The following is a 43,301-nucleotide window of genomic DNA, read 5'->3' on the forward strand; positions in this document are numbered from 1 at the left end:
GGACAGATCGGTCTGGTATGCTCTTCTCATCATGCTCGGTAGGGTACCGAGTCACTGCCTCAAGACCACTTTTCGGACGGTTTCTTACGAGTCGTCCGCGAAGCGCACCGCCGAGGCAATAGGAGACATCCTCCGCGACTAGCTCCCGGTGGTATCAGAGTGGTATCAAAAGAGCCCCGGTTCGGCTCCGGGGCCTTTTGCTCTTTCGCGTTTTACCTGCAAATCGTGGGAAAAATAAAGAGCCGACGAGCGGACTCGAACCGCTGACCTGCTCATTACGAGTGAGCTGCTCTACCAACTGAGCTACGTCGGCCCGGATTCGGGGGCAGAGTATACCGCAGAACGGGCCGCGTTTCTAACCCGAAATACCCTATGGGGGCCGGACTGCGGCCCCCATAGGGCGTTTGCGGCTACTGGTAGATGTCCCCCACCTTCATGGTCCCGCGCTCGATAAGCTCGACCCGGTAGCCGTCGGGATCGGCGACGAAGGCGATTCTGTAGTCGTGCCCTTCGACGGTCATGGTCTTGGGCTCCAGGGTGACCTCCACGCCTTGCTCCTTGAGCCGGGCCACGGTCCCTTCGAGATCGTCCACGATGAAGGCGATGTGGGAGTAGCCGTCACCCACCTCGTACGGTTCCGTCCGGCCGTGGTTGTGGGTCAGCTCCAGCATAGGCTCCTCGGGGCTCTTCTCCATGGCGAAGAAGTAGTTGGTGGCGTCGGAGAAGTGCATCTCCCCGACCAGCTTCATCCCCAGCTTGTCTACGTAGAACTCCTTGCTGCGTTCGGGATCCAGGATCCGGTAACAGGTGTGTATGTATCTGGGGGTCAACCTTACCTCCTCTGTAGCTCTTTCTCCACGGTCTCAGAATGATACAGCCCTGCTCTTACCGCGCTACCTGGGGCAGGTTGGCCTCCCCTTTCAGTTCGGCGCGCCGGCGGCGCCCAAAAGCATCGGCGGCCAGCATGGCGTCCACGACCATCTCGGGATAGACCTCGAAGGGCTCGTTGTGGATGGTCTCACCTTCGGCACACGCGGCCTCGGCGACCCGCTTCAGATCCTCCCGGTCGATGCCCTCAAGCCCGATATCCTCTAATGCTACCGGGAGCCCCACTTCCAGGCAGAAGTCCACAACCTCTTCGATCACCTCCGCGGGCCGCTCCTCGAGCATGAGCATCGAGACGACCCCGAATGCCACCTTCTCGCCGTGCCAGTAGTGGTGCGTCTCTTCCAGAACCGTGAGCCCGTTGTGGATCGAGTGCGCCGCGGCGAGCCCCCCGGATTCGAATCCGAGGCCCGAGAGCAGCGTGTTGGCCTCCACCACCTTCTCCACCGCCGGGGTGACTGCATCCCGCTCTACCGCGAGCCGGGCCGCAACGCCGTGCTCCAGCAGGGTGTCGTAGCAGAGCCGGGCGAGGGTGAGGGCGGCCAGCGTCGGAGCCCCACCGGCCATGGCCTGCCTGCGGGTGCGGGCGGAGGCCTCGGCCTCGAAGTGCGTGGCGAGCCCGTCCCCGATGCCGGCGACCAGAAAGCGGACCGGAGCCCGGGCTATGACCTCCGTGTCCACCAGTACCGCGTCGGGATTGCGTTCGAAGAAGCGGTACTCCTTGAAGGTCCCGTCCTCCTCGTAGACGACCGAGAGGGCGCTCGTGGGAGCGTCGGTCGAGGCTATGGTGGGCACTATGACGAGCGAGAGCCCCGCCGGGTTGGCCACCGCCTTGGCCGTGTCCATGGTCTTCCCGCCTCCCACGCCCACGATCGCATCGGCCCCGCCCTCCGAGGCGATCTGCGAGACGCGCTCTATCTCTTCCGGGGAACACTCGCCCCGGAACTCGACGTGTGTTGCACCGGATACGCCGTCCAGCGCACCGCCCAGGATCTCCGGCACGACGGGATCGCTCAGGATCAGAGGCTTTTCACAGCCGAGCCGGCCCAGCACCTCCTCCAACCTGCCCATGACGCCCCGTCCCTGAACGTACTTCCCGGGCGCGGCGAAGACCGCAGCCAGGGGTTCCCCTTCAGATCTCATACAGCCTCCTCTCTCAGGCTCCTAAAGGCGACGAGCGGCCTCTCCCGCGGCCCACCGCACCAGATCCCGCAGGGCCCCGGCCTCCTCCACGAAGCGCCGGGCGGAGGTCGAGACCCCGATGGCCCCGGCCACCGATCCGTCCTCCAGCTCTATGGGGGCCGCCACGCAGCAGAGGTTCTCCGAGAACTCCTCGATGTCCGTTGCGAAACCGATCTCCCTCACCCGCCTCAGGTGCTCCTCCAGCCGCTTCGGTTCTACTATGGTGCGCGGCGTAAAGGCCTCAAGAGGATACTCGGCCAGGTACTCCGTCAGCGCCTCCCGGCCGGCCCCGGCGATGAGAACCTTGCCGAGCGCCAGCGCGTGCGAGGCCCCGTGGAAGCCCTGGACTATCCCCACCGGCGGGCTCCTGGGCGGTGTCTCCAGGTGAGCCACCGTAACGGCGCCGTCGGCGAGTATCCCCAGATACGCGTGCCGCATCGAGCGCTCTGCAAGCTCGCGCACCACCAACTCAACACCGGAGATATCCGCCCGCGGGAAGGCCCTCTCGTACAGCAGCGGGATCTTGGGGCCCAGACGGTATCCCCGGCGGGCCCCGGCCCGCTCTATGTATCCCCCCTCCAGCAGCACATTCAGTATGTAGTAGCAGTTGGAGAGGCTCACACCCAGCTCCCCGGCGAGCTGCCGGGCCGTGACCCCCTCCCGCTCGCTGATGATCTCCAGCGCCCTGAACACCCGCCGGGCGCTCCTGAACTTGCTCCGCCGGTCCCCACCGGTCCGCGCCAGATCCCGCCGAACGCTCTCCTCCATCATCGCCCCTGCCCCTCTCGATACGAATGCCCAGAGCAGCCTCACCTATCATGTTATACGGCCCGAGAACGGCAAGAGGAACGTTTTTCCTATATTGTTGTAAAAGTTTCTGCTTTTAGCCTCCCGATCAGGTAGTGCCGGATATAATTTTTTTCAGTCATAGGGAGGTCTTCGGGAAGGAGATACAAAAGGGGGTGAATATAGCGGGAAGAGGCTTCGGGCAGCAAACAAAGAGGCATTCCGGGCAGGACAGGGAAAGGACACAGGTTGTACGAGAAAGACGGCGAGAAGTACTTCGTGGTCGACGGGCACGTCCACTACTGGGACGCCAGCCCGGAGAACACGGCGAACAAGTACGGCGAGGGGTTCATAAAGTGCTTCTACGACTACCACAAGAACCTCTCTCCCGAAGAGTACATATGGCCCTTTGAGAAGTACCGCAAGTACTCCGCAGAGGAGATGATGCACGACCTCTTCGAGGTCGGGTATGTGGACGTGGCGATCTTCCAGTCCACCTATCTCTCGGACTTCTACCACAACGGCTTCAACACCGCCGAGCGCAACTCCATCCTCAAGGAGCGGCACCCGGACAAGTTCATCGTCAACGGCTCCTTCGAGCCCCGGCTCGGCGAGGCGGGGCTGGAGAACTTCGAGAGGCAGGCTCGGGAGCAGGGCTGGCAGGGCGTCAAGCTCTACACCGCCGAGTGGCACGAAGACTCCAAGGGCTGGAAGCTCGATGACTACTGGTCGCTCAAGCATCTGGAGAAGTGTGCGGAGCTCGGCATAAAGAACATCCACGTCCATAAAGGGCCGACGATCTGGCCCCTCAATAGGGATTCGTTCGACGTGGCGGATGTAGATCGGGTGGCCTCGATGTACCCCGAGCTCAACTTCATCGTCGAGCACGTGGGGCTGCCGCGGCTGGAGGATTTCTGCTGGATCGGCACGCAGGAGCCCAACGTCTACGGCGGGCTGGCGGTGGCCATGCCCTTCATCTACGCTAAGCCGCGCTACTTCGCTCAAGTTCTCGGCGAGCTTTTGTACTGGCTCGGGGAGGACCGGCTGCTCTTCGCCAGCGACTATGCGCTGTGGCACCCGAAGTGGATCGTGGAGATGTTCGTGGACTTTGAGTACCCCGGAGACGCGGAGTTCGACGACTACGCCGAGGTCACGCCGGACATAAAGCGCAAGATCCTCGGCCTCAACGCCGCCAGGCTCTACGACATCGAGGTGCCCGAGGAGCTGCAGCTCATCACCGCCGACCAGGGCACCGGCTTCGACGTCGAAGAGAAGCCGGCCACCGAGAGATGATCGAACGCGAGAAGGTTCTGGACGCCCTCTCGGGCGTCCGGGACCCCGAGCTGGACGAACCGATCACGGACCTGAGGTTCGTCGCGGGCGTGGAGATCTCCGGCGACGAGGTGGAGGTGCGGCTCCGGCTGCCGACCTACTTCTGCGCTCCCAACTTCGCCTACCTGATGGCGGCGGACGCGAAGGCGGCCGCGCTCTCCGTACCGGGCGTCCGGGAGGCGCGGGTGCGGCTGGAGGATCACTTCACATCAGAAGAGATCAACGCCGGAATAGCCCGAAACAGCGACTTTGAAGAGACCTTCACCGGTCTTGCGGACGGCGAGCTGGACGAGCTGCGCGAGCTCTTCCGGCGCAAGGCGTTCGTCGCGCGCGGGGAGCGGCTCTTCAGGGAGCTTATGCGCGAGGGACACTCGCCGGAGGACCTGGCCGCGCTGCGCGTAGGGGACCTGCCGGAGAGTGAGACCGCGCAGAAATACCTCGAGCGGCGGGCGGAGCTAGGTCTCGACGTCTCGCCCGAATCCCCGCTGGTAGTGGACCCCGAAGGCAACAGAGTCCCCGAGGAGGCCGTGGTGGCGCACCTGCGCTTCGCCCGCATGACGCGCGTCAGCATCGAGGGCAACGCGTCCCTGTGCCGGGGGCTCCTGAGAACCCGCTACGGCCTAGCAGGAAAGGAGGAAGCACTGCTGTGAAAGCGGCGCGTTTGCACCGGTACGACGCGAGCATCCCCTCGGACAGCCTTAGGGTGGAAGAGGTGGAGGAGCCGAAGATCGAAGGCCCCTTCGACGTCATCGTGCGGGTCGGGGCCGCGGGGCTCTGCCGCACCGACATACACATCATCGAGGGGCAGTGGCAGCCCATCCAGGACCCCGAGGGCACCCTGCTGCCCTACATTTTAGGCCACGAGAACGCCGGCTGGGTGGAGGAGGTGGGCTCCGGCGTAACGCACGTGGCGCCCGGGGACACCGTGATCCTGCACCCGCTGATGACCTGCGGGCTGTGCCGGGCGTGCCGGGCCGGAGACGACATGCACTGCGAGAACGGGGAGTTCCCGGGCATCTCGCGCGACGGAGGATTCGCCGAGCTTCTGAAGACCAACGCCCGGGCGGTGGTGAAGCTGGACCCGATCCTGAAACCGAAAGACATCGCGGCTCTGGCCGATGCGGGCCTGACCGCCTACCACGCCGTAAGGAAGAGCGTCCCCCACCTCTACGCGGGGACGAAGGCCGTGGTTATCGGAGCCGGGGGACTCGGGCACATCGGCATCCAGTGCCTCAAAGCCCTCACCCCGGCGGAGATCATCGTCGTAGATCCCAACGAGAAGGCGCTGGAGCTGGCCAGAGAGCTCGGAGCGGATGAGACGGTGAAGGTCGAGCCCGGATACGTGGACACGGTGCTGGAGATGACCGACGGCAAGGGAGCCGAGGTCGTCTTCGACTACGTGGGTGAGCGGGGAGCGGAGGACGACGCCTGGAAGATGACGCGCCAGGGCGGATCTCACTACGTCATCGGCTACGGGGGCACGGTGGAGGTGCCGACCATAGATATAATCTCGACCGAGCGCTCCGTCGTGGGGAACCTGGTCGGCACCTACAACGACCTGGCCGAGCTGATGAACCTGACGGCGCGCGGGCTGGTGACGCTGCACACCTCGACCTACCCGCTGGATGCTGTGAACGATGCCATCCAGGACCTTAACTCGGGCAACCTCCAGGGCCGCGGGATCCTGATCCCCCAGGAAGCGGCCTGAGAAACGCTCCTCCCGAGAGCCGGGGGGTTTCGCGCTCCCCGGCTCTTTTGATCCCCCGGGACTCGTCCGGAGCCCGAAAATGTATACTTGTTGCCGGAGCGGGCTCTCTGGAAGGGAGGGATTTGTCCGGAAGCGGAGTTCGAGCCCTCGTGGCTGCGGCCGCACTGATACTGCTGGCCCCGGCATGCGGAACCGCCGGGAGCGGGGAGCTCTCGGAAGTCCGGCTCGCCGTCGGGTCGAAGGAGTTTACCGAACAGCTCCTGCTGGGCCAGATCACGATCCTGGCGCTCGAGAACGCCGGGGCCGAGGTAGCAGATCAGACCGGCATAACGGGCTCGGTCGCGGTGCGCGAGGCGCTGCTCATCGGCGAGATAGACATGTACTGGGAGTACACGGGGACGGGCTGGACCGTCCACCTGGGCGAGACCGAGCCGCCGGACACTCCCGAGGAGCAGTACGAGGCGGTGGCCGAGCGCGACCTGGAAGAGAACGGCATCCGGTGGCTCCCGCCCGCACCGGCCAACAGCACCTACGCCTTCGCCGTGCGCAGCGAGGCCGCCGAAGAGCTGGGCGTCGAGAAGGTCTCGGACTTCGGACGCCTGATCCAGGAAGACCCCCAGGCGGCCAGCCTCTGCATAGGGACCGAGTTCGCCACCCGCGACGACGGGCTGCCCGGAGTCGAGCAGGCCTACGGTTTCGAGTGGCCGGAGCAGGCGATCACCCGGATGGACGAGGGCCAGATCTACCAGGCCGTCGACCGGGGCAACCCCTGCAACTTCGGCGAGGTCCTCGCGACCGACGGGCGCATCGCGGCGCTCGGCCTCACGATCATCGAGGACGACCGGAACTTCTTCCCCGTCTACAACCCCTCGCTGAACGTGCGGCAGGAGGCGCTGCAGGAGCACCCGGCGATAGAGGAGATCTTCGCCCCCATCTCCGAGGCGCTCACCACCGAGACGCTGCAGGACCTGAACGCCAGGATAGACGTGGAGGGCGAACTGCCCGAGACCGTCGCCGAGGACTGGCTGCGGGAGAACGGCTTCATAGAGTGAGAGCTACCCGGCGGGGCGCTTAGGCCCGGCCCCGCCGGATCCTCTGCAGCAGGCCCTGGTTGGCGGCCACGCTGCCGCCGCGGTAGAGCGTCATCTGCACGATCCGGAGCTCGCGCTCCGAGAGCTCCTCTCCCCGCTCGTGCTTCCGGAGCGCTTCATCCACCCGGCGGCGCATGCCCTCTCTGTCCGGCGGCCTGCTCTTCATGCTTCCAGAGGCTCGATCACGGAGGGCTCGTCGTTGCGGGGGTTGTTGACGCGCCTGCCGACCGGGTAAGCCACCAGCCCGTCCCCGGAGTACGGCCGCAGCAGCGACCGCAAAAGATCCGGGTCTTCCGCCTCCAGCCACACCCCGTAGTCCTCAGGCTCCAGGATGACCGGCATCCGGTCGTGAACCTCGCCCACCACGGCGTTCGGCCCGGTAGTGATAAGCGCGCACGACTCCACGGGACCGTCCGGTCCCTCCCACCGCTCCCAGAGCCCGGCGAAAGCGAAGGGCTCGCCGCTCCGCAGCCGGAAGTAGTACGGCTGCTTGCCGCCGTTGAGCTTCTTCCACTCGTAGAAGCCGTCCGCGACCATCAGGCACCGCCGCCGCCTGAAAGCCTCCCGGTAGGCGGGCTTCTCGGCTACGGTCTCGGCGCGGGCGTTGATCATGCGGTAGCCGATCTCGGGGTCCTTCGCCCAGAACGGGATGAGGCCCCACCGCAGCAGCTCCATCCGGCGCTCGCCGCCGGCGAGCCGCACGGCGGGCACGCTCTGGGTCGGCGCGATGTTGTACCGGGGCGGAAGCTCCGGGACGCCGCTCACCCCGAAGGCCCGCGCCAGGGTCTCCCGCTCCGTCGCCAAAGTGTACCGGCCACACATGGTGGCTCAGTTATACCAGAGTCCGCCCCGTTCTCCACTACCCTTTTGAGGCGAGGCCCGGAATCCCGGCCGCGCTCTCCGCCGCCCGCACGGCGCGCAGTATGGACTCCTGCACCACCTGGGCCGCCCGGGCTCCGACCACGTCGGTGAGCGCCTCCACCTCGCCCGTGGCAGCGGCGAAGATGGCGTCCCCGTCGTAGGTGGTGTGGGCCGGATATACGGCGCGCGAGACCCCGCTCTGCGCCATCTGGGCCACCTTGTTGGCCTGTGCCTTGGTGAGCCGGGCGTTCGTCGCCACGACCCCGATGGTCGTGTTCTCGGCCGCCCGGATGCGCCCCGCCGCCCGAGCGAGCAGCTCCACGCTGTCCGCGAGCGAGCCGTCCTCCCGGCGCGGACCGGCCAGGATCTCGCCCGATCCAGGCTCCCGCACGTCGCCCAGCGCGTTGACCACGACGAGCGCTGCCACCACGAGCCCGTCCTCCAGCCGCACCGCCGCGCTCCCCACCCCGCCCTTCATCGCCCGCTCGGGACCGAGCATCTTGCCCACGGTGGCTCCCGTGCCGGCTCCCGCGTTCCCCTGCGCGAAGTCGTATCTCCGGGCGGAAGATGCGGCCTCGTAGCCCATCCCGGCGTCGGGACGGGCGCGGGGAGAGCCGATGCCGAGGTCGAAGATCACGGCCGCGGGCACTATCGGGACGCGGGCGACGCCGACGTCCACGCCCCGGCCCCGCTCCTCCAGATAGCGCATCACGCCGTCCGCGGCGGCGAGCCCGAAGGCGCTGCCCCCGGTGAGCAAGATGCCGTGCACCTCCTCGATGCGGTTGAGGGGGTCCAGCAGCGCCGACTCCCGCGTGCCCGTGGCCGCACCGCGTGCGATATCCGCCCCGCTGACGGCGGGCACGTCGAAGATCACGGCCGTGCAGCCCGTCAGGCCCTCCGGGTCGCCCGCGTGTCCCACCCGCACGCCGGGCACGGCGCAGAGGTTGTCCAGGGCCACGGGCTACTCTCCTTCCGGCTCTTCCCGGTCCTCCCGGTCGGCGGGCTGCACTCCGGGGTTCTCACGCGCCAGCCGGTCTAGCGGGATGAGCTGCCGGTCGGAGCGCTTCTCGCCAAACTGCACGAAGACCGCGTCCTGCACCACGGCGTAATCCACGACCTGCCCCTCCTGCCCCTGGTAGGTGACGGTCGAGTTCTTGAACGGGGCGCGCTCCTTGAACTCCTTGTAGACCTCGTGCTCGTAGCGCATGCAGCACTTGACCTCGCCGCAGACGCCGTAGATCTTGTCGCTCGGCGTGATGCCCTGCTGCTTGGCGTGCCTGACCCCCACTGGCTGGCTGCGGCACCCGCTCCAGATGCTGCAGCAGAGCGGCAGCCCGCAGGTGTCGCACCCGCTGGCGCACCCGGAGCGCTCGATGAACGAGAACTGCTTGAGCGTCACCCGGAGGTTGAAGGTCTCCCTGAGGCGCCGGATGATCTGGCTCAGGTCCACCCGGCTCTCGGCCGCGTACTTGACCTCGGCGTGCGAGCGGTCCAGCGAGACGTCGCACCCGATGAACTCCACGCCCCGGATCTGGTAGTCGCGGACGAGCTTCTGAGCCTCCTTGCGGATCTCGCGCCCGTACTCCCGCAGCTCCCGCTCCAGCCGGAAGTCCTCCTCGGTCGCTATGCGCACGACGCGCAGCGGCTTCGTGTGGGGCTCCCGGCGCCGCGGGACGGAGGTGACCTGCCCGATGTACTCGGACCCGTCCACCTCGACCACCGCCTTGTACCCGACCCACAGCTTTAGGTCGCGGGCGTCGAAGAGCCTCGGCACCCGCTGGCCCGGAATCCGGATGTCTACCAAGCGGGGGAGGATGCGCGCGTCTGTCGCAGTATCCGTAATAGCGCCACCTCCAGAACAGCCTCTAACGTCACATTATACGTTAACTGCCCCCGGCACTCCGCCGCAACCCGCGCAGCCCCGGCCCAGTCCGCGCCCGGATAGCGCTCCACCGCCTGCTCCAGCTCCTCCCGCCGGTCGGTGTTGGCGATCAGCTCCGGCACCCCGGCGGCCACCGCGGCCAGATCCCGGTACACCAGCGCCAGGAGCTCCAGCGCCTCAGCTGCCGCCCGGTCCCGGCCCGCGCGCCGCGCCCTCCGCGCGCCCTCCTTCACCCGGCGGCCGCTCTCCTCCCATTCCCCGGCGCGCGCCAGAAACGCGGCCTCCTCCGCCGCCCCGACCTCCTCGGCGCGCGCGGCGATCCGCTCCACTGCCTCGTGCAGCCCCTCGAAGTCCTCCGGGAAGCTCAGCCCGGCCTCGAAGACCGCCTCCCGCATCTCCCGGAACCCGGGCTCCTCGGCGTACCGCAAAGCAAGCCCCACGCTCCCCCGCCCCAAAGCGGCCCACAATCCGGCCCGCTCGACGCCGCGCCGCTTGAGCAACTCCTCCACCTCCGGTACCGGGACCGGGCTGAAGCGCAGCGAGCGCGCCCGCGAGGCGATCGTCTCCAGCACGCTCTCGCGCGAGATTGCGAGCAGGAGGAAGACGGATTCGCCCTCCGGCTGCTCCAGGGTTTTCAGGAGCGCGTTGGCGGCCTGGACGTTGAGGGTGTCCGCCCGCAGGATGAAGACCCGCCGCACTCCTTCCAGGGGCCTGCTCGCCGCGAGCCGCACCACCTCCCGCGCCTGCCCGATGGTGGTGAACGCCCCTTCCGGCTCCACCTCGACGACGTCCGGGTGCAGCCCCGCGAGCGCCCGGCGGGACGGCTCTCCCTTCGAGACCAGAACCGCCGCGAACCGCCGGGCCACGGTGCGCTTCCCGACGCCTTCCGGACCGTGGAAGAGGTAGGCGTGGGAGAGACCCCCGCCCGCCAGTGAGCTCTCCAGCGAGCGGATGATATCCCGGTGCCCCACTATGTCCCCGAAGACGCTCAACCCCTCCTCAGCCCCGATATCTCCCGGTGCACCAGCGCGGCCAGCTCCTCCGGCGGCCGCTCCGCGTCCAACACCCGGAAGCGGTCCGGCTCCCGCTTCACCAGCTCCTCGAACCCGGCCTCCACACGCCGCATGAACTCGCTTCCTCCCGCCTCCAGCCGGTCCAGCCGCCGCCGCGTACGCCGGGCGCGCGCGGCGGCGGAGAGCTTCAGGTAGAAAGTGACGTCCGGCCGCAGATCCCCGACGGCGAAGCCGTTGAGCCGCCGCACGAGCTCGACCCCCAGACCCCGGCCGTACCCCTGGTAGGCGAGGCTGGAGTCCAGGTAGCGCTCGCAGATCACACCCCGCCCCGAGCGAAGGTGCGGGATTATGTCCCGCCGGGTATGGTCGGCGCGTGCCGCAGCGTACAGGTACGCTTCCGTGAGGGAGTCCATCTCCAGCTCCGGGTCGAGCAGTAGCTCCCGGATGCGCTCCGCCGCCGGACTCCCGCCGGGCTCCCGGGTGAAGTGAAACTCCGGCAGCAGCCTCTTGAGGTTCCCTACCAGGGTGGACTTGCCGGAGAAGTCCAGCCCCTCGACGGTCACGAAGATTCCCCGGGAAGCTGCCAACTGCTAGGCGGCGGGCCGCCGCCTCTTCCTGCGCTCTTCGGCGGCCTCGACCAGAGCCCGGAAGAGCCCGAGCTGTCGCTCGTGGCGGGCGTGCATAGCCTCCGCATGCCACTGCACCCCGAGGATCCAGTGCGCAGACATCCCCCCGGTCTCAACGGCCTCTATCACGCCGTCCGAAGACCGGGCCACCACCCGCAACCCGGCGGCCAGATCCTTGATGGCCTGATGGTGGTACGAGTTCACCGGCACCCTGCCGGCCCCCGTGACGCCCGCGAGCACAGAGCCCTCCTCCACGCGTACGGAGTGCGTGGGGTGCCAGCGCGGGGCCGTCTGCTGGTGCCGGAGATACGCCCCTTCGTACTGGGTGGCGATGTCCTGATACAGCGTACCGCCCAGCTTGACGTTTATGAGCTGCATTCCCCGGCAGATGCCGAAGACCGGGATGCCAAGCTCCAGCGCCCTATCCATCAGCGCCAGCTCGAAGAAGTCCCGCTCGGGGATGATGGTCTCTATCTCCACCACCGGCTCCTCGCCGTAGTGGGCGGGGTCTATGTCGCTGCCCCCGCCGAGGACTATGCCGTCCAGCCTGGAAGCCATCTCCTCGATGACCGCCTCGTCTACCACGGGCGGCAGGACCATCGGGATGCCGCCGGCCCTCGCGACCCCGTGCACGTAGTCCATGTCGGTCCGGGCGAACCCGTTCGTGGGGCCCGTGCCCACGGCCTCCCGGTCCACCTTCAGCGTAGCCGTCACACCTATAACGGGCGTCAACTCTCGCTCAGCTCCTCCAGCTCAGAATATGGCCGCGTAACAACTGAGGAGGGAGATGGCCAGCATGATCCCGTAGCCGGCCCAGCGCGTCCCGCCGGGCGCGGAATGCTCCCCCGGCGCCTCGCTCAGGAGCTCGAGCTCTATCCGCTCTTCGACGTTGTGGACCTCTCCAGATCTCTCCGCTTCGAGGGACCCGATGGTTCTCCAGCCTCCTCCCGCTTACCGTCCTTACGCTCCTGCCGCTTGGGACAGTCCAGGTTTATGCAGGTTATCCAGGGCCGGCGGCCGCCGATTACCTTTATCTCCGGCGCGCCGCACGCCTCGCACCGCCGCCCCAACGGAATGATATCGCCCCGGGGCGGCAGCGAGAAGGTCACCCGGCACTCGGGATACCCCTCGCACCCGGCGAAACGCTTGCCGCTCTTGCGGTTGCGCCGGATCACCAGGTTCTTGCCGCACTGCGGGCAGGGCCCCAGGACCTGGTCCTCCCGGATGCCGCTCCAGACGATGCCGGCGAACGCCTCCTTGGAGCCCTCCAGATGCTTGTAGACCCGCCGCAGGATCTCCCGCGAATCGTCTACCACGGAGTCCTTGCTGACCTTCCCCTCAGAGATGTCATCCATGCTCTTCTCCAGCCGGGCGGTCATCTCGTGCGTGGCGATCTCCGAGGCGTAGTCCTTAAGCGCCTTCGCCACCGCCATCCCGGTCTCGGTCGGCACGAGCGGGTCGCCGTGCACGTACCCCCGGTCGTAGAGGTTCTGGATGATCGCGGGCCGCGTGGCCTTCGTCCCGAGCCCCAGATCCTCCATGAGCTGGATGAGCCGGCCCTGGCCGTACCGGCCCGGCGGCTGCGTCTCCTTGTCCAGCAGGCGGGACTCCACCACCTCGAGCTCCTGCCCCTCGCTGAGGCGCGGCAGCTCCTCGTCCGGCTTGCGCCCGTACGGGTAGACGGCCAGAAACCCCGGCTCCACGACCACCGTCCCGCCGGCGCTCAGCGGCTCCCCGCCGCTCTCCAGCTTGACCGTGGTGCGCTTAGTCTCCGCCGGACCGGACAGAGTAGCCAGAAAGCGCCGCACCACGAGCTCGTAGATCTTCCACTGGTCGTCCCGGAGCGCCTTCCTCAAGGCCGAACCCGTGGGGTAGATCGGCGGGTGGTCTGTGGTCTGCCTCTTGCCCCGCGTGGGCGAGAGCCTCTTCGCCTTGAGCAGCCGCCCGGCATACTCTCCCACACCCTCCACGCGCGTCAGGTTCCCGAGCACCTCCCGCAGGTCCAGCGACTCGGGATAGACGGTGTTGTCGGTTCTCGGGTACGAGATGTAGCCGTCCATGTACAGATCCTCGGCTATCCGCGCCGCCCGCGAAGGGCTTACCCCGATGTTCGCCGCAGCGGCCAGAAACGCCGTCGTGGAGAAGGGGGTGGGCGGCTGGCGCTTGCTGGACCGCTCCCGGACCTCCACCACCCGCGCGGTGGCGGCCAGGTTCTTAAGCGCGGCCTCGGCCCGATCCTTCTCCTTGAACCGCCCCGCAGCATGGCGGGCCGTGAACACCTCGCCGGCGCGCAGGCCCGCCTCTACCTCCCAGTAGGGCTCGGGCCTGAAGCGCCGGCGCTCCAGCTCCCGCTCGGCGATCAGAACCAGCGTCGGCGACTGCACCCTCCCCACGGAGAGGAAGGAGCTTCCGTACCGCCTGGTCGCCCGCGAGACCCACCGGGTGAGGGTCGCTCCCCAGATGAGGTCTATGTCCTGCCGCGCCTCGCCCGCGGCCGCAAGCTCCCGGGAGACCTCGGCGAGCTCGTCGAACGCCCGCGTGACCTCGCCCCTGGTCAGCGCCGAGAAACGGGCGCGCTTGACGTGGTCCATCAGCTTCGGGTTGGCCTCAAACGCCAGTGAAAGCGCATCCACCCCGATGAGCTCGCCCTCCCGGTCGTAGTCGGTGGCGATGATGACCTCATCGGCCTTCTTGGCCAGCGACTTGATCGCCTGCGCCACACCTTTCTCGGTAACCGTCTTGCGGACCTCGGCGTCTATCAGCTCGGCAGGCTCCACCTTCTGCCAGTTGGAGTACTCCTCCGGGAACTCCAGCGTCAGCACATGCCCCTTGAGCCCGACCGACACGCACTCATCCCCCCTCCACTCAAAGGTGTGGTGGGGTATGCTGCGGTATTTGCCCTCCCTGACCTCGCCCTCGGCTAGGAAACCGGCGATCTTCTTCGCCGTGTTCGCCTTCTCACTAATAATTAGTCGCATATTGTTAAACTTTATAACACATTGGACGATCCGGCCATGCCTTTCACGAGTTTTTCTGCCCGACCCAGATCCGCAGAGCGCAGAGCCCCAACACACCGAGCAGGACGGCGAACCACAGGGTCACGAGCCGGATGATGAGCGTCAGGGCACCCGCGACGCCGGCCGCCAGCCCGGAGATGGTGTGCAGGAGGCCGGCTATGCCGGCCTCCGCAGCTCCCAGCCCCCCGGGCAGCATGCTCAGCGACCCGGCGATGGAGGCCACCGCGAAGATGAATGTCATCTCCAGAAACGGGATCTGGAGCCCCAGCGCCACCGCGCACAGATAGACGGCCAGGATCTCAAAGCCCCACCCCGCGAAGGAGATGAACGAGGCCACGGCCAGCGGGGCCGGGGCCAGGAGCCGGTTCGAGGAGCCGTGAAACTCACCCACGTGCGGGGCGAGCCGCCTCAAGAGCGGCAGGTTCCTCAAGAGGCGCTCCGCCGCCAGCGAGAGCCGCCGCGAGCGCAGCACGGCCACGCCGGCCGCGGTGAGGCCCGCGAAGGCGAGCAGGAGTCCCGGACCGAACTGGAACGCCAGAGCGCCCATTAGACCCCAGGCGATCATGCCCGTCCCGTCCGTCGCCCGCTCGGCGAAGACGGCCGGGGCGGTGCGGGCCACGGGAGCTCCCACCGTCTGCCGCAGGAAGACGCTCTTGAGCACCTCCCCGAGCTTGCCGGGCGAGATCGTCATCGAGAGCCCGGCGGCGAAGATGGCGAGATCCACCCTGCGGTCGGGAGCGGGGACCTTCAGCATGCGCAGGTAGTAGCGCCAGCGCGCGTAGCGCACGAGGTACGAGAGGGTCACGAGCCCCAGGATGAGCGGTATAAGCCCCCAGTCGAGGGCGGCCAGTGCGCTCCGGAGCTCGTCCACGCCGGAGAGGACTGCCAGAACGAGGTAGACCCCCGCCCCCAGTGCGAGCGCCAGCAGGAAATTCCGGCGCAGGCTCTCCAGGACGCCGCTACCGGACGACATACAGGATCACCATCACCACCGCCAGCCAGAGCAGGAGCGTCACCTGCAGAGGCCTGTCCTTCAGGAGCAGCACGTCCGGGTTGTCCCCTCCGTCCCGGTGTACCAGCAGCATGTAGCGGAAGACGCCGTAGATCACGAACGGGATGCTGACCATCATCCACACGCCCTCGTAAGCGAAGAACGTGTAGAGCGAGTAGGCCATGATCGTGGCCGCCAGCACCACCGTCATCATCTCGTCCAGCATGGGGACCGAGTAGTCGGCGAGGTTCCTGCGCGTGCTCTGCGCCCCCTCTCCGAGCGAGGCCAGCTCGTAGCGGCGCTTGGAGAAGCCCAGGAAGAGCGCCAGCAGGCCCGTGCAGGCGATGAGCCACGGCGAGATCGGGGCCATCACCGCCGCCGCGCCCGCCAGTGCCCGCAGCACGAACCCGAAGGCTATGGCCATGACGTCCAGGATCGCGAAGTGCTTGAGCCAGAGAGCGTAGGCGACCTGCAAGAGGAGGTACGCACCACCGGCCGCCCCCACACCCCAGCTCACGGAGAACCCGAGGGCCAGACCCCCGGCCGCCAGCAGCCCGGCGTAGGCAAGGGCGGCCCGCACGGAGATCTCGCCACTGGCCACGGGGCGGTGGCGCTTGCGGGGATGCTTGCGGTCCTCCTCCACGTCCAGCGCGTCGTTGGCGGCATAGACGGCGCCCGAGAGCGCGCAGAACGCCGCGAACGCCAGCAGCGCCGCCAGCAGCGAGGAGAGCTGCAGCGCCTGCTCGGCGAAGATGACCCCGGCGAGCACGAACCCGTTCTTGGTCCACTGTTTGGGACGCGCCAGCTTCAGGTATGCGCGTAGCGGGCTCCGTGGATGACCGGCCTCCATGAGCGGGAGTTTTACCACAAACCGGGGCGGCATCTCACCCCCTCGAATAAAATCTCCGTCTGAGCCGCGACATCGAGGCCTCCGGACAGATCCGGGGCGTCCCGCCGGAGAAGGCAGAGCCGTCGGGATGACGCACCGGGCGACCGGCGCCGTCGGCGCATCGAGGAGCCGGAGGTCATAGCGTGGCGCTGCATCCGGGCGGCGGAGGGACGCGGCGGCCGGCGGGTCTTTAGGCCCGCTCTTCGTCGCCGGGGAAGCGCTCCGGCAGCGGCCCCTCGGTCACCGGGTTCACGTACCGGGCGATCAGGATGCTCACCTCGTAGAGCAGGGTGAGCGGGATCATCATCATGATCATGCTGAACGGCTCCGCCGGGGTGAGCACCGCGGCCACCACGGCGTTAACTATTATGGCGTGGCGGCGGAACCTGCGGAGCGTCGGGGCGGTTATAAGACCGAGCTTCGCGCCCACGTAGGTGGCAGCCGGAACCTCGAAGGCTATCCCGAAGGCCAGCAGGAAACGCATGACGAAGGAGAGGTAGGCGTCCCCCGTGATTATCGGCTGAAAGCGGTCTCCGCCCCACCCGATCAGGAAATTCATCGCGAACGGCAGGACGAAGTAGTAGGCGAAGGCCGCCCCGGCCAGAAAGAGCAGGGAGGCCAGGGTCACCAGCGTGTAGGTAAAGGCGCGGCCCACCTCGCCCACCGCCGGGACCACGAAGGCCCACGCCTGGTACAGCGCCCACGGCAGCGTCAGCATCAGCCCAACGTAGAGCGTGATCTTGATGTCGGTCATGATGGCGCCCGTGACGCCGGTGAAGTTCAGCTGGCCGCCGAGACGCTCCGCGGGAGCCAGCAGCCAGTTGAAGACCGGCACCCTGAAGAACCAGGCCACAACGACCACCGCGACGAACGCGATCCCGACCCGGATGATCCTGGACCGCAGCTCGTCCAGGTGCTCGACTATCGTCATTCGCGCTTCGTCGTCGCGCGAAGCCGAAGGCAGTCTCAGACGGCCGGCCATCTGGCGGTGAGGCTTACAGGTTCCGCTCGGTGCGGGCGCGCTCCTCTTCCTCGGAGCCGACCTCCTGGCGCTCGTTCAGCTCCCGCCGCTCCTTCTCCTCGTCCGACTCGTCGTAGGCGCCGGAAGAAGACTTCTTGAACTCCCGCACGCCGCTTCCGAGCCCGCGGGCGAGCTCCGGGATGCGCCGGGCCCCGAAGAGAAGGAGGATGATGACCAGCAGAATCAGTAGCTCAGGTCCCCCGATATTACCCACGAACGGCACTGGAATCCTCCTGACGCGATCTCTGCACGACCTTCATGATTATATCCTACGGTCCGGGGCCGGGCTCCGGATCATCTCAGCAGCCCTCCGCGACCGCCTCTTCCTTGGTTCCGTAGACGTCCAGCGTGCTCTCCAGCCCCGTCATCCTTATGATGCGTGCGGCCGGACCGCCGTCCCGCAGCACGATGCGCAGCTCCATCCCGGCCGCCTTGAGCTCCCGGTAGCGCCCGATCAGCACGCCCAGGCCGCTGGAATCTATGAACTCGACCCGCGTGAGGTCCACCACCACGCACCTTACCGGCGCATCCGCCGGAGGCGTGGCCTCAATGATCGCGGTCCGGAGCCTCGGAGCCGAACTCAGGTCTATCTCTCCCGTGACGGTCACCACCGGCACGCCGCGAACCTCGGTAACGAGCGCGGCGAACTCCGAAACGCCCCGGTAGCTCTCGCCCCCGCCGGGCCCCGCGAGGCCCATCAGGGCCGGCCCTCCCCGCCGGAGCGCAGCAGGTCGGAGATCTGCTGCCGTATCTGCTCGGCCTGCTCGCCCTCGGGTTCGAGCTCCAGATACCTGTTCCAGTGCTCGATCGCCCGGCTCTCCTCGCCCGCGGCGCTGTAGGCGTCGCCCGCCGCCAGGTGAGCCTGGGCGTTCCCGGGCTCCATCTCGGCAGCGGCCGCGTAGGCGTCGCCCGCCCGCCGGTTGAGCTCGTCGGCCCGGTCCGGGTTGTTCGCGGCCTGCTGCTGGTAGACCTGGCCCAGGATCAGAGGGATGTCCGGGTCGTCGGGAGCCACCTCGCGCCCCTCCTCCAGCGTGGCCACGGCCTGGTCCAGATCTCCCGTCTGGATGTAGAGGAAGGCCAGGCGCTTGATAAGCTCGGGATTCTCGGGATTCTCCTGCAGCTGGGACCGGGTCTGCTCGATCTGCTCCTGCGGCGTGGGCCCTGCGGTCTCCTGCTGCTGGGGCGAGCCGCCGCCGAAGAGCTCGAAGATGTTGTAGGCCGGGAAGGTGCTGCCGATCCCCATCACCACGAAGGAGCCGACGAAGACCACGGCCAGCCCGATGGCTATGAGCCTCGTCCAGAAGCTCACCCTGCGGCGATCTATCATCATGGCACGAAGAAAACCTCTGCTTCTTCTCCCGGATACTCTCCTAGCGGGAGTATAACAGACGACCCCCCACGACCGTCGCCACGACCCCACCGTCCGCCGCAGCCTCCAGCACCTCCCGCGATGGCTCCCCGCCGCCTCCCGCCTCGACGACCGCGAGGTCCGCCCATTTACCCGGTGTGATGGAGCCGATCTCATCCTGCATCCTGAGCGCCTCCGCACCGCCGAGCGTGGCCAGCCGCAGCCCCGTCTCCCCGCCGAAGCCGTGCTTCTGGACGGCCGTCAGGGTCTCCTCGAAGAGATTCATGCTCGGGCTGCTCCAGAGACCGTCGGTCCCCATCCCAACCGGGATGCGGCGCTCCAGCATCCGGGGAACCGGCGAGACGCCGCACCCCAGATACTCGTTCGAGCGCGGGCAGTGCGCCGCCGCCGTCCCCGTGCGGGCCAGAATCTCCAGATCCTCATCCGAGACGCCGGTGGCCAGATGCGCCGCTATCGTGCCCGGCCCCAGCAGCTCTATCCGCTCGGCATACTTCACCGGCGAGACGCCGGCCCCGCCCCACTCGTTGCGGGCGAAGATGTTGGCCAGACCGCCAGTGCCCTTCTGCACGAACTCCACCTCTTCCGGGCTCTCCGAGAGGTGGATGGCGAGCCTCTCGCCCGCTTCGCGCGAGCGCCGGGCCGCCAGCCGGGAGGACTCCGGGTCCACCGTGTACGGCGAATGTACGCTGACCTCCACACTCACCCGCTCCGGTAATCCCCTCTTCAGCTCTCGAGTGCGGTTGAAGATGTACTCCACCGCCTCCTCCGGCGGGCCGATCTCGTGCGGGAAGAACTCCGCGAAGACTACCCCGGCAAGGCCGGACTCCGCAAGCGGCTTCAGGCATTCCCCGTAGGGCGAGGACTCGGCGATGTATGTGGTCCCGGTCTCCAGCGCCTCCCGGGCGCTGTTGCGGGCGGCCTCCTCGGTCCACGCCTCTTTCTCCGGCAGGCGCTCTATGAGCACCGAGAGCCAGCCGGCGAAGCTCCCGCCCGGCGGCTCGTCGCCGCGGCGGAACCCCAGGTGAGCGTGGGCGTTGATGCCGCCGGGTATGATGGTACAGCCGCGAAACTCCCGCACCTCGACCCCCGCGTTGGCGCGGCTGATCTCCTCCACCGGGCCGACCCCGGCGATGCGCCCGTCGCGGTCCACGACGACCGCTCCGCGCTCGACGGGCGGCGTCCCGACGGGGAGTACCAAGTCGGCGGCGTAGATGACAGGGAACTCCGGGGGCTGCACCCTAGAAGTCCTCCGGAGAGATGCCGGGCTCGAAGCTCCTGTCGTAGAGCGTGGAGCGCTTGGCAGGCCGGAAGCCGCTGCGCTCGATGATGCTCCGCAGCTCGGCCTCGGTGGTGTGGTACTCCGCCCCCGCCTCCTTCACCACGTTCTCCTCGATCATGATCGAACCCATGTCGTTGCACCCGGCGTGCAAGGCTATCGAGGCCGTCTTCATCGGCTGGGTCACCCACGAGGCCTGGATGTTGGGGATGTTGTCCAGGACGATGCGGGCGATGGCGGTGGTCTTCAGGTAGTCCAGCGAGGAGGCCTTCTTGAAGTCCGGGTGCTTCTTGAGGTAGGTGGTGTTGTCCGGCTGGAAGACCCAGTCTATGAAAGCGGTGAAGCCGCCGGTGCGCGCCTGCAGCTTCCGGACGTTCAGTAGGTGCTCGATGCGTTCCTCGTAGCTCTCGTCTATCCCGAACATCATCGTGGCCGTGGACTTCATCCCCAGAGAGTGCCAGGTCTCCATGACCTCCATCCACGCCTGGGTGGAGTTCTTGGCCGGCGAGATGCGCCTGCGGGTCTCGTCGGTGAGGATCTCGGCCCCGCCGCCCGGGATGCTCATAAGCCCGGCCGCCTTGAGCTCCCGCAGCACCTCTTCGAGGCTCAACCCGCTCTTGTCCACCAGGTGCCAGATCTCGGCCGGCGAGAGCGCGTGGACGTGTACCTGCGGGAACTCGCGCCGGATGGCCCGGATGAGGTCGGTTGTGTACTCCATCCCGATGTCCGGATGCAACCCTCCCTGCATCAGGATGCCGGTCCCGCCGAGATCCACGGTCTCCTGAATCTTCTGCAGGACCTGCTCGATCGAGAGGGTGTACCCGTCGCCCTTCTGCTCCTGCCGCTTGGTGCGGTAGAAGGCGCAGAACGAGCATGCGACCCAGCAGACGTTCGTGTAGTTGATGTTCCGGTCCACGATGTAGGTGACGATGTCGTTCGGGTGCAGCTCGCGGCGGATCGCGTCCGCTTCTGTGGCCAGATCTATGAAGTTCCGGTCGAAGAGCCGGGCGAGCTCCCGCTTCGCCTCGGCGTCCTCCAGCCCGGCGTCCAGTATCCCGTCCTCCAAGAGCGCGCTGTTGGCCATGCTATGCGATCACCCTCCTCAAAGTCCCGGGAGCAAGCCTCCCGAGCTCGCCCAGATAGCGGTTGAGCCCCCTCCACTGCAAGGCTCCGACCCGGTAGCCGATGCACCTCCCATAGTACTCTCTCAACTCGTCTTTGGTGGCCGGGGCGCCGCGGCGCAGAGCTTCGGCCGCGGCCTCCTTTACGTTGCGCTCCGTCCAGCTCACGGCGCGGGCCACGCGGTCGGCGAACCACCCGAACTCCGCCGGGTCCCGGCGCGAGACCCAGACGGCGTAGACCATCGGCAGCCCGGAGTACCGGCTCCACAGCTCCCCGAGGTCGTGGATGGCGGCGCCCGGCACCCCGCGCGCCCGCAGCGCCGTATCCCCTATGAAGAGCGCCGCGTCGTACTCCGGGAGGACCTGCTCCGGTCCGCCGGAGACCTCATCGTACTCCGGCCGCACCCCGTAGATCCGCTCCAGCAGAACCTTCGTGAGCCCCTGGCTCGTGGCCGACTCGCTGGTGAGCGCTACGCGCCGCACCTCCTCCAGAGGACGGTTCGCCGCGAGCAGCACGCTCATCACCGGTCCGTGCGAGGCTATGCCGTAGCCCGGCACGACCTGCAGCCGCCGGCGGTTCTGCGCCCAGCTCATGCTGGAGACGAGCCCGATCTCAAGCTCCCCGGAGTGCAGCGCGGCGTTCACCCGGGCGGGCGGCCCGCTCACCAGCTCGATTCCCTCGAGCCCCCCGGTAGCCTCAAGCCCCAGCCGCAGCGGCAGGCAGTTCAGATACCCGATAAATCCGACCCGCACCATCGCCTAGTAAGCTCTCACGACGTTGTACAGGGTGTCGCGCTCGAACGGGTCGCGCCCGGCCTCCCGGATCATGTCCGCGAACCGCTCCTTGGTCATCGCCCCCTGCACGTGCCTGCCCCCGGCGGCGTCTATGATCTCCTCGTCGACCACGATGGTGCCGTCCAGATCGTCCGCGCCGTAGGAGAGCGCGACCTGGGCCACCTCAACCGTCTCCGTGACCCAGTACGCCTTGATGTGCGGGATGTTATCCAGCATCAGGCGGCTGATGGCGATGTGCTTGAGGTCGTTCGCCCCGGTGGAGATCGGGATGTGCTTCAGGCGCGTGTTCTCCGGATGGAAGGCCAGCGGGATGAAGGTCATGAACCCGCCGGTGCGGTCCTGCACCTCGCGCAGCCGCAGCATGTGGTCCACCTTGTCCTCGGGCGTCTCGATGTGGCCGTAGAGCATGGTGGCGTTGGTCTTCATCCCGAGGTTGTGGGCGGTCTCGTGAATCTCCAACCACCGCTCCCCGGTGCACTTGGTGCGGCAGATCTTGCGCCGCGTCTCCCAGTTGAAGATCTCGGCCCCGCCGCCCGGCAGGCTTCCGAGACCGGCCTCGCGCATCCGCTCCAGCACCCACTCCACGCTCTCGCCGGTAAGGTGCGTGAAGTGGTCTATCTCCACGCCCGTCCAGGCCTTGATGTGGATGTGCGGATACGCCTCATGCACGGCCCGGATGAAGTTCAGATACTCCTCGAAGCCCCAGTCCGGGTGAATGCCCCCGACGATGTGAAACTCGGTCACGCCGGTCAGGTCGACCCCTTCCAGCTCGCGTACCACCCTCTGCGCCGGGATCTCGTAGCCGCGCTCATCCCCTTTCGAGACCCGGAAGGCGCAAAAGCGGCACTTGTAGACGCAGATGTTCGTGGGGTAGAGACGGTAGTTGTGGATGAAGTACGCCCGGTTGCCGTTTATGCGCTCCCGCACCAAGTTGGCGAGCTGCCCTATACGGGTAACCTCGTTCGACTCGAACAGCCTTATCCCGTCCTCAAAAGAGAGGCGCTCTCCGGCGATCACCTTCTCCCGGATCTCCGCGAGATCCCCTCCCACGCGAGTGTCAAGCATCTCTTCCAACCACCTTACTAGCGATAGCCTCCAGAATCCTGCGCTCCGGCGTGTCCGGCAGCTCCGTCAGCCCGCTTATCGCGCTCTCCACCTCATCCCGCGCCCGGCTCTCCGTTCGCTCTATGGCGCTCGTCGCCCGTACGGCGGCTATGGCCGCCGCAAGGTCCTCGGGCGCGGGATCCGGGTCCAGCAGCACCCGGCGGATAGCCTCTCCGTCTCCCTCCTGCAACGCGAAGATTATGGGGAGGGTGACGGTTCCCTCGGCGAGGTCGGACCCCACGTCCTTGCCCATCCGGCCCGGCTTGCCGACCAGATCTATGACGTCGTCGGTCATCTGGAACGCCACGCCGAGACTCTGCCCGTAGGTGGCTAAAGAGTCCACCTGCCGCAGCGAGAGACCGCCGAGCGTGCCGCCGGCCACGCAGGCGGCCCGGAAGAGCCCGGCGGTCTTCATCCGGATGTGCTCCATGTAGGCGTCCACATCCAGCAACTCGCCCGAAGCCCGAAACTGCTTGAGCTCCCCGGAGGCCAGCTCCGCCGCAGCCTCCGCCATGACCCGCACCAGCCGCGGATCCCCGACCGCCGCCAGCTCCCCGAAGGCCTCGGCGAAGAGGAAGTCGCCCACGGCAACCGCCGTCTCCCGACCGTAGCCGGCCACGGTGGTGGGCCGCCCCCGGCGGCTGGCCGCCCGGTCTACGATGTCGTCGTGGATGAGGGTGGCGGTGTGCAGTACCTCCACCGCCGCCGCAGCCCTCACCAGAACGGACTCCTCGGGCACCCCCATCCGCGCACTGAGCACCACGAGCAGCGGCCTCAGGCGCTTGCCCCCGGCGCTCAACGCCTCGAAGACCGGCTCCCGGAGCCGGTCCGGCGCACGCCGGGAGACCTCCAGCAACCGGGCCTCGACACCGCCTATCGTCTCGGCCGTGCCGTTGGAGAGCGCCGGATGCAGGCTAAGCACGTTTCGTAGCATGGTGGAGCGTGATGATGCCGCCGGCAAGCCTCTCCCATCTAACGCTTTGTAGTCCATTGCGCCTCATTATCGCAGCTAGCCCTTCAGGAGACACGAACTCTTTCACCGACTCCGGCAGATACGAGTAGGCCCGCGCATCTCCGGAGATCACGGCCCCCAGCCGGGGCACTATCTTATCGAACCAGATTCCGTAGAACCGGGCAAACAACGGGTCCTCGGGCTCGGCGATCTCGAGACACACCACCCGCCCCCCATTCCGCACCACCCGCGCCATCTCGGCGAAGAGCGCTTCCAGATCGGGAATGTTGCGCGCGCCGTAGGCGATGGTGGCGGCGTCGAAGCCGCCGGAAGGAACGCCCTCCAGACGGGTCGCATCACCCAGCCGGTACTCGATCTGCCCCACAGGACGCTCCCTCGCCGCCGCCAGCATGTTCTCCGAGAAGTCCACCCCGAGCACATACCCCCCGGGACCGACCCGCCGGGCGAGCTCGCGCGTCAGGCTGCCGGTGCCGCAGGCCAGATCTATCACCCGGCCCCCGGGGCCCAGCCAGGTCAGATCCACGGCCCTCCGGTTCCAGAGCCGGTACAGCCCCGCGGTCATGACGGCGTTCAGAAGCTCGTAGCGCCCCGAGATGCGGTCGAACATCTCCCGGACCATCCGCGCCCGCTCCCGCCCGCCGGGCAGCCCGCTATCTCCTCTCACGGCGCTTATGCCCCCACCTCTCCGTGACGTCGTGCTCGATACCCATTGCATCCAGCACCTTCCCGACCACGAAGTCCACGAGATCTTCCACGCTCTGCGGGTGGTTGTAGAAACCCGGAGCAGCCGAGATCACGATCCCACCGGCCTCCGTCACCGTCAGCATGTTCTCAAGATGGATGCGACTGTAGGGCATCTCGCGCTCAAGGAGCACCAGCCGCCGGCGCTCCTTGAGCGCCACGTCGGCCACCCGGTGCAGCAGGTTGGTGCCCGCCCCGGTGGCTATCCTGGCCAGCGTGGAGACGCTCGCCGGAGCTATCACGGTGGCGTCCGGCACACTCGTCCCGCTGGCCGGCGGCGCAAACAGGTCGTCGGGAGCGTACCGCCGCGCCCCGTAGCGTTCGGCGAGCCCCTTCGAGCTCATCCCCCCGAGCTCGTAGGCGAGCACCTTCTCGCCCATCTCCGAGGCACAAATCTCTACCTCTACTTCAAGTTGCGTGAGCGCCTCCACAAGCCGCACGGTGTACGGAGCACCACTGGCCCCCGTGATACCGACGAAAGCCGTCCGCACCGTCACGAGCCCACCACCCGGTCGAGCAGAACGGCGGCCAGAAAGACGACGCTCACGACCGCGTTGACGTTGAAGAAAGCGGCATTCAACCGCTCCGGGTCGTCCTCCCGCACGATCAGGTGCTCGTAGACGAGCAAAGCCCCAATGGCCGCAAGCCCGAGGAAGTAGACCATACCCAGCCCCGCCGCAAACCCGAAGGCGGCGAAGAGGAGGACCGCAAGCCCGTGCCACACCCGCGCCACACCCAGCGCAGGCCGGCCGCCGAACCTCGCCGGCAAAGAGTGAACCTTGTGCTTAACGTCAAACTCCCGGTCCAGGAGGGCGTAGATCACATCGAACCCGGAGATCCAGAGCGCGGTCCCGGCCCAGATCAGCGCCGGGGTCCAGGATATCTCGCCCGTGACCGCGACCCAGGCCGCTCCGGGAGCCAGCCCGTTGACGATGCCCAAGGCTAGATGGCAGAGCCACGTGAAACGTTTGGTATAGGGATAGAGAACGAACCCCAGCACGACGAGGGGCCAGAGGACCCGGGTGATCGGTTCGAGCGCGAGGGTGGCGACGACCAGCAGTCCGATGGAGGCACCGGTGAAGATCCAGGCCTCCCGCGGGCTCACGAGTCCCCGGGGGATGGCGCGGTCTCTGGTGCGGGGGTTTGCGGCATCCAGCTTCGCGTCTATGATGCGGTTCAGGGTCATGCCGGCGGTGCGGGCGCCGAACATTGCGACCGTGATCCAGAAGAAGTTCCACCAGGTAAACGGCACGGGGGCGGCCAGCATGCCGGCGTAGGCGAACGGCAGGGCGAAGACGGTGTGCTCCCACCGGATCATCTCCAGCAGGACGCGTATCTTGTTCGGCTTCGCCGCGGAGTGCATCAAGTCACCCCGCGCTCAGTCGAGCGGGATGCCATACCTCTCCCACTTCTGGTCCACGAGGGCTTTTATCTCCTCGCTCATAACTATCTTGTCCGGCCATTCGCGTTCGAAGCCCTCTTCGGGCCACTTGCGGGTGGCGTCCACGATCATCTTTGAGCCGTAGGAGAAGGCGCGGCTGGAGTGGTCGAGCACGTCTATCGGGCCGGGCAGCATGCGGATGTCCCGCTCGGGGTCTATGTTGTTCAGGGTCGCCCACCAGGCCTCTTTCACGTCCTCAACGTTGACGTCGGCATCGAGCACCACGATCATCTTCGCCAGCGACATAAGCCCCTGTCCGAGCATCCCGGCCCCCACCTTGAAGGCGTGGCCGGGGTACTGCTTGTCTATGGAGACGAAGACCAGGTTGTGGAAGATGCCCTCCGGCGGCATATGGTAGTTGACTATCTCGGGCATGACGAGCCTGCTCAGCGGCACGAAGATGCGCTCTGTGGCGTAACCCATCCAGGCGTCCTCCATCGGCGGGCGACCGACGATGGTGGAGGGGTAGAGGGCGTCCTGCCGCATGGTAACCGCCGTGACGTGCATCGCCGGGTAGTGGTCGGCGAGCGAGTAGAAGCCGGTGTGATCGCCGAACGGCCCCTCCAGCCGCAGCGGCTCCTCCGGGTCGGCGTAGCCCTCTATGACTATCTCGGACTCCGCCGGAACCTCCAGATCGTGCGTCAGGCACTTAACGAGCCTGACCGGCTTTCTGCGGATGAAGCCGGAGAACATGAACTCTGAGATACCGGGCGGCAGCGGGGCCGAGGCCGAGTAGATGGTGGCCGGATCGCCGCCGAGCGTGACCGCCACCGGGAGCTTCACGCCCATTCTTTTGGCCTTCTCGAAGTGCGCCGCGCCGGTCTTGTGCCGCTGCCAGTGCAGGCCCACCGTCCTGCGGTCGAAGCGCTGGACGCGGTACATCCCGGCGTTGCGCTCGCCGGTCTCTGGGTCGCGGGTGTGGACCATCGTGAGCGTGATGAACGGCCCGCCGTCCTGCGGCCAGCAGGTCTGCACCGGGAGCCGTTCCAGGTCCACCTCATCGTCTTGGTAGACGATCTGCTGGCAGGGCGCTCTCTTGGTGGTGCGCGGCGGGAACTTAGAGACCTCGCGCAACCTGGGCAGCAGACCGAGCTTGGCCATGAAGCCCTCGCCCGGTCCTTTGGTGAGCTCCAGCAGCTCCTCGATGCGGCGGCCGATCTCGTTCAGGTCCTCCACCCCGAGCGCCCAGGACATCCGCCGCCTGGAGCCGAAGATGTTGATGAGCAGCGGCAGGTCACCGTTCTGGACGTTGTGGAAGAGGAGCGCCGGACCCTCGCGTTTCATCACGCGGTCGGCGATCTCCGTGATCTCGAACTTCGCGCTCACCGGCTCGTGCACGTCCACGAGCTCGCCCTTCTTGCGGAGGAATTCCACGAACTCCTGCAGGTTTTCGGTTATCACGGGTGGCTCAACTCCCTCACGGCTCTCAGAATCCGCTCTTCGGAATGCTCTGCCCCCTCTTCCGTAAGTATCTCCAGCAGGGCCGCCAGATGTGGCACCCACACCTCGATGGAGACGCGGCGTCCGGCCGAGATCTCTCCCGCTCCGTCCTGGATCATGCGGGCGGCCGCCGCCACGAGCGCGGGCTCGTTCAGGCCGGCAACGATCTCCACCGCCCCCGCGTAGGCGTTGTCCCCGAGCAGTATGTCGTCGTCGGAGGCCGGTCCGCTCGCGTAGTGCGCGTCGAACCCCTGCTGCAGGTAGTCTAGCGCCTCGGCCACCACCCGCACGCGGGCGTCCTCCGCGAAGGGGGCGGCCCGCAGGAAGAGTTCGCCGAGCGGGAGATCGGGTGTGCGGCTCACCGCCGGCTTCAATCCGCTCCCGCCTTCCCGAACCACTCCCGGGCCGCCTCGACGGTGCGGTCCACATCCTCCTCCGTGTGCGCGCTGGAGAGGAATCCGGCCTCGTACGGGCTGGGTGCGAGATACACGCCACTCTTTAGCATGTGCCAGAAGAAGCTCGTGAAGCGATCCGCATCCGAGGCGGTGGCCGTAGCGAAGTCCACCACCGGCCCCTCATTGAAGAAGAGCCCCAGCATCGAGCCCACGCGGTTGATGGTCACGGGGATGCCGCTCCCCTCCGCAGCCTCCCGCATCCCGCGCTCCCACCGCGCGCCCAGAGCCTCCAGGCGCTCGTAGAAACCCGGAGCGGCGGTCTCGCGCAGCGTGGCGAGCCCGGCGGTCATGGCGAGCGGGTTGCCGGAGAGCGTTCCCGCCTGGTAGACGGGACCGTCCGGAGCGATGTACTCCAGGATCTCGCGCTTGCCGCCGAAGGCCCCCACCGGCAGGCCGCCGCCGATCACCTTCCCCAGCGTGGTCAGGTCCGGCGCGACCCCGTAGCGCTCCTGAGCACCACCGCGGGCCACCCGGAAGCCGGTCATGACTTCGTCGAAGATCAAGACCGCCCCGTACTCGCGCGTGACCTCGCGCAAAGCCTCCAGGTATCCGGCGCGCGGCGGCACGCAGCCCATGTTCCCGGCCACGGGCTCTACTATAACGGCCGCAATCTCCTCCCCCTCGCGCTCGAAGAGGGTCCGCACGATGTCCGGGTCGTTGTACGGCAGCACGATTGTGTCCCGGGCGGCGCCCCGCGTCACGCCGGGGCTGTCCGGCAGCCCGAGCGTTGCAACCCCGGAGCCCGCGGCGACCAGCAACGAGTCCCCGTGCCCGTGGTAGCACCCCTCGAACTTGACCAGCTTCTCCCGGCCGGTGTATCCGCGCGCAACCCGGATGGCGCTCATCGTGGCCTCGGTGCCGGAGTTGACCATCCGCACCAGCTCCACGGAGGGCACGGCCTCGCACACCAGCTCGGCCAGCTCTATCTCCAGCTCCGTCGGAGCCCCGAAGGTGGTCCCGTTGCGGGCGGCCTCCTCCAGCGCCCCGACCACCCTCGGATGGGCGTGGCCGAGGATTAGGGGCCCGTAGCTCATCACGTAGTCTACGTAGGAGTTGCCCTCCACGTCGAAGATGCGGGAACCCTCGCCGCGGCGCACGAAGATCGGGTCCCCGCCGACCGACCGGAAGGCCCGCACCGGGCTGTTCACCCCGCCCGGGATGCTGCGCCGGGCTCGCTCCATAAGCCGCTCGGATAGCCGGGATACGGTTCTGGGATCTCTCTGACTCACGCTTCTCCCGTAAGCTCGGTTGCAAGGCTGCCCTGCAGACTCGGCCGTTACCATACTAAACGGTACGGCCTCACGAATCGGTGATACAGCTTACCGGATCTCTACTCCGCCAGCCACTCCGCTACCTGCGGCGCGAAGTAGCTGATGATGATATCTGCCCCGGCGCGTCTGATGCTCGTGAGCGCCTCCAGAACCACGCTCCGCTCGTCCAGCCAGCCCTGACGGGCGGCGGCCTTGATCATGGCGTATTCCCCGCTCACGTTGTAAGCGGCGAGCGGCAGGTCGGTCTCCTGCCGGACCCTGTGTATGATGTCCAGATACGGCAGCGCGGGCTTGACCATCACAATGTCCGCATTCTCCTCGATGTCCAGCCGCACCTCGCGCAGGGCCTCGCGGGCGTTGGCCGGGTCCATCTGGTAGCTGCGCCGGTCTCCGAACCGCGGGGCGCTCTCGGCCGCCTCCCGGAACGGGCCGTAGAAGGCCGAAGCGTACTTGGCGGAGTAGGCCATGATCGGGGTGTTCTCGAAGCCCTCACGGTCCAGCTCGCTCCTTATGGCCGCGATCCGACCGTCCATCATGTCCGAAGGAGCCACGATATCCGCTCCGGCTTCGGCGTGAGAAGCGGCGGTGCGGGCCAGGAGCTCCAGCGTCACGTCGTTCATCACCTCTCCGGTCTCGCCCTCCACAACCCCGCAGTGGCCGTGGCTCGTGTACTCGCAGAGGCACACGTCCGTGATGACGATGAGCTCCGGCACGGCGTCCTTGATGGCCCGGACCGCGAGCTGGACTATGCCCTCCGGATCGTAGGCCCCGCTGGCCGTCTCGTCTTTGTGGTCCGGGATGCCGAAGAGCAGCACCGCCGGCACGCCGAGCGCCCGCACCCGCTTGGCCTCGCCCACGGCGTTGTTGATGGAGAGCTGATAGACGCCGGGCATGGAGTCCACGGGTCTGCGAACGTCCTCCCCGGCGGCGACGAAGATCGGGTACACGAAGCCTTCAGGGGAGAGTCCGGTCTCGCGCACCAGCGCCCGCAGACCGGGCGTGCGCCGGGTGCGCCGGAGCCGCTGCTGGGGAAATGCCAACTGAATCACCTCTCAGGAATCTCGAAGTCTCGCCGTATTGTACCGCCGAATGCCGGCGGACCGGATGACAACCCGTCCGGTCCGAAGGCCGCAGCGGCCTTCGGAATCAGATCGTCCGGGCCGCCGTCAGCAGCTCCCGGACCGCATCCACCAGCCCCGGGATGGTGTACTCTCCGGCCTCGGCGTCCACCCTCATACCGTGTCTGCGGGCGGTTCCGGCGGTTACGGGCCCGATACACGCGACGCGGGTGTTCTCAAGCAGCCGGCCCGCGCTGCCGCCCACAGCGCGCACGAAGTTCTCCACGGTGGAGCTCGCGGTGAACGTCACGCAGTCCACCGCGCCCTTCTCCAGCAGCTCCACGAGCCGCTCCGAGCCTCCGGCGGCGGGGACGGCCTCGTAGGCCGGCGGGACGACGACCTCGGCCCCGGCCTCCCGCAGTCGCTCCGGGAGCACCTCGCGCGCCACCTTCGCCCGCGGGATGAGGACCCGCCGGCCGGAGAGCGAGGAGCCGCCGACCTCCTCCAGCAGCGCTTCGGCCCGGTACTCCTCCGGCACCACATCCACCCGCAGGCCGCGCTCCTCTATGCGCCGGGAGGTAGCGGGACCGATGGCGGCGATCTTCGCTTCTTTGGGGATCGACCGCAAGTCGAGGCCGTGATGATTCAAGCGCTCGCAGAATGCGTCCACGCCGTTGACGCTGGTGAAGATCAGCCAGTCGAAGCTCTCCAGCTCCCGGATCGCCTCATCCAGCGGCCCGAAGTCCCGCGGGGGCCGGATCTCGATCGTGGGGAACTCGATCACCTCCGCACCCAGGGCGCTCAGCCGCCGCGAGAGCTCCCCCGCCTGCGCGCGGGCACGCGTGACCACGATGCGCCGTCCGAAGAGGGGCCGCTCCTCGAACCAGTTCAGCTCCTCGCGCAGGGAGACCACCTCGCCCACCACGGTGATAGCGGGCGGTTTGAGCTCCGCCTCCCGCGCGCGCTCCGCGATGTCCTCCAGCGTCCCGGTCACCGTGCGCTGGTCCGGGCGGGTGCCCCACCGGATGCAGGCGACCGGCGTGTCCGGGCTGCGGCCGCCGGTGATGAGCGCCTCTGAGATCTCCCGCAGCCGCCCGACGCCCATGAAGAGCACCAGGGTGTCCGCTCCCCGGGCCAGGCGGTCCCAGTCCACGTCGGAGTGCTCTTTGGTGGGGTCTTCGTGGCCGGTGACGAACGCCACGCTCGCCGCCAGCCGGCGGTGCGTGACCGGGATGCCCGCGTAGGCCGGAACGGCATACCCGCTGGAGACCCCGGGCACGATCTCGAACGGGAGTCCTGCCGCCCTGAGCGCCAGCGCCTCCTCTCCTCCGCGGCCGAAGATGAAGGGATCGCCGCCCTTCAGCCGCACCACCTCCCGGCCCGCGCGCCCCAGCTCCACCAGCAGGGCGTTGATCTCCTCCTGGGACATGGAGGGATTGCCGGGGCGCTTTCCGACATAGATCTTCTCTGCATCCGGCCGGGCGTGCTGCAGCAGGCTCTCCGGAGCCAGCCGGTCGTAGACGATGGCGTCGGCCTTTCTGATGCACTCCAGACCCCGGAGCGTGAAGAGCCCGGGGTCCCCCGGACCGGAACCGACAAGGTAGATCACCGCCTCACCCCCCGGATCTCCTCCAGGATCTCCCCGGCCCCCCGCTCCAGCAGCTCCTGCGCGAGCCGCACCCCCGTCTCCTCCGGCCGCTCCCCGCGCAGCTCTCCCCGGTAGAGCGCGCCGCCGTCCGGAGAGGCGGCCACCCCCTGCAGCACGACCCCGGCGCCCTCCGTCCGCGCCAGCACGCCCACGGGCACCCGGCAGCCGCCCTCCAGTGCCCGCAGGAAGGCCCGTTCGGCCCTCGCCGCCCGCTCCGATGGTTCGTGGTTCAGTGCCTCCCGCAACGGCTCCCGCAGCGGCGAGTCCCATCGGACGGCCACGCCCAGAGACCCCTGTCCCGCCGCGGGGAGCACGATCCCAAACGGGATGGGCCGGTACCGGACCCTCAACCCAAGACGCTCCAGACCGGCACGGGCCAGGATCAGGGCGTCGGCATACCCCTCGCGTACCTTGCGGACGCGGGTGTCCACGTTCCCCCGGATCTCCACCGTCCGGAGGTCGGGGCGGTAGTGGAGGAGCTGCGCCCGCCGCCGCAGGCTGGAGGTGGCGATCACGGCCCCTTCCGGCAGTCCGTCCAGCCCCCGGCCGTCCGGTGAGACGAGCACGTCCGAGGGGTCGCCGCGCTCGGTGACCGCGACTATCTCGATTCCTTCCGGCAGCCCGGTCGGCACGTCCTTAAGGGAATGCACCGCCAAGTCTATCCCACCGGCCAGCAGAGCTTCGTCCAGCTGCCGGGTGAAGACGTCGCGCCGGTCTATGACCGCGAGCGGCGTCTCGGGCAACCGCTCGTCGGTGGTGCGTATGGTGCTGATCTCTACCGGAATCCCGGCCCTCCGCAGCCGCTCCGCCACGGACTCCGCCTGAACCAGCGCCAGCCGGGAGCCCCGGGTTCCCAGGAGGACCGCGGGCTTCATCGCCGCCCGCGGCGGGCGAGGGTGATGTCCACCCCCTCGATGCCCTCCAATCCGAACAGCCGCCGTCTCACCCGCTCATCCTCCAGCGGGCTCTGCGCCGCAGCCTTCAAATCGGCTATGGGACCGTGCAGCAGCTTGTTCACCAGGGAGCGGCTGAGCTGCTCCACGACCCTGCGCTCCTCCTCGCTGAGGTCCAACCGCTTCAGAAAGCGCGAGAGCTCGTGCTGCCGGACGCGTTCGGCTTCGCTCCGGCTCTCCCTGATCACCGGCACCACGTGCCGGGTGGAGAGCCAGCTGGTGTACTCGAGCACCGCAGGCCCGATGATCTTCTCCGCCGCTCCTACCGCCGCCTCGCGCTCGGCGGAGTTGTGCTCCGCCACGTCCCTCAGGTCGTCTATGTCGTAGAGGTAGGCCCTCGGCAGGTTCTGCACCGCGGGCTCTATGTCCCGCGGCACGGCGATGTCCACGAAAAACAGTGGTTCCTCACGGCGCTCCAGCGCTCTTGCCACCATGTCGGCCCTTACCACCCACTCTCCCGAGCCGGTGGAGCTTACCACCACGTCGGCCTCTCTTATATGATCCTCCAGTCCCTCGAGCCCGACAGATCGCCCCCCGAGCCTCTCGGCCAGCTCGCGCGCTCTGGCGGGCGTGCGGTTGGCTATCCTCACCTCACCCACGCCCCCGGAGCGGAGGTTGCGGATCACGAGCTCGCTCATCTCCCCCGCCCCCACAACCAGCGCCCGGCGGCCCTCCAGCGAACCGAAGACCTCCGCAGCCAGCCTGACCGCCACATAGGGCACCGAAACCGCGCCGTCCCCTATTCCGGTCTCGGACCGAATCCGCTTGCCGATCCTCATGGCGGAGTGAAAGAGCCTGTTCAGGACCGCACCCGCGGCCTCCTCCTCGGTCGCCGCCCGGTACGCCTCTCGCACCTGCTCCAGAATCTGCGACTCCCCCACCACCATCGAGTCCAGGGAACCCGCAACCCGGAAGAGGTGCCGCACGGCGTCGGCGTCGGTCATCCAGTAGAGGCTCTTATCTAGCGCCTCGAACTCCACGCCCCGCTCGGAGGAGACCTCCCGCACTATCCTCTCCCGGACCCTCTCGTCCTCGACGACGGCGTAGAGCTCGGTGCGGTTGCAGGTGGAGAGCAGGACCGCCTCCTCGACCAGCCCACTCTCCCTGAGCCTTCGGATGAACTGCCGGCCGAGACAGGGAGGAAAGGAGATCCTCTCCCTGAGCTCCACCGGCGCCGAGCGATGACTCACTCCTGCAACTGCGACAAGCACCTGTCTACCACTCCTTCCAGCTCAGACTCGGCTCTGCGCCCGCTCTTCCTGGCCTCGGAGAGCTCCCCGACCAGCCCGGTCCACTCCGGCCCGAACCTCTCCTCCAGCTCCCGCCGTACCCGACGGGCCAGCGCGGGCGAAGCTCCCCCGGTGGAGATAGCCACCTGCAGCGCTCCCCGCCGCAGAACCGAGGGAACGGCGAAGTCTCCCTCGCCGGGAGCATCGGCCACGTTGGCCGGAATCCTCCGATCCCGTGCCTCCTCCGCGACGGCCGCGTTCACCGCGCGCTTGTTCGTGGCGGCGAACACGAGGGACGCCCCATCCAGATCCCCCCGCCGGTACGGCCGCTCCACCACCTCGTGCGCCAGCCCCGCCAGCTCCGGCAGGACCTCCGGCGCGACCACAACCACCCGCGCCCCGGACTCCGCAAGCCGCCGCGCCTTGCGGAGCGCCACCTTCCCGCCGCCCACCACCACACAGCGCCGGCCTTCGAGATCCATGAACAACGGATAGAGGGGTGCGGCCATAACCCTTCTCTCAAGACCTCCCGGTAACAGCACTGAGTCTAACATAACGGACCGTGAAGCATAACCGGAACTATTACTGATGACGTCCCAAGTGTCTCATCTTCGTCCGCGCCGTGCCGTGTCCGCCTTTACAACGGCTCCTTGGTCTTCTCGACGAGCCGGACGCCGCCTATGGCCATCCCCCGGTCGACGGCCTTACACATGTCGTAGATGGTGAGAGCCGCCGCGCTCACGGCGGCCAGAGCTTCCATCTCTACTCCGGTGCGGTCCCGGGCTCTGGCGGTGGCCCTGATCCCGACCCGGTCCTCCCCGAGCTCGAAGTCCACATCCACCGAGGTCAGGTTCACACCGTGACAGAGCGGGACGAGCTCGGGTGTGCGCTTGGCGGCCATCACCCCGGCTATGCGAGCGGTGTTGAGGGCGTCTCCCTTCGGCAGTGCCCGCTCCCGCAGCAGCCGGACGGTCTCCGGGGAGAGGGTTACGTACCCTTCGGCGGTCGCGGTACGCCGCACCACGCTCTTCTCCCCCACGTCCACCATCCGGGCCGCGCCTTCGGAGTCCAGATGCGAGAAGTCTTTCATGGCAGCACCTCCAGTCGGGATCTCACCAGAAGGTGGTCGCTCCGGCCGCGCTCCACGCCGCACCCCAGCGCGCGGAAACGGCCCCGGAAGAGTATGTGGTCTATCCTTCGCCCGCCGTGCGTGGGACCGGGGTCTCCGGCGGACACCAGCCCGGTCGCACGCAGGAAGTCCGAGAAGAAGAGGTCTTCCGGGACGGCGTTGAAGTCTCCGGCCAGGATGGCATCCTCCAGATCCAGCGCCCCCTCCAGCGGAGTATAGCACCGGCGGCGCAGCCCGGGTTCGTACGGCAGATGCGTGTTCGCTACCTGCATCGCGCGCCCTCGCCAGGCCACGCACGCCACCTGAACGGCGCGCGGCTCCAGAGCGTCCGTCCAGCCGCGTGTCCCGGCCCGCCGCAGATTCATCCCCCGCCGCAGACACCAGGGCTCCGGCAACAGACCCCCGCGGGAGTTCAGGTGCACCACCCGGCGCTCCAGAAAGCGGGCTCCCTCCGGTATCACGAGCACCAGGAACTGAACCCCATGCTTCACCGGGGTCAGGAAGACCCGGCGTCCGAGAGAACTGCACATTCCCAGCGCCCGGGCGGGACTCACCTCCTGGAGGCAGAGCAGGGCCTCCGGCTCCCGCATCAGGCACTTCAGAAGAGGGTCCCGGCCCGCGCGTTCCCGGTAGGTATTGTAGGTCACGGCGGTCAGCTCCATGGCGGGGAGGTTACACCGCGGCGGGAATCGGCGCCAGAGGACTATGCTAAACTGGAACGGTCGTGATTCGAAGCGTCGGAAGAGGAGACTCCGCAACTTGAGCAGCGGTTCGGTGAAGTTTCTGCTCGGTCTCGCCATCGGGGCCACGACGGGCTTTACCGCAGGGTACTTCACGGCCACCCCGACCGCCCGCACCGCCGGCAGCGCCGCGCTCGGCGGCCTCGGCACCTCCCTCCGCCTGGCGGGCCGCGCCGCGCACCGGGCGTCGGGCGAGCTGGGGACGGCGCTGGAGGCCGTCTACACGCGCGTCCGGGGGCGCGAGAAGTACCTGGAGCACCAGATCGAGGAGCTCAGAGAGCAGATCACGCGCCTGGAGCAGAAGGTAGAGTAGCTCCTACGGCTCCACTATCCTCCGCAGCCAGCCGAACAGGCCGCCCTCGCCCCGCTGCCGGGTCGCACGCTTGTAGTCCTCCAGATCGTCCGGATGCACGGGAGCCCCCGCCTCGCTCAGCATGGCGCGGGCGTCCTGGATCCGGCTCTCGGGCACGCTCCGGTCGAAGATGGCCTCCACTAGATAGTCGTCGTTCCAGCGGATGCGGTAGATCCTGAGCCCCGCCAGCTCCCGCTGCGTGAACCTGCGGTCGAGCTCGCTCGCCGCGTATCTGGCCTCCCCCTCGGTGGCGAACTCGTAGCCCAGTACCGCTCCTCTGCGGTCGCTCATCACGCCTCCTCCATACGCAGCATCCAGAGCGCCGGGTCGTGTATCTCGCGCAGGGTGGGCAGATTCGCGGGCCGCTCCCAGACCCGGTTTACGCCCTCCATCCCCTGCCGCCGGGCAACGGCCTCCACGAACTCTTCGCCCAGCCGGTACTGCTCCAGCTTAAGATCCAGGCCGGTGAGCCGGAAGATCGCGCTCTCCAGCGGCGGCCGGCGCATCCGGCTCAGGCGTATCTTGCGCTGGATCTCACCGTAGCGCGGCACCAGCGCACTCCCCACGCCGTGCATCACGTAGTCGGAGTAGCCCTCCACGAGAGCCATCGCGGCCTGCAACCTCTCGAAGCTCTCCCGCTGGCCGCGGCTCATCACCAGCTCCAGCGCCCGTCCCCCCCTGCGGCCGTTCTCCACCAGGCGCCTCAGAAACTCCCGCGCCCCCACCCGCTCCGCGAGCGGCGCAAGGAGCTCCTGCAGCATCTCCCCCAGATGTTCCCGCAGCCACGGATGCGCCTCGAACTGGAAGGCGTGCGTCATCTCGTGCAGCACGATCCAGAGCCGCAGAGCGTCCAGCGGAACCCCCAGCCGCCGCGCCGTGGCCCGGATGTTACCGTCCAGAAAGAGAATGTCGCCCGGGCCCTCGCGGGGCACTACGAGCGGTCCCGCATCGTACTGCCCGAGCACCCGCGATGAGAGAAACCCCAGCAGCACGCCCACTTGAGCCGTGATCGTCATGGACCCCGCCGCCCGGGTAAGGCCGCCGGACTCCCGCTCCGCCCGGCGCAGTACCGGCTCCAGCACGCGGGCGAAGACGTGCAGGTTCAGGTCTATCCACTCCGCCCGGCCGACGACGCGGACGCTGCGCCGCTCTTCCGGCAGCCGCATCCCGGTAAACTCGGCGACGGGCCCGGCGGCCCGGTCGACCGCACGGCGGTAATCGAAGCGGGGAACCACCGGCGCGGGCTCCGTGCGGGATGCCAGCGTTACAGCGATCGTCCGGGCCGCGCTCCAGATGATGATCATGGCAGATACCTCACTTCAGGCTCTAAGTATATACGTCCCGGCCCGCTTTCTTGTAACCGTACCCCGCACAGAGTATATTTAGTCCATGTTCGGCATCGGTCCTACGGAGCTGGTTATCATCGGGCTTCTCTTCCTGTTGATCTTCGGCCCCCAGAAACTCCCGGAGATCGCCCGGGATATAGGCAAGTTCGTCAACGAAGCCCGCAGGTCCGTGGACGAGTTCAAGCAGGAGCTTAACGTGCTCGACGAGGAAGAGCAGGAGAAGAAGCGCCCCCGCCGCACCCGCACCCGTAACTGAGGGCGCGCCCTTTTTCCCGATCCTACCCCCTCCGGGTCTAAAGTTTTCCATCGTTTTGGGCGATAATATAAGGGCAGCCGCACACGAAAAAGATTGTCTGGAGGGAGGGGAATGCATTCCGAAGAATCCCCTGTCAGGCCTTTGAGCCGCAAAGACTTCCTGAAGCTGGGGGCCGCCGGCGTAGCCGGAGCCATACTGTTCGCCGGCGCGGGCCGGGCGCTGGCCCGGCCGCGAGGGTCCTCGCTCATGGAGGAGTTCCGGGCGGCCGCCCGGCAGTACAACGTGCCCGTGGAGCTGCTTATGGCGATGGGCTGGGTCAACACCCGCTGGGAGATGCCGCCGCCGCACGTCTCGGAGTACGAGCCCGGCAACCTGCACGGCACGGGCATCTACGGCATCATGGCGCTGGTACAGAATCCGTCCGCCGACACGCTGGGGGAAGCCTCGCGGCTTACCGGCATCCCGGAAGAGACGCTCAAGCGCGACCGGGCGGCGAACATCATGGGCGGGGCGGCGCTTCTGGCCCGGGCGCGGGCCGCAAAACACACCCCGGAGCCCACGCCGCAGGCCCGGGCGCTCTCGGCGGTCGAGGGCGGTCCGGCCTACGACGCGATCGCCGGGGTCGGGGGCGGCGAGCTCTACCGGCAGCAGGTGGCGGACGCGCTCAGGAGCGGGGTGTCGGCCACGACCCTTGCGGGTGAGAGGCTCACCCTGCCGTCGCAGGCGGGTGTTCTCTGATGCCCCGGCCGGACTACCAGCAGGCGCGGTGGTATGGGGCCCACTCGGGCAACTACTCAACGGCCAACCGCCCCTCCTCAAACCCCATAAACAGGATCGTGCTCCACATAACCGAAGGGTCGTGGTCCTCGGCCATAAACTGGTTCAACGACTCAAGGGCCCAGGTCTCGGCCCACTATGTTGTGCGCTCTTCCGACGGGTTTATCGGCCAGTGCGTGGAGGAGAAGGACATAGCCTGGCACGCCGGCAACTGGCCGGTGAACCAGACCTCAATCGGCATAGAGCACGAGGGGTTCGGCAACGACCCCAAGTGGATGACCAGCGCCTTATACGACTCTTCGGCTCGGCTTTCGGCGTATCTGTGCCGCAAGTACAACGTTCCCATAAGGCATGCCCAGAGCGCTTCTGAGCAGGGGTTTCTGCTGCACCGGCAGGTGACCTCGACGGCCTGTCCCGGGCGCTACTTCGACATCGCCCACTACCTGAACCGCGTGCGCAGCTACACTCAGCACCGGCAGGTGGTGGACAACGCCAACTCCAACCGCTTCAGGGCCTCCGGCGCGTGGGGTACGAGCTCCTACAGCTCGCAGCGCTACGGCAGCGACTACCGCTTCGCCAACCCGTCCAGCAACAACGACCCGGCGATGTTCAAGATCCGGATCCCCCGCCGGGGCCGGTACAGGATCTTCGCCTGGTGGCCGGCCCTCCCCGGTTACAACCCCAGAACCCCGATAGCGATCCAGACCGCCTCCGGCTGGCAGAGGGTCTTCGTGAACCAGCGCCAGAACGGAGGCCGCTGGAACCTGCTCGGGACCTTCGAGATGGCGGCCGGGGACGGGTGGTGGATCAGGATCCAGCGCAGCAGTCCGCAGCCGAACGGGGGATACGTCATAGCCGACGCGGTAAGGGTCGTAGAGGTCGTCTAGCCCCTCATTCGCCGGCGTCCGGGGCTACGTAGAGGTCCCGTCCCAGCGGGTTGTCGTGGTGGCTCCAGCCGCCGGGCCTCACGTTTCTGGTGCTCTCCAGATACATGGCGGCGCGCGCGTCCATGTTGTCTATAAAGTGCACCAGGATGGCCTCCAGCGTCCTGGGCCGCTTGGGAGAGCCGTACTCCACCTCTCCCTGATGCGAGAGCATGATGTGCGAGATGTGGTCCGCCAGCTCCTCCGGGAAATCCGGGATGCGCTCGATATAAGAGCGGACGATCCTCTCCCCCAGCACCACGTGGCCCAGCAGCCGCCCCTCGGTCGTGTATCCGAAGCCGCCGTGCCAGGAGAGCTCCCGAACCTTGCCCACGTCGTGGAAGATGGCGCCGAAGATCAGGAGGTCCCGGTCCACGGGGTAGACCTCCACCAGCGCCTTCGCCACCCGCAGGCAGCTCACCGCGTGCTCCAGCAGACCGCCGATGCAGGCGTGGTGCAGCGCCTTGGCCGCCGGGGCGCTGCAGAAGTCCTCCCAGAACCCCTCGTCTGAGACCATCGCCTCGAAGAGGCGCCGCAGGGGCCCCTTCTCCAGCTCCCTGCCGGCCAACTCGACCTCGGCGCGCAGAGCCTGACGGTCCTGTGAGGTGACCGGCAGGTAGTCCCCCGCGTCTAGTTCGCCGGGCGGCAGGACCTTCATCTTCTCGATCTTGACCTGCAGCATTCCCCGGTACTCGTGGGTGTGTCCCTCGATGTAGACGTACTCCGGCCGCGCCAGCCCCCCGGCGAGCTCCGGGGGCAGATTCCACATCCGGGAGTCCACAGATCCGGTGCGGTCCACCAGCTTCAGGGAGAGGTACGGCGCGCCGCGGCTGTCGCGGCGCGCCGCGCAGTCCACAGCGAGGAAGGTGCTCCGCAGGTTCATCCCCGGCCGCAGATCCCTGACCCAGACCTTCTCCGCGGACGGCCCCGGTTGTCTGAAGGACTCCGGAATCAGACTCTCTTTCTAGCCCTTCACCGCTCCGGCGGTCAGACCGGAGACTATGCGGCGCTGGAAGAAGAGCACCAGGATCACCAGCGGGATCGTGACCACGACCGCCGCCGCCGCCTGGGCTCCGTAGTTCACCGTGTAGACGGTGGCGAAGTTCGGGATGGCGACCGTGACCGGCATGGTCCGCTCGGTGAACGAGAAGGTGTTGGCGAAGAGGAACTCGTTCCACGCGAAGATGAAGGTCAGGATCGCCGTGGTGAAGACCCCCGGCGCGGCCAGCGGCACGATCACCTTCCTGAACGCCTGGATGGTGGTGGCGCCGTCCACCTTGGCCGCCTCTTCCAGATCCTTAGGCAGCTCCTTGAAGAACGCCACCAAAAGCCAGATCGTCAGCGGCAGCGAGAAGACCGTGTTCGGGATAATCATGGCCCAGTAGGTATCGTTCAGGTTCACCGCGCTCCACATCAAAAACAGCGGCGCTATGATCGCCACCGGCGGGAAGAACGCGATGGCCAGGATCAGGGTCAGGAAGAGGCTGCTGAACCGGAACCTGAGCCGGGCTATGGCGTACGCCGCGATCGAGCCCAGAAAGAGGCAGATCACGGTCGTCGTGCCCGCGATCACCGTGCTGTTCAGCAGCGCCCGCTGGAAGGTCGCATCGGCGAAGATGGTCGCGTACGAATCGGTGGTGAACGTCTGCGGCAGGATGGTCGGTGGCGAGGCGTAGAGCTCGGCCCGCGTCACGATGCTCATCTTGAAGACCCACAAGAGCGGGAACATCGCCACCAGCACGAAGACCGCGATGAACAGATAGAAGAGGATGCTCCCCCAAATGTTTCTGGATGTGCCGTCTTTCATCCTCCTAACCCTCCGTCGAAGTCTTCATGCCGAGCACCTTGATGAAGAAGATGGCTATGGCGAACGCGCTGAAGAAGACGAACACCGCCGCCGCGTTGCCGATCGGGAAGTTCAGCTGGCTCACCCGCACGGCCTTGTAGACGTAGGTGGAGAGGGATTCCAGCTGCCGGTCGCTCATGACCCAGAAGAGGTCGTAGACCCGGTAGGCGTCGAGCGTCCTGAACAAGAGCGCCACCAGTATGGCCGGCTTCAGAAGCGGCAGCGTGATGAGCAGGAAGCGCTGGACGGCGTTGGCTCCGTCCACCCGGGCAGCCTCGTACACGTCACCGGGTATTACCTGCAGCCCCGCCAGAAGCAGCAGCGCCATGAACGGCGTCGTCTTCCACACATCGACCAGGATCGCCGCGATGAGCGTCAGCGTCTGGTCCGTCAGGATGGGCTGGCTGATGATCCCTAAAGTATTTGCAACGTAGTTCACTATGCCGACCTGGTCCTGGAACATCAGCCGCCACATGGCCGCCGAGATCACGGTCGGGAAGGCCCACGGAACCAGGATCGCAGCCCGCACCAGCCCCCGGCCCCTGAAGGCCCGGTTGATGGCCAGCGCTATCGCCAGCCCGATGAAGAACTCCAGCGACACGCTCACCACGGTGAAGATGACCGTGTTGTAGAAGCCTTCCCGGAAGGAGGGATCGGCCACCATGCTTACGTAGTTCTGGACCCCCACGAACTCGCCCGGCTGGTTGGGCAGAACCCGCTGGAAGCTCAGGTAGACGGAGTACGCTATCGGGTAGAAAGCGACCAGCACGATGACCAGCAGCGCCGGAACGACGAGATAGTACGCAGCCCGGCGCTCCGGGTTGCCGAACTCCTCCTTTATTATCCCGCGGAGCCCCTCCCGCCGGCTCTTCTTCGGTAGCTCTCGCCGCGGGCCTTCAGGCTGAGATTGCCGCCCCCGCGCCTGCGCCTGAGTCATCTCCCTTCACCAGCCTCTCTACATCGCTCCGGACTCCGCCCTATCCCCCGCCCTGCTCTATGATGCGCTCCAGCTCGCTCTGGCTGGTCTGCGCCGCCTCCTCGGGCGACTTGGCCCCCCTGAGAGAGGCGTTGAACTCAGCGGCCAGAACCAGCGACATGTCCGAGTAGTAGGGCGAGACCGGCCGCGAACGCACGTTCTGAATCGCCTCCCGCCCCAGAGCTATCACCGGCACGTTGTCCAGAATCTCCTGATCGTCGTACAGCTCGGTCCTGGTGGGCAGGAACGAGCCCTCGAGCGCCCGGAACTTCTGCTGCTCGGGAGCCGTCGCGAACTGGATGAACTCCCAGGCGGCGTCCGGGTTCGGGGAGGCGGCGTTGATGAACATGTTCCAGCCGCCGAGACAGGAGAAGCTCTCCTGCCCCTCGGCGGTCGGGAGCGGCGCTATGCCGATCTGATCCTGAGTAACGTTGAAGTCCCCGCCCTCGGCAGCGAGTGCGTAAACGTAGGGCCAGTTGCGCATGAAGACCGCATCCCCGTTCAGAAACGCCGTGTGAGCGTCCATCTCCTGGTAGGTGCTCACCGCCTCAGGCGAAACACCCTCCTCCACCATGCTCCGCTCGGTAGTAAGCCCCGCTATGGCTTCCTGGCTGCCTATTGTGACCACGCTCGGGTCTTCGGGGTCCAGCGCATCTCCGCCGTGGGTCCAGATGTACTCAAGCCCGTTTACAACCCCGCCCTCGTACTCAGCTCCCTGGAAGACAAACCCAAAGCGGGTGCCGCTCTGCTCGGCGACCTGCCGGGCTACCTCCTGTAGCTCGTCCCAGGTTGTGGGCG

Annotated in this window: 49 protein-coding genes and 1 tRNA gene; 8 read left to right on the plus strand and 42 right to left on the minus strand. The window is 67.3% G+C overall.

All coding sequences use genetic code 11. The annotated features are described in order from the left end of the window. Positions 1–240: 240 nt before the first annotated feature. The 4 genes from E0L93_RS00775 to E0L93_RS00790 form a co-directional block, all read right to left on the minus strand. Positions 241–313, minus strand: a tRNA-Thr gene (locus E0L93_RS00775). A 97-nt stretch (positions 314–410) separates the two neighbouring features. Then, on the minus strand, positions 411–830 hold the full coding sequence (locus tag E0L93_RS00780; protein ID WP_132687274.1) for a VOC family protein: 420 nt from the start codon (positions 828–830) through the stop codon (positions 411–413). 55 nt (positions 831–885) lie between these two features. After that, on the minus strand, positions 886–2,028 hold the full coding sequence (locus E0L93_RS00785; protein WP_132687276.1) for a glycerol dehydrogenase: 1,143 nt from the start codon (positions 2,026–2,028) through the stop codon (positions 886–888). 21 nt (positions 2,029–2,049) lie between these two features. Then, on the minus strand, positions 2,050–2,838 hold the full coding sequence (locus E0L93_RS00790) for an IclR family transcriptional regulator (protein WP_132687277.1): 789 nt from the start codon (positions 2,836–2,838) through the stop codon (positions 2,050–2,052). A gap of 264 nt (positions 2,839–3,102) precedes the next feature. Here E0L93_RS00790 and E0L93_RS00795 point away from each other — a divergent pair, with 264 nt between their 5' ends. From E0L93_RS00795 to E0L93_RS00810, 4 genes are all read left to right on the plus strand, one after another. Then, positions 3,103–4,146: an amidohydrolase family protein gene (locus E0L93_RS00795; protein ID WP_132687279.1), complete on the plus strand. Its 1,044-nt coding sequence runs from the start codon at positions 3,103–3,105 to the stop codon at positions 4,144–4,146. Next, positions 4,143–4,835 carry an iron-sulfur cluster assembly protein gene (locus E0L93_RS00800; protein ID WP_132687281.1) on the plus strand — a complete coding sequence of 231 codons (693 nt, stop codon included), beginning with the start codon at positions 4,143–4,145 and terminating at the stop codon, positions 4,833–4,835. The genes E0L93_RS00795 and E0L93_RS00800 overlap by 4 nt, the downstream gene beginning before the upstream one ends. Next, positions 4,832–5,893 (plus strand): NAD(P)-dependent alcohol dehydrogenase, encoded by a 1,062-nt coding sequence (locus tag E0L93_RS00805; RefSeq protein ID WP_132687283.1) that lies wholly within the window; start codon positions 4,832–4,834, stop codon positions 5,891–5,893. The genes E0L93_RS00800 and E0L93_RS00805 overlap by 4 nt, the downstream gene beginning before the upstream one ends. Before the next feature lie 122 nt (positions 5,894–6,015). Next, positions 6,016–6,945 (plus strand): glycine betaine ABC transporter substrate-binding protein, encoded by a 930-nt coding sequence (locus tag E0L93_RS00810; RefSeq protein WP_132687285.1) that lies wholly within the window; start codon positions 6,016–6,018, stop codon positions 6,943–6,945. Between the two features lie 19 nt (positions 6,946–6,964). Here the strand turns inward: E0L93_RS00810 and E0L93_RS00815 are convergent, their stop codons facing one another. The 32 genes from E0L93_RS00815 to E0L93_RS00970 all read right to left on the minus strand — a co-directional run bounded on the left by E0L93_RS00815 (position 6,965) and on the right by E0L93_RS00970 (position 35,949). Next, a complete protein-coding gene (locus tag E0L93_RS00815) occupies positions 6,965–7,150 on the minus strand; it encodes a hypothetical protein (RefSeq protein ID WP_132687287.1) in 186 nt (61 codons plus the stop codon). Then, entirely contained in the window at positions 7,147–7,806 is a 660-nt protein-coding gene (locus E0L93_RS00820; protein ID WP_132687288.1) for an SOS response-associated peptidase, read from the minus strand. The genes E0L93_RS00815 and E0L93_RS00820 overlap by 4 nt, the downstream gene beginning before the upstream one ends. Positions 7,807–7,843: 37 nt before the next feature. Continuing rightward, positions 7,844–8,803, minus strand: a complete 960-nt coding sequence (locus E0L93_RS00825) for a P1 family peptidase (protein WP_207890248.1) — start codon at positions 8,801–8,803, stop codon at positions 7,844–7,846. Positions 8,804–8,806: 3 nt separating this feature from the next. Next, complete coding sequence (ricT, locus tag E0L93_RS00830) at positions 8,807–9,649, minus strand: regulatory iron-sulfur-containing complex subunit RicT (RefSeq protein ID WP_165874067.1); 843 nt, start codon at positions 9,647–9,649, stop codon at positions 8,807–8,809. Continuing rightward, the gene (locus E0L93_RS15625) at positions 9,643–10,719 is read right to left on the minus strand and encodes a DNA polymerase III subunit (RefSeq protein ID WP_165874068.1); all 1,077 of its coding nucleotides are present in this window, start codon (positions 10,717–10,719) and stop codon (positions 9,643–9,645) included. Before E0L93_RS15625 ends, ricT begins: the two co-directional genes overlap by 7 nt. Further along, positions 10,716–11,303 (minus strand): dTMP kinase, encoded by a 588-nt coding sequence (gene tmk, locus E0L93_RS00840; protein WP_165874069.1) that lies wholly within the window; start codon positions 11,301–11,303, stop codon positions 10,716–10,718. Before tmk ends, E0L93_RS15625 begins: the two co-directional genes overlap by 4 nt. 27 nt (positions 11,304–11,330) lie before the next feature. Continuing rightward, on the minus strand, positions 11,331–12,098 hold the full coding sequence (locus tag E0L93_RS00845) for a gamma-glutamyl-gamma-aminobutyrate hydrolase family protein (protein ID WP_207890249.1): 768 nt from the start codon (positions 12,096–12,098) through the stop codon (positions 11,331–11,333). A gap of 140 nt (positions 12,099–12,238) precedes the next feature. After that, on the minus strand, positions 12,239–14,344 hold the full coding sequence (locus E0L93_RS00850) for a DNA topoisomerase I (RefSeq protein ID WP_132687293.1): 2,106 nt from the start codon (positions 14,342–14,344) through the stop codon (positions 12,239–12,241). 43 nt (positions 14,345–14,387) lie between these two features. Then, positions 14,388–15,356 (minus strand): lysylphosphatidylglycerol synthase transmembrane domain-containing protein, encoded by a 969-nt coding sequence (locus E0L93_RS00855; RefSeq protein WP_132687295.1) that lies wholly within the window; start codon positions 15,354–15,356, stop codon positions 14,388–14,390. Next, positions 15,343–16,257: a decaprenyl-phosphate phosphoribosyltransferase gene (locus tag E0L93_RS00860; RefSeq protein ID WP_132687296.1), complete on the minus strand. Its 915-nt coding sequence runs from the start codon at positions 16,255–16,257 to the stop codon at positions 15,343–15,345. The genes E0L93_RS00855 and E0L93_RS00860 overlap by 14 nt, the downstream gene beginning before the upstream one ends. Positions 16,258–16,453: 196 nt before the next feature. Continuing rightward, entirely contained in the window at positions 16,454–17,194 is a 741-nt protein-coding gene (tatC, locus tag E0L93_RS00865; RefSeq protein WP_207890250.1) for a twin-arginine translocase subunit TatC, read from the minus strand. A 64-nt stretch (positions 17,195–17,258) separates the two neighbouring features. Then, a complete protein-coding gene (locus tag E0L93_RS00870; protein WP_207890251.1) occupies positions 17,259–17,507 on the minus strand; it encodes a Sec-independent protein translocase subunit TatA/TatB in 249 nt (82 codons plus the stop codon). 76 nt (positions 17,508–17,583) lie between these two features. Next, positions 17,584–17,982 carry an STAS domain-containing protein gene (locus tag E0L93_RS00875; RefSeq protein WP_132687301.1) on the minus strand — a complete coding sequence of 133 codons (399 nt, stop codon included), beginning with the start codon at positions 17,980–17,982 and terminating at the stop codon, positions 17,584–17,586. Further along, positions 17,982–18,614 carry a tetratricopeptide repeat protein gene (locus E0L93_RS00880; protein WP_132687302.1) on the minus strand — a complete coding sequence of 211 codons (633 nt, stop codon included), beginning with the start codon at positions 18,612–18,614 and terminating at the stop codon, positions 17,982–17,984. Before E0L93_RS00880 ends, E0L93_RS00875 begins: the two co-directional genes overlap by 1 nt. Positions 18,615–18,654: 40 nt before the next feature. After that, positions 18,655–19,890 carry an amidohydrolase family protein gene (locus E0L93_RS00885; protein WP_165874070.1) on the minus strand — a complete coding sequence of 412 codons (1,236 nt, stop codon included), beginning with the start codon at positions 19,888–19,890 and terminating at the stop codon, positions 18,655–18,657. Between the two features lies 1 nt (position 19,891). Then, a complete protein-coding gene (mqnC, locus tag E0L93_RS00890; RefSeq protein ID WP_132687305.1) occupies positions 19,892–21,013 on the minus strand; it encodes a cyclic dehypoxanthinyl futalosine synthase in 1,122 nt (373 codons plus the stop codon). Between the two features lies 1 nt (position 21,014). Further along, positions 21,015–21,806, minus strand: a complete 792-nt coding sequence (locus tag E0L93_RS00895) for a menaquinone biosynthesis protein (RefSeq protein ID WP_132687306.1) — start codon at positions 21,804–21,806, stop codon at positions 21,015–21,017. A 3-nt stretch (positions 21,807–21,809) separates the two neighbouring features. Next, entirely contained in the window at positions 21,810–22,910 is a 1,101-nt protein-coding gene (mqnE, locus tag E0L93_RS00900) for an aminofutalosine synthase MqnE (RefSeq protein WP_132687307.1), read from the minus strand. Next, positions 22,903–23,871, minus strand: a complete 969-nt coding sequence (locus E0L93_RS00905; protein WP_165874071.1) for a polyprenyl synthetase family protein — start codon at positions 23,869–23,871, stop codon at positions 22,903–22,905. Before E0L93_RS00905 ends, mqnE begins: the two co-directional genes overlap by 8 nt. Then, complete coding sequence (locus E0L93_RS00910) at positions 23,864–24,586, minus strand: class I SAM-dependent methyltransferase (RefSeq protein WP_165874072.1); 723 nt, start codon at positions 24,584–24,586, stop codon at positions 23,864–23,866. The genes E0L93_RS00905 and E0L93_RS00910 overlap by 8 nt, the downstream gene beginning before the upstream one ends. Beyond that, positions 24,573–25,160, minus strand: a complete 588-nt coding sequence (locus tag E0L93_RS00915; protein WP_207890252.1) for a UbiX family flavin prenyltransferase — start codon at positions 25,158–25,160, stop codon at positions 24,573–24,575. Before E0L93_RS00915 ends, E0L93_RS00910 begins: the two co-directional genes overlap by 14 nt. Beyond that, positions 25,157–26,026: a 4-hydroxybenzoate octaprenyltransferase gene (locus E0L93_RS00920; protein WP_132687312.1), complete on the minus strand. Its 870-nt coding sequence runs from the start codon at positions 26,024–26,026 to the stop codon at positions 25,157–25,159. The genes E0L93_RS00915 and E0L93_RS00920 overlap by 4 nt, the downstream gene beginning before the upstream one ends. Positions 26,027–26,041: 15 nt before the next feature. Continuing rightward, a complete protein-coding gene (locus E0L93_RS00925; RefSeq protein ID WP_132687313.1) occupies positions 26,042–27,505 on the minus strand; it encodes a menaquinone biosynthesis decarboxylase in 1,464 nt (487 codons plus the stop codon). After that, entirely contained in the window at positions 27,502–27,918 is a 417-nt protein-coding gene (locus E0L93_RS00930; protein WP_132687315.1) for a hypothetical protein, read from the minus strand. Before E0L93_RS00930 ends, E0L93_RS00925 begins: the two co-directional genes overlap by 4 nt. Continuing rightward, positions 27,915–29,228: a glutamate-1-semialdehyde 2,1-aminomutase gene (gene hemL, locus E0L93_RS00935; protein WP_243638050.1), complete on the minus strand. Its 1,314-nt coding sequence runs from the start codon at positions 29,226–29,228 to the stop codon at positions 27,915–27,917. The genes E0L93_RS00930 and hemL overlap by 4 nt, the downstream gene beginning before the upstream one ends. A gap of 101 nt (positions 29,229–29,329) precedes the next feature. Continuing rightward, the gene (gene hemB, locus E0L93_RS00940) at positions 29,330–30,310 is read right to left on the minus strand and encodes a porphobilinogen synthase (RefSeq protein WP_132687316.1); all 981 of its coding nucleotides are present in this window, start codon (positions 30,308–30,310) and stop codon (positions 29,330–29,332) included. Between the two features lie 106 nt (positions 30,311–30,416). Beyond that, the gene (cobA, locus tag E0L93_RS00945) at positions 30,417–31,937 is read right to left on the minus strand and encodes a uroporphyrinogen-III C-methyltransferase (protein ID WP_165874074.1); all 1,521 of its coding nucleotides are present in this window, start codon (positions 31,935–31,937) and stop codon (positions 30,417–30,419) included. Next, a complete protein-coding gene (gene hemC / locus E0L93_RS00950; RefSeq protein ID WP_132687319.1) occupies positions 31,934–32,851 on the minus strand; it encodes a hydroxymethylbilane synthase in 918 nt (305 codons plus the stop codon). Before hemC ends, cobA begins: the two co-directional genes overlap by 4 nt. Then, entirely contained in the window at positions 32,848–34,119 is a 1,272-nt protein-coding gene (gene hemA / locus E0L93_RS00955; RefSeq protein ID WP_165874075.1) for a glutamyl-tRNA reductase, read from the minus strand. The genes hemC and hemA overlap by 4 nt, the downstream gene beginning before the upstream one ends. After that, positions 34,116–34,667 (minus strand): precorrin-2 dehydrogenase/sirohydrochlorin ferrochelatase family protein, encoded by a 552-nt coding sequence (locus tag E0L93_RS00960; protein WP_165874076.1) that lies wholly within the window; start codon positions 34,665–34,667, stop codon positions 34,116–34,118. The genes hemA and E0L93_RS00960 overlap by 4 nt, the downstream gene beginning before the upstream one ends. A 128-nt stretch (positions 34,668–34,795) precedes the next feature. After that, positions 34,796–35,248, minus strand: a complete 453-nt coding sequence (moaC, locus tag E0L93_RS00965; protein ID WP_132687324.1) for a cyclic pyranopterin monophosphate synthase MoaC — start codon at positions 35,246–35,248, stop codon at positions 34,796–34,798. Continuing rightward, entirely contained in the window at positions 35,245–35,949 is a 705-nt protein-coding gene (locus E0L93_RS00970) for an endonuclease/exonuclease/phosphatase family protein (RefSeq protein ID WP_165874077.1), read from the minus strand. The genes moaC and E0L93_RS00970 overlap by 4 nt, the downstream gene beginning before the upstream one ends. A 97-nt stretch (positions 35,950–36,046) precedes the next feature. Between E0L93_RS00970 and E0L93_RS00975 the strand changes: the two genes are divergently transcribed. Then, positions 36,047–36,340: a hypothetical protein gene (locus E0L93_RS00975; protein ID WP_132687327.1), complete on the plus strand. Its 294-nt coding sequence runs from the start codon at positions 36,047–36,049 to the stop codon at positions 36,338–36,340. 3 nt (positions 36,341–36,343) lie between these two features. Here E0L93_RS00975 and E0L93_RS00980 read toward each other — a convergent pair whose 3' ends face one another. After that, the gene (locus E0L93_RS00980; RefSeq protein WP_132687328.1) at positions 36,344–36,670 is read right to left on the minus strand and encodes a hypothetical protein; all 327 of its coding nucleotides are present in this window, start codon (positions 36,668–36,670) and stop codon (positions 36,344–36,346) included. Continuing rightward, positions 36,670–37,683, minus strand: a complete 1,014-nt coding sequence (locus E0L93_RS00985) for a zinc-dependent metalloprotease (RefSeq protein WP_132687330.1) — start codon at positions 37,681–37,683, stop codon at positions 36,670–36,672. The genes E0L93_RS00980 and E0L93_RS00985 overlap by 1 nt, the downstream gene beginning before the upstream one ends. An 85-nt stretch (positions 37,684–37,768) precedes the next feature. Here E0L93_RS00985 and E0L93_RS00990 point away from each other — a divergent pair, with 85 nt between their 5' ends. The 3 genes from E0L93_RS00990 to E0L93_RS01000 all read left to right on the plus strand — a co-directional run bounded on the left by E0L93_RS00990 (position 37,769) and on the right by E0L93_RS01000 (position 39,645). Further along, the gene (locus tag E0L93_RS00990; protein ID WP_132687332.1) at positions 37,769–37,981 is read left to right on the plus strand and encodes a Sec-independent protein translocase subunit TatA/TatB; all 213 of its coding nucleotides are present in this window, start codon (positions 37,769–37,771) and stop codon (positions 37,979–37,981) included. 141 nt (positions 37,982–38,122) lie between these two features. Next, positions 38,123–38,719, plus strand: a complete 597-nt coding sequence (locus E0L93_RS00995; protein ID WP_132687333.1) for a hypothetical protein — start codon at positions 38,123–38,125, stop codon at positions 38,717–38,719. Continuing rightward, complete coding sequence (locus E0L93_RS01000; protein WP_132687335.1) at positions 38,719–39,645, plus strand: golvesin C-terminal-like domain-containing protein; 927 nt, start codon at positions 38,719–38,721, stop codon at positions 39,643–39,645. The genes E0L93_RS00995 and E0L93_RS01000 overlap by 1 nt, the downstream gene beginning before the upstream one ends. Positions 39,646–39,649: 4 nt before the next feature. Here E0L93_RS01000 and E0L93_RS01005 read toward each other — a convergent pair whose 3' ends face one another. The 4 genes from E0L93_RS01005 to E0L93_RS01020 form a co-directional block, all read right to left on the minus strand. Further along, on the minus strand, positions 39,650–40,564 hold the full coding sequence (locus E0L93_RS01005; RefSeq protein ID WP_132687336.1) for a 3'-5' exoribonuclease YhaM family protein: 915 nt from the start codon (positions 40,562–40,564) through the stop codon (positions 39,650–39,652). Between the two features lie 81 nt (positions 40,565–40,645). Further along, a complete protein-coding gene (locus E0L93_RS01010) occupies positions 40,646–41,488 on the minus strand; it encodes a carbohydrate ABC transporter permease (protein ID WP_132687338.1) in 843 nt (280 codons plus the stop codon). Positions 41,489–41,492: 4 nt separating this feature from the next. Next, on the minus strand, positions 41,493–42,464 hold the full coding sequence (locus E0L93_RS01015; protein WP_132687340.1) for a carbohydrate ABC transporter permease: 972 nt from the start codon (positions 42,462–42,464) through the stop codon (positions 41,493–41,495). A gap of 40 nt (positions 42,465–42,504) precedes the next feature. Continuing rightward, on the minus strand, positions 42,505–43,301 hold a 797-nt coding region (locus E0L93_RS01020; protein WP_132687342.1), incomplete at its 5' end, for an extracellular solute-binding protein.

The organism is Rubrobacter taiwanensis (assembly GCF_004337705.1).
Classification (GTDB): Bacteria; Actinomycetota; Rubrobacteria; order Rubrobacterales; family Rubrobacteraceae; genus Rubrobacter_C; species Rubrobacter_C taiwanensis.

What these genes read in the sequence shown, in the direction of transcription:
- E0L93_RS00785 (WP_132687276.1), bottom strand. Translation starts at nt 2,028, where the DNA reads ATGAGATCTGAAGGGGAACCCCTGGCTGCGGTCTTCGCCGCGCCCGGG.
- E0L93_RS00790 (WP_132687277.1), bottom strand. Translation starts at nt 2,838, where the DNA reads ATGATGGAGGAGAGCGTTCGGCGGGATCTGGCGCGGACCGGTGGGGAC.
- E0L93_RS00800 (WP_132687281.1), top strand. Translation starts at nt 4,143, where the DNA reads ATGATCGAACGCGAGAAGGTTCTGGACGCCCTCTCGGGCGTCCGGGAC.
- E0L93_RS00815 (WP_132687287.1), bottom strand. Translation starts at nt 7,150, where the DNA reads ATGAAGAGCAGGCCGCCGGACAGAGAGGGCATGCGCCGCCGGGTGGAT.
- E0L93_RS00820 (WP_132687288.1), bottom strand. Translation starts at nt 7,806, where the DNA reads ATGTGTGGCCGGTACACTTTGGCGACGGAGCGGGAGACCCTGGCGCGG.
- E0L93_RS00850 (WP_132687293.1), bottom strand. Translation starts at nt 14,344, where the DNA reads ATGCGACTAATTATTAGTGAGAAGGCGAACACGGCGAAGAAGATCGCC.
- E0L93_RS00855 (WP_132687295.1), bottom strand. Translation starts at nt 15,356, where the DNA reads ATGTCGTCCGGTAGCGGCGTCCTGGAGAGCCTGCGCCGGAATTTCCTG.
- E0L93_RS00860 (WP_132687296.1), bottom strand. Translation starts at nt 16,257, where the DNA reads ATGCCGCCCCGGTTTGTGGTAAAACTCCCGCTCATGGAGGCCGGTCAT.
- tatC (WP_207890250.1), bottom strand. Translation starts at nt 17,194, where the DNA reads ATGACGATAGTCGAGCACCTGGACGAGCTGCGGTCCAGGATCATCCGG.
- E0L93_RS00875 (WP_132687301.1), bottom strand. Translation starts at nt 17,982, where the DNA reads ATGGGCCTCGCGGGGCCCGGCGGGGGCGAGAGCTACCGGGGCGTTTCG.
- E0L93_RS00880 (WP_132687302.1), bottom strand. Translation starts at nt 18,614, where the DNA reads ATGATGATAGATCGCCGCAGGGTGAGCTTCTGGACGAGGCTCATAGCC.
- mqnC (WP_132687305.1), bottom strand. Translation starts at nt 21,013, where the DNA reads ATGGCCAACAGCGCGCTCTTGGAGGACGGGATACTGGACGCCGGGCTG.
- E0L93_RS00895 (WP_132687306.1), bottom strand. Translation starts at nt 21,806, where the DNA reads ATGGTGCGGGTCGGATTTATCGGGTATCTGAACTGCCTGCCGCTGCGG.
- mqnE (WP_132687307.1), bottom strand. Translation starts at nt 22,910, where the DNA reads ATGCTTGACACTCGCGTGGGAGGGGATCTCGCGGAGATCCGGGAGAAG.
- E0L93_RS00920 (WP_132687312.1), bottom strand. Translation starts at nt 26,026, where the DNA reads ATGCACTCCGCGGCGAAGCCGAACAAGATACGCGTCCTGCTGGAGATG.
- hemC (WP_132687319.1), bottom strand. Translation starts at nt 32,851, where the DNA reads ATGAAGCCCGCGGTCCTCCTGGGAACCCGGGGCTCCCGGCTGGCGCTG.
- E0L93_RS00960 (WP_165874076.1), bottom strand. Translation starts at nt 34,667, where the DNA reads ATGGCCGCACCCCTCTATCCGTTGTTCATGGATCTCGAAGGCCGGCGC.
- moaC (WP_132687324.1), bottom strand. Translation starts at nt 35,248, where the DNA reads ATGAAAGACTTCTCGCATCTGGACTCCGAAGGCGCGGCCCGGATGGTG.
- E0L93_RS00970 (WP_165874077.1), bottom strand. Translation starts at nt 35,949, where the DNA reads ATGGAGCTGACCGCCGTGACCTACAATACCTACCGGGAACGCGCGGGC.
- E0L93_RS00980 (WP_132687328.1), bottom strand. Translation starts at nt 36,670, where the DNA reads ATGAGCGACCGCAGAGGAGCGGTACTGGGCTACGAGTTCGCCACCGAG.
- E0L93_RS00985 (WP_132687330.1), bottom strand. Translation starts at nt 37,683, where the DNA reads ATGATCATCATCTGGAGCGCGGCCCGGACGATCGCTGTAACGCTGGCA.
- E0L93_RS00990 (WP_132687332.1), top strand. Translation starts at nt 37,769, where the DNA reads ATGTTCGGCATCGGTCCTACGGAGCTGGTTATCATCGGGCTTCTCTTC.
- E0L93_RS01000 (WP_132687335.1), top strand. Translation starts at nt 38,719, where the DNA reads ATGCCCCGGCCGGACTACCAGCAGGCGCGGTGGTATGGGGCCCACTCG.
- E0L93_RS01005 (WP_132687336.1), bottom strand. Translation starts at nt 40,564, where the DNA reads ATGAACCTGCGGAGCACCTTCCTCGCTGTGGACTGCGCGGCGCGCCGC.
- E0L93_RS01010 (WP_132687338.1), bottom strand. Translation starts at nt 41,488, where the DNA reads ATGAAAGACGGCACATCCAGAAACATTTGGGGGAGCATCCTCTTCTAT.
- E0L93_RS01015 (WP_132687340.1), bottom strand. Translation starts at nt 42,464, where the DNA reads ATGACTCAGGCGCAGGCGCGGGGGCGGCAATCTCAGCCTGAAGGCCCG.